Source organism: Pantoea sp. GD03673, from assembly GCF_029844725.1.
In the GTDB taxonomy this organism is placed as follows: Bacteria; Pseudomonadota; Gammaproteobacteria; order Enterobacterales; family Enterobacteriaceae; genus Pantoea.
This window is the reverse complement of sequence record NZ_JAOCKJ010000017.1, coordinates 1-44,506: the sequence shown is the minus strand read 5'-3', so window position 1 is coordinate 44,506 and position 44,506 is coordinate 1. Positions and strand designations below refer to the sequence as shown.

The following is a 44,506-nucleotide window of genomic DNA, read 5'->3' as shown; positions in this document are numbered from 1 at the left end:
CTTAACCACCTGAGAGGAGAACCAGCATGCACACACAAAACGTCAACACCGCCGCTTCAGAATCTTCCAAAACATGGGTTACCGCCCAAAAAATCTGCGTCAATGCGAACGATCTGCGTACGCGCTGGCATGCCACAGGCGAAGAGGGCGGAAAAATCATTCCAGCTGAAGGAAAGCACTTTCCGGCGAAAAACGGCAGTTATGGCACGGACGTGCTGCTACTTAATGAAACGGATGTCGTAGCAGTGCTGGCTGCCGGACATACCACGTTGCCGCGTCTGGCGAGTTCAGGCCGGGGCATGACAGCGCTGTACGACCTGGGAGAAAACGCAACCGGGCGTTACCTCATTGCCAGCCGTGGCCAGATTTTTTACCGCACGGATTCATGGCAGGAAGCCTGTCGGGAATATATTCGTCGCGCCTCATCGGTGATGGCAGAAGAGGCAAAAAAGTTTTTTGACCTTTTTCACGCAGCGTGTGATGCGGGCCTGGATTATTACCGGGCAAGCGACGTTGCGCGTGGCGTTATCTCACTGGAAAACGCCCTGAAGCCGGTGACTGAAAATCAGGTAACTGCCGTTGCCGCTGATACCACCTTAAACGATATCCCGTTCTGAAAACGTTGCGCGGCCTGCCGGGGCGGGCCGTTTCTTCCTTTCTACAAATTCAGGGAAAACTGAAATGAAAATGCAGAATGCGCAGGCTGTGGTCGTGGGTCAGGTGGTCAGTACCGTTCTTTACAATCGTGGGCGGGGTGTGGTTTTCGCCTTTCACGGCGAACAGAGTCCGGGGTCAGTAGGGTCACTTTCGGGGTGTGTGTCGTACGGCGGGAATGCGACATTTGATATTGCGTTTGAGAGCGGCGGAATATCACGTGGGCTGCCTGAAAGTATCCTGCACGGGAAACAGTGGAGTATATTTCAGGAAATAAAAAGCGGAGAAGATACGGCGCGCATTGTGAAACATGCGGAATCTGAAGAACGCCGTAAGCAGCAGGAAAAAGAAGAGGCAGAACGCCATTATGCAGCTGAATGCCAGCGTTTAAAAACGGCAACGGAATATGCCGCGCTCTCGCAGCATAAAAACGGAGCCGTGCAGGTAACATCTAATATTCGTAAGGAGCTGAAGGAGAAATTTCCGGGCGTTAAATTCTCCGTGCGCAAGCGCAGCTATGACAGCGTAAGCGTTAACTGGACCGATGGGCCTACAGAGGAAGAAGTAAAAACCGTAACAGACAAGTACAAAGACAGTTATTTTGATGGCATGCAAGATATGTCCGTTTCCTGTGCCTCTCCATTCAACCGGATTTATGGGGGTGTGGGCTACGTTTTTACCGACCGGGATTATTCGGACGGGATGAAGCAAAAAGCGGTGGATCTCATCGCTAAAAAATATGGCAGAAGTCTGGAGGGTGAGGAAATAACGCTGGCGCGTTTTAATGCCGGTGAGCTTTACCGGGTCGGGCGGGATTACTTCTGGCACAGTCAGGGTATACAGGGTGAAATAAACAGAACGCTTTCAGAACTAAAACCGTAATTAAAGGGGAGCCTGAAGGCTCCTTTCTTTTTGCCTGTTATCCACCGCCGGTATTGAACCGGAGACGGATAGATATAAACCGGCACGATGTCTGGAACAGACGGAACGTAAGAAAAAAGAGGATTGCTTAGGTTACCCGTTTCCGGAATTGAACCGGGTTCAGGTAATTCTGTGCGCAAGTTTCATTGCTGGCATTAAGATTATCTGGTACAGAAAAATTAAAATGAGGTTCGGGTCTTAATGGCACTAAAACCTGATTAGCCGTTGAATGACTTGCGCGGGATCGTACCTGCTTTAATCGCCTTGTAATGTTTGTCAATCAGCATCGCATAGTTATAACGGTTCGTTACGGTCACAGGCTTGTTTTTCATCCCCGCGTTGTACATTCCCACCGCCAGCCACGTTGTGCCGTACTGATTGAAATTACGTCGAAGTAGCATCGCACCGATATAAATGTTCAGGCACGGATCGCTGAGCAACTTTTCCTTACTAAGGCCAGGGTACTCTTTCTTCAGCCGCCGCATCGTTTCCGAATTAATCTGCATGAGACCGTAATCACTGCTACCGGGTTTGCCGTCTTTCGTCCGGTTGGTATTTATAGCCGCCGGATTATAGCGGGACTCCTGCCAGGCGATAGCGCGCAGATAGTCCGGGTCGATGGAATACCATTTACCGGCTTTAATAAAACAGTCCGCATTCACGCTGGCGGAGAAAATGCCTGTCGCCAGCAGGGCTGCAGCGTGAGTGAATAAACGCATTGCGGCTCCTGATTTGAAAAGTTCGGGGGAGGTGTCAGGCTCAATAATATCATAAGAGTTAGGTTTTTACACACCACTCGCAAATTTATTTTTGCTTATTTATCTCTTTTATAACAGTGACTTAATTGATATTTGTAGAAAAATTAGCCACGCACATGGTTACCAGATGGTAACTTATTGGTTGCTATCAGGTTCCTTATGGGTTACCCCAAGGTTTGTTTATTTTAAAACAGTAAGTTAGACTATTAAAAAGCTACATGGTAACCGGATGGTTACCCAGATTTGATGGGTTGGTTACCCGATGGTTACTTTCTCAGGCTCAAACTGCGTGCATCTGGACGCTGGTATGCACACTCATCGGATATGTTAAGCAGTAAGTCTTATTTTTAAAGGGCGGAAAAAAATATGAGCGAAGAAATGTCATCGAAAAGAAACAGGGTAAATCTCACCGTGCCTTTTTCACTGCTGGAAAAAGTAGATGCGCATGTGGAAAAAAAACTAGAGGATGGTGAATCCCGGGATACGGCTAACCGTTCATCCTTCATTATGGAAATGTTTAAGCTCGGGCTGAGAGTTCACGAGAACAAAATTAATAAAGATGCTTCAGAGAAAACACTGGATCAGAAGCTGGAATTAATTGCAAAAAATGCGCTGATGAACGGTTTTATCATTGACGCGATTTTTGGGATTATGAAAGAAACGATTGACCAGACAAAAGTCGTAAAAAATGAAAGTCTGCTTGACCCGGAATGGCCTAAAGAAATGAAGGATCGGGTTGCGGGTAAATTGCTGGAGTACTTCAAATAAGCATTTCATGCCTGATGTCCACGGCAGCACATCAGGCTTTCCCTCTCAGTTATCATCATCCTTATCAGTATCCGCCTCGGTCGTCCTTAATAATTGCGTCTCTTTTTTTAGTGCATCCCTGATATAACGGCGTAACGTAAGAGCATTAATTCCGTACTGCGTATAAATCTGCTTTCGGGTATGTCCATCCCGCAGGACTGCATTTACGGCCTGATCGCGGTCGCGCTTAGACAGTACATTGCGGTTATCATACTTGACGCGATTTTCCTTAATTTGAGGGGAGTTTTTCACTTTGCTCCATGCCTTTTTTACTGTCCCCACCGTCACCCCGATGATATCGGCTGTCTGCTGCAGTGTTTTACCCTGCACGCGCAGGCGGACAGCATAATCTTTAAGTTCGTCGGATATAACCTTGTGGTCTTCACGTATACCAATGTATTTAATGAGCGTATCAAGGGTAATGCCATAATCGATGCAAATATCTTTTCTCAGGATTCCATCTGCTAGTTTCTGCTTTATTAATTCAACGTCTTCCTGTGAAAGCTTTCTCTCTCTTTCCCTGGGCGTTAATTCTTTTCCGTCACGTTCGGCTATTTTTCTTACTGCATGGTAAATCACTGCTCGCGATACGCCGCATGCCTTTTCAATTTGCTCAACCGTCATTTTCGGCTCAGCATGATACATTGCTGCAATCAATTCCCACTGCTTCCAGCGATAATCCATTGCTGATTTTCCCTTCAGCTTCTTTATAAGCTTGTAGACGTAGGCTTCAGAGCAGTGTTGTTCTTCGCATATATCCTTTACGCGCCAGCCCAGCATGACACGCTCCATTACTTTTTCTTCATCGGGACTGTTTTTTCTTTTTCCTGCAGTAGAAACTGTATTTCCTGCGGTCTGTTCATCACATTTTTTAAAAACTGACGGAGTGCTTTTATTCTCCGTCTTAATGTCCGTTCCCGACTCGATAAATATCGCTTTATCCAGACTGTTCTTTAATTTTCTAGCCTGCCAGAGGTTGACGCCGGGGCGGGGAAGGGGAGTGAGGAAATCGGCATTTATCATTATCCAGGTGTCTGGATCGCATACGTCATAATGCTCTCTGATATACGCGAGTGTTTTTTCTGCTGCGGCCCGTAGCTGACTGCCGGGAACGCGTTTTGAAATAAAGGCGAGCAGGGGAATAGTCACCAGCTGGCAGGCATAAAAACGGCCTTCTGCCGTCGTGACCTCAAACCAGCCCGGGTCGCGTTTGTAACGAAAAATCGCTTCTTCAAGCAGCTTACATAAGGCTGCCTCATCGTTTTTCCTAAAAACCTTCGCCGCAAAACCCGCCGGTTCGGCGATTCGAACAATCAAGTCGGCAGCGTCAGCCATGATTTTTCATTTCCGTTCAACCAGTTATGGACTTAAGTAAAATTGCTGACTATGACGATAAGTGAAATTGATCAGTAAGATCAATAACTTAAATTGAAGTGTGTGATCCAGGAGCGTAAAAAAACGTCAGTCAACCAGGGAAACGTAAGCATCTGTTGCAATACCAATAATGTTTAAAGGAGGCGTAACTGGCAAAAAAGGAATCTGACTTAAGGCAATACAGATAGTGACAAAAGGTAGTTCAACCAACTGACCATTATAACCCTAACTGAGGAAAATTCCTATGAAGGGCACTCTCTCTTCGTGTGTAAATTACTGCCGCAAGGCAGGGGCGGTAGCGTGGAGCAAAGCAAACAAATCTGCTCTATTCACTGGAATGGCGATCCTGGCTGCTGCTGCGATGCCAGCCCACGCGGAAGACCTTTTCGCAAACGGGAAAACTACCATTAACGATACGTTCGGGTCTGGAAGTACAGTAGTTTGGATTCTGTATATCCTCGAAATCATCGCTGCCGTGTTTACCTATGTGAAAACCAAGAACCTGGCCATGTTTGGCGGTATCGCCGCAGTCATGGTGTTTATCAACGTCGCCTTCGGCATCATCCCCTCTTAATTCGCGCTAATGGATAAACGTGACCGGTATACCTTTGCGGCTACGTTTTCCGAGCAAAAGCGGTTCGTGGGGCTGCCACCTGATGAGTTCTGCCTGTACGTGCCACTGGCACTGCTCGCAATCTTCCTCAACATGTGGATTTTCGGCCCCACGCTATTAGCCGCCGTGGTTGGAATTCGTCATCTCAAGAAAGGCCGCGGTTCTCAGTATCTTCTCAACCTGGCGTACTGGTGCCTGCCTACATCAGTGATGCGCTTCTTTATCAGCATCCTGCCTGACAGCTACAAACGGCACTGGGTCGCCTGACCCCCCCTCCGGAGACAACATGGAATTAAAGCTGCGTTCGGCGGGAAACCGCAATATGGCCGTGGCTATTCTGGTGCTGCTCGTTATCACGATCCTCGCGCTGGCGCTCTGCTGGCGCATTTACGGCGATAACCGGGCGCTCATGAATCAGCTCGTTAACAACCGACAGACCATTGTTATTCCCTACGGCGCGGACACGCCGTTCAGCTTTACCGGCGAGCGCGGCGACGCCCGCTACCTTCGCCTGATGGCGCTGGCGTGGTTGAACCTGCGCCTCAACATTTCCGACAGCAACGCGGACGCCAGCCACGAAATGCTGCTGGCCGGTGCCTGTGACGGCGCAGAGAAGTCCCTGAAAGGCGTGCTGGCAGACGAAGCCTCACGTGTGAAGGGAAACAGCGGCGGCTCGGTGTTCTATCCGAAGGATGTCAGCGTCTGGCCAGATAAGGGCATCGTGGACGTCATCGGCGATCTGCAACTGAGTTATGGACTGCATGATGCGGACCCGGTGAAAAAGCACTACCGCCTGCGCACCGATACCCGAAACAACCGTCTCTGCTGGAGCGCTTTCCTGGAGGTTCCTGATGCGTAAATCCCTGTTAATCAGCGCCGTGGCGTTGCTTACCGCCTTCGGTGCCCGCGCCGAACAGCTGACGCTTAACCCTGGCGCCCGCGTAAACGCGGCAGTGAGCAACACTAACCCAAACTACCTGCGCGTAAATGACGACCGTATTCTGAGCGTACAGGCGGCGCAGGGGGTGCTGAGCGCCAAATCACCCACGCCGGAAGGCGCAATCGTATTTTCTACCGTAACCGATAAGCCGTTCACCATGTTCGTTCAGACAGAGTCAGGCTTTGCCTTCTCTGTGCAGGCCACGCCTGGCAAAAGAGCGGGGCTGAGCCTGACGGTGGATAACCGCGAGGTACAGGGTACTGAGGAGGCACGGGAGTACGAGCAGAAGCAGGACACCTACAGCGCGCTCATCAGCGGCCTTGTCGGGCGCTTTATCACCAACCGCAAGCCTGCTGGCTACGTGTTCAGCAAAAATACCGACGTACCGGTAAGCGAATCGGTGAAAAGCGCCTTTGCCCTGCGTCCGGTGACCGCGTGGCAGGGCGACCGGGTCCGCATCGTGCGCACCGACTTAACCAGCCTCTCTTCGCAGCGCATCCGCCTGAGTGAGCGCTACTTCTGGAGTCCGGGCGTAATGGCCGTCGCTTTTCATCCACAGCTGGACGTGCTGGAGCCGGGTGCAAAGGTGTCGGTGATCACTGTGTTCCGCACCCGAGGAGGCCCGGATGAACCTTAACAGCCTGGTCCGCAGCAAGCAGCGCCGGCTGTTTGCCATCATTCTGGCCGCCGCTGCCGTAATCATCGGCGGCCTGTACCTTGCCAACCGAGGCGTGTCCGGTCATGCGGTGAACAAAGCGGGTAAGCCCGATAAAGCTGCCGCCGAGCCGGACCTGACCGGCGGCGGCGTAGTGAATACGTTTGACGGTTCGGGGCAGGGCTCGCTGCTGGTGAGCGCACAGAACCGCGAGAAGGAAGCGCGGGAGCAGCTCTCCTTAATGCAGAAAGACTTCAGGTCGCTGAAAGACCAGATGTCGGACGTGATGAACAACAACAAGTCCCTGCAACAGAATGTCAGCGACCTGATGGAACAGCTGAAAAATCAGCAGAACCAGTCTAAGACCGCTCCGGGCGGTCAGCAGAGCGCAGCTTATACACCGCCTCGCACAGAATATACCTTTGCGCCTGCGCCCGTGCAGAGGGGCCAGATCGATAACCAGACGTTTGATTACTCGCCGTTTGAGCCCAAAGCGAAAGACACCTCCTTCTGGGTGCCGACCGGTACGTTCTCCGACGCCATCGTTATTGAAGGCGCCGATGCCAACGCCTCGGTGCGCGGGGAGAATAACCTGGTGCCGATGCAGTTTAAGCTCAAGGGAAAAGCGCACCTGCCGGGCAACAACAAGTTCGACCGGTTCGATAACTGCTTCGTGACGGCCGCTGCCTACGGCGACATCTCCAGCGAGCGGGCCATCGTTCAGCTGCAGCGTCTCTCCTGCATCATTGACGGTAAACATATCGATCAGGCGGTGAAGGGTCACGTCGCTTTCTACGGGAAGAACGGCATCAAGGGAGTGCCGGTAATGCGCAACGGTAAAATCCTCGGGCTGGCGTTTACCGCCGGCGCGCTGGGTGGGCTGGGGCAGAGCGCCTCGCAGGTTGGTCAGACAGTGACTGGCATTGGCGCAACCAGCACGGTAAGCGGAGGAGACGTGGCGCGCGGTGCCATCGGCGGCGGCGTGGGTAAGGCGGCGGACAAGCTGGCCGACTACTACATCGAGCGCGCCGAGCAGTATCACCCGATTATCCCGATAGGCGCGGCGAACCGCGTGGAGGTGGTCTTTATTGAGGGGTTCCGCGCGAAATTTATTGAGGATGAAGAGGCTGCGAAGCTGGCAAAAGAGCAGCAGCGCTCAGGCGCACAGCAGCAGGACACGCAGACGCGTGAGCAGGGCAACAGCGGTCTTCCGCCGGACCTTGTCGGCAAACTCGGCGACGCGACGCGTCTCAATATGAATGACTTCGTTACCCCTTCAGGCAGCCAGCCGAAAAATATGACTCCACAGGGTGTTGCGCAATGACAGACACAAAAATCCGGCTTCGTCACGCAGAGCACTGCGGCTGGATGGTGTTTACCGAAAGAACGGTGAGCTGCTTCGGGCGTGAGGCCGATGCACGCATTCCGGGTCTGCAGGCACTGGGTTACCGCGTCAAGAAGCTCTACTGCAAACCCGGACTCATTCCTGACGACGGCTACGTCGCGCTTTTCGGGGAAACGCTGCGCCGCCTGCTGGAGGTGGCACCCGGCGACACCTTCGCTCTGGACATGCTGTCCCGGCTCGGGACCAGCGGCAAACACGGCGACCTATATATCGACTTTACCGAAATCGACGCGCTGTCATCCGGTAGCGCGCGCGGAGAACACCATGAATAACCCGATATATGTATGCAATACACATCCTGCTGATGATCAGTCTTCTGCTGGTCACTTCCTGATGGCGGGCGAAACCGGAGCGGGGAAAACCGTGCTGGCCATGTCCCTTATTAAAGACCTTCTCAACCAACACACAGACGGAGAGCGCCATGACTAAAGCACACTCTTTTATCATCAGCGCGCTGGGCGTCATGCTGAGCGGCTGTGCGGGCATGAACAGCGACTTTGAGTTCGACAAGCCTGCTAAGGACTCCGGGGTCTGGATGTCGCAGGCCGACGACATGTCTGCTGGCAGCAGCGGCAACGCCCCGTCAGCAGCTTCCACCGCAGGCGGCTTTACCGGCGCTGGCATTCGCCTGGACGACTACCGCCTGATTGATACCGGCACCATCCGCCTGGACCCGCAGACGGAGGCGCAGGCGGGCCACAGCGGCCTGAACGATGGCATCCCGGTACGCCTTGCGTCATCCGGCGGGGTCCGCCCGTTCACGCGGGAAAACGGTGTTCTGCGCACCGATGCCCGACAGACCGCGTACTGCAGCGCCTCGCACTGCTTCCCGGAGCCAGCAGCCGCCTTCCGCCGTCCTGACGGTGTAGCACGCATCTGGATTGCACCGTACGTCTCCCCTGACAGCAACGTCCACATGGGCGAGGTCATTTACAGCGTCTCCAGTCATGGCGACTGGAGCGGCATTCTGATGTGAGGTCCGCATGAAATTTCTGAAAGGCTTCCGCTTTGACCCGCTGAACGTGGTGGACACAGTGGCGGGCATTCTGGGGGAGCGCGACACAACGAATGAAACGCGTCAGAAGCTGCAGGATATGGACTACCCCCATATCCGCGACCTGCTGCCTTACCAGGACTATGACAGCGAAAGTCAGATCTGGGTGAATAAGGAGTCGGTGGGCTTCGTGATTGAGTCGCAGCCGCTGATTGGCGCCAACGAGAAGCTGGCAGAAAGCCTGGAGTACCTGCTGCGCGACGTGGCGCCCCGCGACGTTCCGCTCCAGGTGATGCTGGTCTCTTCCCGGGCGGTGAAAGAGCAGGTCGAGCAGGGCCTGAAAAACTTTGCCTGGAAAGGACACCGGGCGGACGAGTGTAACGACGTCACCGCCCGCTTTTACCTGAACGGGGCGCGCTATACCTACAGCAACGGGCTTGACCATCCGCTGACCCTGCGCGACTACCGGTTGTTCTTTGTCTGGGGCATGCCGGTTAAAAGTCTCTCTGAAACCGATCTGGTGCGCGTACGCGACGTACGCCGTAACCTGCTGAACGCCCTTAATGCGGCCGACATCTGGTCTGAGGCAATCGGCGTGACGGAGTTCAGCAGCGTACTGCGCGAGTTCTTTAATCATGACCCTGCGCGTCTTGAGCGCTACGACAGCGAGTACGATCCGGCGGCCGATCTGAACACGCAGTTCGTGGACCGCACCACCTCCTGGCGGGTGAAACCCTCGCATATCCGTATCGAGGGCAGCGACAGAGACAGTAAGCCGTTCGCCGCGCGTATGGTGAACCTGAACCTCGACAACAATCCGCAGGAGCATTACCTGTGGCAGAACGGCAATATTTTTCAGGACCTGATGTCGCCGACCAACGGCATTCCCTGCCCGTTTATCTGCACGATGGTGCTGACCACCGAAGAGCAGATGAAGAGCCAGGGTGAGGCAAACAGCCGATTCCTGGCGCTGGACTCGCGCGTGAACACCAGTTACGCCAAATACATTCCGTCCACCACGCGTCAGCACGCTGAGTGGAAAGACGCCCGTGCGCGACTGCTGTCGAACCAGACGTCCCTCACGAGCTACTTTTACGGCATCACGCTGTTCTGCCCGGACGACGACGACCTGACGTCCCGCTACACCGAGAAAACGCGCAACGCCTTCGCGGCGCAGGGCCTGCGCTTCGTGCGCGCCGACTTCATGCAGCTGCGTAACCTGCTGGCCACGGTGCCGTTTGCGATGGTGAACAAAAAGCTGCGCGCTGACTGCCGTAAGACCGGCGGCATCCAGCGTTCGGAGTCGTTTCACGCGGTGAATCTCATGCCGGTCATTGGGGACAATAAACTGTGCGCCTCGGGCATTCTTATTCCGAGCTACCGCAACCAGGTCGCGTTTATCGACGTGTTTGACGAAAGCCTGCCGAACACAAACTTCAACTGGTTTATGTCCGGCACCTCGGGAGCAGGCAAGTCGGTGCTGGCAAACTCGATTGCGCGCTCGGTGCTGGACAAGGGAGGCACGGTCGCGGTGCAGGACATCGGCGACTCCTACAAGGCAGCCTGCAGCAGCCTGGGCGGCACCTACATCAATGGCGAGTCGCTGCGTTTTAACCCGTTTGCGAACGTCACGGACATCACACTCGCGGCCGAGCGTATTCGTGATCAACTGTGCATTCTGGCCAGCCCCAACGGCCTGCTGGACGAGGTGCACGAGTCGCTGATTCTGGAGGCCATCACAGAGTCGTGGCCTCAGTATCAGCAGGACATGCGTATTGATCACGTCATTGAGTACCTCAAAAAACAGCAGGGCGCGATTACACGCGAGCACTCTTCACTGATTGGCGGGCGCATTGACGAAATTACCACGCTGCTCGGTAAGTACAGCACCACAGGCATCTACGGTAAGTTCTTCAACTCGTCCGAACCGACCCTGAAGCCTGATCTGCAGTTCGTGGTCACCGAGCTGGGCGACCTGCGCAAACAGCAGGACCTGCTGTCGGCCATTTTGTTCACCATCATGATCTGGAACGAGAACATGATGTACACCACGCCACGAAGCATGCGGAAGATGAACATCATCGACGAGGGCTGGAAGCTGCTCGGCGGGTCGAGCACCAAGATTAAGGACTTCATTGAAGAGGGATACCGCACCGCCCGCCGCCACAACGGCTCCTACGGCACGGTGACGCAGGCGATACGCGATAAAAACCTGTCCACGGCAGCGCTTGCAGCCTACGACAACAGCTCGTTTAAGTTCACCTGTATGCAGGACGCCAAGTCGTTCACCACCTTTCAGAAGGAGGAACCGCACGCCTTCAGCGAGCTGGAGTGGGAGATGATCCGTAAGTTCCCGCCGGCGAAAAAGGCGCGCTACAGCTCGTTCCTGCTCAGCGTGGGTGAGTTTTCCAGCTTCCACCGCCTCATTCTCGATCCGCTGAGCGACGGGCTGTTTTCCTCCAAAGGCGAGGACTTCACCTACCGCGAGAAGCGTCTGCGGGAAGGCGCGGACATCAAAGACATCCTGTTTGAGATGGCTAATAACGACGCGCACAAGCGCGACATCATCCACATGCTGCGGGAGATGCAACTTTGAATACAAGACACCTTGTGGCGGGCTGCGGCCTGTCAGTTGTGCTGAGCGTGGGCGCGTGCGCGACCGCCTGGTTTTTCTGGCTGAAGCCGCCCGTGCTGGTCACCTTCGATATGAAGGGCACGACCAACGCGCTTATACGCCAGACCGCGAAGCTGGATCTGAACGATGACCAGCGTAAAGCGTTGCTGAACCGCTTTGACCGCAGCGTCACCACCGCAACGGCGGATTATGCCAGCGAACACGGCGCGGCCATTCTGGTGAGTCCCGCAGTTGTTACTGGCCTGCCGGACGCCACGCCGGAGATTCAGGCGCGCCTCGCTGAGCTGATGAAGGCCGGCAACCCGCCGCAGTAACCCTGTCCGATCACCCCAACGGGAGCATCCCGATGACACATGCAACTCCGCTGGCGCGACTGGCCGCCAGCGCGCTGCTCACCATGCTCAGCCTGCAGGCAGGCGCGGCCGAACTTGGCACCTACGGCGATACCTGGGACATTCGCGAGCGCAACCTGATCGCGGTTCTCAAAGACAACCTGAAACAGCACTTTGAAGGCCGGTCGCAGGCCGACATTGAGCGGGAAATGCAGCAGAAGGCCGAAGACGAGGCGATGCGTCCGCCGCCGGTTGCCGGACTCACCACCGGGCGCGAAACGCACCACCGGCTGTTTGACCCCTCGTTTACGGTGCAGCGCGACATTGCCGACCAGAACGGCGTGGTGTTCGCGCACAAGGGACAGAAGGTGAACCCCTTTGACGTCATTCCGGTGTTTGACGAGACGCTTTACTTCATCGACGCCGATGACGAGCGGCAGATTGCCTGGATAAAGCAGCAGGTGCCGCACACGACAACCTCCCGCGTCATCCTGGTCAGCGGCAACGTTCGCGACAGCGCGCAGGCCCTTGGCAGCCGGGTCTACTTCGACCAGACCGGCAGCATCACAAAGAAATTCGGCATCACGCAGGTGCCTGCGGAAGTGAAGCAGGCACCCGGGCAGAAACTCTTCCTTATTACTGAATTCGGTCTTCCCGACCGCTAACGGAGCAGACATGAAAAAGTTAATCCTCACCGCCGCCCTGACGCTGAGCCTGACAGGGTACGCGACCGCAGACACGACCGGCACTGCAGCGGCTGCCTTCAGCGACGCGCAGAAGGCGCAGATCGGCGAGATCGCGGCAGACTATCTGCGCGCGCACCCGGAAATCCTGATCGAGATGAGCCAGAAGCTGCAGGCCCAGGCGCAGAATAAACAGATGGCGTCAGCAGCCGGAGCGGCGCTTGCAAACCAGGACGCGCTGCTGAATGACCCTTCCTCACCGGTGCTGCATCCGAAGGGCGATGTCGCGGTGATCCAGTTTTTTGACTACCAGTGCATTTTCTGCGCGAAGGTCGCTCCTACTGTAGAGCAGTTCATCAGTAAAAATCCTGACGTGCGCTTCGTCTATAAGGAGTGGCCGATCTTTGGCAGCCGCTGGCCGACGTCGGTGCAGGCGGCAAAAGTCGGCCTGTCTGTTTATAAAAAGGGCGGCGCAGAGGCATACCACCGCTACCACGCGGCACTCTACGCGACCGGGCATGATGAAGGAAAGCTGCTCGATGAGGATATCCGTCAGGCAGCGGTAAAAGCGGGTGTGACTGACACACCGCGTGAGGATGTTGAGGCGACTGACGCTGCGCTTAAAGCTAATGACCAGCTTGCGAAGCAGCTCGGTATTCAGGGCACGCCGGCCTTCTTCATTATGCCAGTGAAGGGCGCCACTGCTGAGAACATCAGCGTGATCCCGGGTGCGACAAGCCTGCAGGGGCTGCAGGCTGCAGTGGAAAAAGCACGCGGCGGCGTTAAGAAAGGGGGCTGACATGGTCTGGCGCACGGTATTTCTGGCGCTGACGGTGTGGTTCTGCCAGCCCGCTAACGCCGCTGAAAACGGCAATACGTCCCTGACCTGCGACGGTCGCTGGGTCAACCCTATCACCGACGTGTGCTGGGAGTGCCTGTTCCCGATGAGCATCGGCAGCGTGCAGGTATCGGCCGGGTCGCTGCCGGATACCGAAAACCCGTCATCGCCCATTCAGTTCTGTCCGGTGCCGCCGCCCATTTTTGAGCGCCCGGGCATCGCGATTGGCTTCTGGGAGCCGTTTGCAATGACTGATGTGACGCGCTCGCCCGGCTGCATGGTGAACATGGGAGGCTTCAACATCAACATCCCGAACACCGGCACCGGCACCGGCACCAAAACGGCGAATGAGCACCCCGGCACCTTCTATCACGTCCACTGGTATAAGTACCCGCTGATCTCCTGGCTCAACATTATTACCTCGGAGATGTGTATGCAGGGCGGTGAGTATGACATCGGCTACCTCTCGGAGCTGGACCCGACCTGGCAGAACGACAATCTTGCGCTGTTCCTGAACCCGGAAGTGATGCTGTTTGCGAACCCGGTTGCGCAGATGGCCTGCGCGGCCGACGCGGTGGCATCAGGTGTCAGCAAGCCGATTGATGCGCTGTTCTGGTGTGCCGGCTCACACGGCTCGATGTACCCGTTTACCGGCAACATTGTGAACGAGTCGAGCGGTCTGAACAGTTCGGTGCTGCTCTCTGAGCGCATGGACTTCAAGCTGCACCGCGAAGGGCTGATCCTCGATACCGTGCCGTATAACACCGCCGTCTGTTACGAATATCCGTCCGTCATCCTGCCGAAAAGCCGCTACCGCTATCAGATGGTGAACACCATACCGGACGTAGCGTCGTGTCATCCGCTGGGGCGCAACGTGATGCTGTGGCAGACCGGCAAAGAAATGCCGAACAGCAAAAAGAACTACGGCTATCTCATCTGGAAAAAGCGCAACTGTGTCGTGCTTTAAGTGAGGAAATATGAGGAAAACACGCAACACGCTGTGGCTTGCCGCCGGGCTGATGACCGCACTGTCCGCGCAGGCGGAAGACGCGCCGAAAGGCACGCAGGTCAGCAGTACGGAAAACGAGACGGCCTATTTCCTGTCCGCCTCGGTGCCGGAAAAAGAGATGGCCATTCTGATGAAGGCGGCGGAAGCGCGGAACATTCCGGTGTACTTCCGGGGGCTGGTTGGCGACAGCATGGAGCAGACCGCGAAGTACATGATGTACATGGTCACCACCTATAAGGTGCGCGGCGTGCAGATAGACCCGGTGCGCTTTGACCGCTACAGCGTGAAGCAGGTGCCGGCGCTGGTTAAAAAGTGTGGTGACCACTTCGACATCGTGTATGGCAACGTGGCGCTGAACCAGGCGCTGGACATGATTAGCCAGCGCGGCGACTGCCGCAACAGGCCCTGACCACTGCCCGCTGCGGCGGGCCCTTCTCTTACTCTGACCGGAACTCCCGATGAAAAAAGCAACCCGCATCAAGCTGCTGGGCCTGCTGCTGACCTGCGCTTCAGCGGGTGCACTGGCGGCGTCAATGGATGCCTCAAACCAGGAAGGCATTAACGCCGCGAAGTCGGCTAACGGCACAACCAGCGCCGACCCGAACAGTTATTTTGACAACTACACCTCTGACGCGCCGCAGCGCGACTACTACGGCGACCCGACGCAGACGTCAACAAACATCGACGTGAAGGGGCAGACAGAGCTGAGCCAGTCGGAACTCGGGCAGACGGCCCGGGAATCCTATGTGAACAACCCGGCGGACAAGCTCAGCTACGACTCGGACATGATGAAACACAGCGATGAGATCCGGGAAAATGCGAATGCGATTACCGGGGTGAACGGCAATCAGTGCGTGGCACAGGAGCTGAACAAAACCACCTACACGACGCACAATTGTGAGATGGCATCCCCACTCTCACAGTCATGTACGCGTAAGGCCACAATTGTGACGACCGGGTCACGTGAAACCTTTAACACTCAGCTGGTACTGAATGCGGGTGATGTCAGCGGAAGGCGCATCGATAACTACTGGATTCAGTACGACATCACAGTGCCGCAGGATGGCACCATCAGCAGCGGAACGTGGGAGTTTCTCTATCCGTCCGCCCCCGGTTATCACGGTGGTCGCCTGGATTACTCCATTCAGGTGCTCGGGCAAAATTTCAGGACCAAAATAAACTACTCCGGCGCATTCAGCATAGCCACGCAGGAAGTAAAGCAGGGGCAGATCATCAGCCTTCTGGTACGCAATAACAGCGATGGCCACAACGATCAGGCCGCTGATAATTTCATGAAGCAGTTAGCCAGCGGACAAATGATTGTCCGCATCACCCTTCCGATGGAGGCGGTCCGGGATACGGTCAGTGCCGGGATTCAGTGGACGGACAGCTGCCCGGCAGACATGGGCGACGCGGTGAAGATGAGTGAGGTCTGCAGCGATCCGGGCGGCACACGTTCTGTCACGGTGGGCGGCAAGGCCTACAGCCTTTACAGCGACTGCTGGGGTTACACCACACAGTGGAATGTTTTCGAAGACGACACCAATACCTGCCAGGCCTATATCGACAATCCAAACTGCAGTGAAGGCACCCGTACCTGCACCCAGAAAATCGGCAACCTCTGCGTCTACAGCAAGCTGACCTACCAGTGTGCGCACACCGTTAAGAGCACCGGCTATATCTGCGGCTCAGAGTTTTACTGCTCAGACGGCAGCTGCTCGGCGATGCAGGCGGGACAGAATCAGAACTTTGAGGCTGCGGTATCACAGCTGGCGGCACTCGCCGCTGCGGGAAAAGATTTCGCGGGCATGGACCCGGACTCGGTCACGGCGTTTACCGGCAAGGCGATGGCGTGCCGCAAGAGTGCGGCCGGCTTCAGCAACTGCTGTAAAAGCGGCGGCTGGGGTCAGGATGCCGGACTTGCGCAGTGCAACACCGAGGAAAAGGAAATCGGCACCGGCAAGGAGAAGAAGCTTGTCGTGAAGGTCGGCTCTTACTGCTCGAAGAAAGTGCTCGGTGTCTGCCTGCAGCAAAAAGAGGGCTACTGCGTCTTCGACAGCAAGCTCGCCCGCATCGTGCAGGAGCAGGGACGCCGGGATCAGCTGGGCATCAGCTTCGGCTCGGGCAGCAACCCGGACTGCCGGGGAATAAGGGTGGCTGAGCTGCAGGGCATTAAGTTCGATCATATCGACTTCAGCGACTTTTACGACGACCTGAACAGCAACATTAAGCTGCCCGATCAGGACGCGCTTAACCAGCGCATCACATCCGACATCCAGAACAGCCTTAAATCAGGAGACTGACGTGAGAAAACTCATCAGCCTCACGCTGCTGCTTGCAGTATCGCCGTTGCACGCGGCAGAGGAAACAAAGCCCGATGGCTACAACTACGATCCGGCGGTCGGCTGGTACTGGTACAACGAACCGGTAAAAAAGGATGAGGAAGAGCAGCCTGCACCACCACCTGCCGCGCCGCAGGAGACGCCCACGCAGAAGATGAAACGCCTGCAGGCGTTTCGCGACAACCTGATGAATGAGGCGATGCTGCACCCCTCTACCGAAAACATCCGGCGCTACAAAATCGTGCAGGACTGGATGGTCAATCAGGCGAGCATGTTTGCATCGCGCTGGGAGAAAGTGCTGCTGGATAACCCGGAGCTGGACTACAGCCTGAAACATCCATTTTACAACGGCACCGCCAACATCCAGTACACCGAGCAGCGGCAGAAGCAGCAGGCCGCCATCCGCTACGTTAACCAGCGCTACGGCGTTTTCTTCTTTTATCGCGGTAACGAGCCGCTGGATAACCGTCTCGGCGGGGTAGTGAAGGAGTTCAGCGAGCAGTACGGCCTGACCGTTATCCCTGTAACGGTGGACGGACGCGCCAGCCCGGACCTGCCAGACACCCGGCAGAACGCCGGGCAGGCAGAGAAAATGAAAATCGAACACTTCCCGGCCATTTACCTGGTTGAGCCTCGCACGAAGAAATATCAGCCGCTGGCCTACGGCTTTATCACACAGGACGACCTGGCGCGCCGCATGCTCAACATCGTTACCGACTTCCAGCCCGAGGATTAATCCATGATGTCAAAACTCTTTGCCGTATTGCTGATGCTTACGCCGGTGCTGGCCACGGCCAGCACGATTGATGACATTGCCCGCCTGGAGCAGGCGAAAGAAGGTGCAGACGCACCCGCGCAGCCGGAAAACCGGTCAGCGAAAAGCGCGCCTGCTGCTGACGCGCAACCTGCGCCTGCAAAGCCGGTCTGGTATCACCTGAGCGACGGCCGCCGCGTGGACGTGGGCCACTGGCAGATCGTGCACTTTGTTCGCTCTGACTGCCCGTACTGCCACCGCTTCAATCCGACTCTTAAGTCGGTGTCTGAGCAGACCGGCATCGGTGTGTTCGTTTACAGCTTTGACGGCAAGGGCGATGCGGTGTTTCCGAAGGTCATGCCGGTGAATGACGGCATCCTGAAAGACTTCTTCGCGGAGCTGCCGCAGGCGACGCCCACCGACTTCATTATCAACACGCAGTCGCTGGTAACCATCCCGCTGTCGCAGGGGGAAATGAGTGAGGAGGCGCTGAGGCAGCGCCTGGATGAATCGTTCGCGCTGGCCGTGCGTCTGGGGGTGCTGTGATGACTAAATTTGTGTTAAGTGCAGGCGTGGCCGCTGGCCTGCTGTTCTCCGCTGCGGCGATCGCGGACGTGCAGAACGACATCAACAAATTCTTTAACGACATGGGCGGTGGCGGCGGAAATTACACGCAGGCGGCCGCCTGGCAGGGCCAGTCAGCGGGCTACCTCACAGGCGGAAACCTGTTTATCCGCACGCCGGTGCGCAACATCCAGCTGATCTCGGTCACGCTCCCGGACATTAAGTCGGGCTGCGGCGGCATCGACGCTTATCTCGGCTCGTTCAGCTTCATTAACAGCGACAGCATCAAAATCATGGGTAAGCAGATCCTGAGCAACGCCGCCGGCTACGCCTTTGACCTCGGGCTGGAAACCATCTGCCCGCAGTGTAAGGCGGTTAAGGACTACCTGCAGAAGCTCGCGGCGGATACCAACAACATGAATATTTCCACCTGTCAGGCGGCGCAGTCCATCGTCGGCGGACTGTGGCCAAAAACACAGGCAGCGAGTTCCCAGATTTGCCAGGACCTTGGCACCAAGCACGATGTGTTCTCAGACTGGGCTGCCTCCCGCCAGGGCTGCGGCGTCGGCGGAGAAACTAACAGCGTGTTCGATAAGGCGACCGACGAAGAGAAAAAGCGCATCCCGCGTAACCGCAACCTGACCTGGGACACGTTCACGAAGCTCAACCAGTTTTTCAGCAACGATCGCGCGCTGAAGGAGTTCATTATGTCGATGGTCGGTACGGTGATTTATGACGCAAATGGCAACCCGACGTTCCTGCAGCCGCGCGGAGGCAGCGAGTCGATGTTCAATACGCTACTGAACGGAGGCACCGAGAAAATCTACCGCTGCAACGACAACACAACCTGCCTGTCGCCCACGATCGCGGAGCTCACGCTCTCAGAAGATGAGGGCATGACCGGCCGGGTACGCGACATGCTCAACGACATCTTCGACAAGAGCCGCACCGACACAGCGCTTAACGATAACGAAAAGGCGCTTATCAGCAGCACCCGCGTGCGCATCCTGCGCTACACCATCGACTCCGCGTCGGTGGGCATGGATCAGAGTGTGGTCAGCAGCCTGGCAGAGTACATCGCAGCCGATATGGTGATGTCCTACATCAACGGCCTGATCGACGTAGCCGCGAGCGGGGCAGCAGGTACGCTCGATACCGAAGAAGAGAACAAGCACTTTCGCGAGAACCTGCGTCAGGTGCGCAATGAGCTGAGCCAGCGCGTCGCGCGCATCCAGGTTCAGCAGAACGGGCTGGCCGAGTATGACCGCAGCCTGTCAGAAACGCGCCAGCAGCTCTCGTCATCCGTTTCCGACAGCGTGCTGTCGAACTATCAGTTCGGGGGGTAAGCATGGCGCTTGATATATGGGTGGTCAGCTCCGGTGGCATGATCACAATGGGCCTCAACGCGGTCGCCACGGTGATGGAAAACGGTGGCTGGAAAAGCACAATCTGGGTGGCGGAGATGCTGGGCATTGCTTTCTGCGTGATGACCTACCTGCGCACGCACAGTCTGGGCGCGATGTTTGGCTGGGGAATGACGTTCGTGCTGGTCACCGCGCTGCTGCTGACACCAAAGGTCACGGTGGTGGTCAACGACCTGACCGCCCCGGACACTATCGGGCGCGTCGATAACGTGCCGGCGGGGCTTGCTCTGCCGCTCTATCTGGCTACCGGTGTGGGCTACACGCTCACGACCACCTATGAAGACATCTTTCACTTCCCGGACGAGCGCTCCTACACAAAAACCGGCATGCTCTTCGCGAGTAAGCTGATGCAGGACAGCTTCACCATCGACAGCCGCAACCCGGTGCTGGCTTATAACATGGGTGAGTATGCGAAAAATTGCGTGGTCCCGGACATCATGCTGAACCACAAGTACAGCATGCAGGACGTGATGGAGTCCGAGGACGTGCAGGCGCAGATCTTCGGCAACCCGAGCCCGCTGCGCGCTATCTACTGGCGCGACGCTAACGGCACTACGTTTATGGTCTGCCGGGACGCGGCACCACGCCTGAAAACTCTGCTAACGGCGGAGAGTAACAACACCGGCAGCACGTTCATGGCCCATGCGGCCCGCATGCTGCCGGGCAATAACGCACCGCAGACGGTATACGCCGAACAGCTGGCGGGGTCCTATGAATACTTTCTCGGCAGCAGTAAGTCAGCGCAGGCGATCATGATGCAGAACATTGCCGTGGCGGGCCTGCGTCGCGGGCTGAACAGCTACGTGAAGGGTATGGGCGACACCGCCTCAATGGTGGACATCGCGTCCGAGCAGTCTCTGATGAAGCTGCGCCTGTCGCACGCGGTCAGCTACACCATTGCGACGGAGGTGCTGCCACAGCTGCACACGGTGCTGCTGCTGTTCTGCATCTGCATCTTCCCGGTGATGGTGCTGGCGCTCTATGTGCGGGAAATTGCCTGGTCCGTCATCAAGAGCTATCTGAACTTTATGGGCAGCCTGATGCTGTGGCCGGTGATGTTCGCCATTTTTAACTTTGCGGTGAACTACAGCACGCAGAGCAGCTTTCACGCCACGGGGCCGACGCTCTCCAACATGAACCGCCTGATGGAAACCAGCACCACCACGGCGGGCATCGCCGGATGGCTGATGCTGTCTATTCCGTTCCTTGCGTTCCGCCTGTTCACCGGGCTGGGCCAGAGTTTTGCAAGCCTGAGCTCCAGCCTGGGCAGCGCGCTCAGCAGCGCGTCGGCGGCAGACTCCGGTGCGGTGGCATCGGGGAATGTGAGCGTGGGTAACGTGCAGATGGATAATATCAACGGGCACAAAACGGACCTGAACCGTGCCTACCGCGAGGGGATGACTACGATGCAGCTTGGCAATGGTGCCATGCGAACCATGACGCAGGACGGGCAGACGGTGTATGACGCGTCCGGCGCAACCAGCCGCCTGCCGGTTGATCTACATCTTGACCGCAATCTGGCGAGCGCGGCGCAGCGCTCAGTTCGCGACAGTATGGCGCAGACCGAGATGGCGGCGCAGGGCTACAACCACTCGGTGCAGGAAACGGGCTCGCAGCTTAAGCAGTTCCATGAGCAGTTTGGCAATAGCGACTCGAAAACGCTGTCGGCTTCAACCGGCATGAGCATCACTGATGCGGAGCGCGTAAACAAAATGCAGAACGTGGCGCAGGATTATGCGACCCTCAACCACATCAGCCTGAATGAGGCGTACTCGGAGCTTGAAGATAAATCCCGGAGCGCATCAGTGAATACTGGAGCACGAACACAGGCGGGTATTGATTCAAGTAAATCACTCTGGGGCAAAGCAGGAGAGTGGGTTACAGGTGCTTCGGTCAAAGGGGATGTTCATGGCGGTACAGAATTGACAGGGAGAACTGGTTCAACATCTCAAACTTCTGAGGGAGGACAAAGTGGAAATGATAATTCGCAAACTATCTCCGCTCGCGAGTCGCAGGACTTCAGCCAGGGTATGGATGTGCTGCGTAATTACAGCACGACCTACAATGGACAGCACGTTGATAACAATGCGACCGGCCTGATGAACCAGATCTCTTCTGGCATCACCACCTCTGATAGCAAATATGCGCAGTACACGGCCAGTCAGTCGCATACGCATGAATTGCAGAAAATGGCCTCTGAGACTGAAACGCTCAGCGCAGGCGCACGTGACAACTACACGCAGCAGTTTGTGGAGTGGGCTCAGAAGCGTTCTCCGGGGAATGCCGAAACTATCCTTACTAACACGTCCGATGAAGGCGTTCAGAAGCAGCGCGACGGTCTGGTGCAGGAGTTCTTTGCAGAGAAGCTGCGGGGCCGTATTGACGGAGACTATGCGCGCAACTCAGGAAGCACGGGTGAAGGTATGGGCGCACCGGCGAATACAGCAGGCGCTCAGTTCGGAGGAGCATACGATAGTGCAAATCAGAACATTGATGCAGGTGTAGCCAGAAATAACATACGCACTGGCGTTATCAATGATGTTGAGGAACAGCAGGCTGTAGTTAACAATAAAGCCAGCGACGCAAATGCTACTATTGAAAAAGCTAAAGGTGAAACAGATAGCGGTATAGCGTCACGTATGGGAGAGTATACGTCGAGCGCGAATAACTTTGCGGATGATAAGCGGGCTGCTGATAAGCAACAAGACGACTTATTAGTGAACCCTTTTAAGAATCACACCCATAAAGATTACAAAGGGGATGGTAAGGAGTAGTTAATATGATGACATATGCACAAATTGAAAAGGACTCCAAAGAAATAATAGACTCAATAGGTTCGTCTGATAGAGAGGTGCCTAGTTTTTTTGGGATGTTCAGTAAGGTTAAATATCACTTCATTGCATATTGTGTTCTCGGTGTATTAAGTTATTTTTCGCTACCTCAACCAAAGAATGTTGGATTATGGCTGTTTTTTGTAGCTTTCGGTATCTTCCACTGGCTTGTGATTTTTTCATTTACTGCATCATATGCAAGCCTGTTCAACATGATTAGATCTGACAAGTTAAAAAGTTTAGAGCTAACAAAATTAATATCAGGAAAAGTCAGAGCGTATGGGGTGGTTTGGTTCGTAGCCTTGGTTACATGCGGGCTTGCAGGAGTCCTTACTGAGTGGAGCATACTACCTCTTGTAATCGGTAACTTTGTTGCTACGTTCCTGATCTTCATTGTCTTCAATATGGATATATCACGCTATCAGGTTTCTTCCATTATTGGAGCTGTGAAAGCTGTAAGAAATAAAGCGTAAAAAAACTTTTCTAATAAAGTGTTCTCGCCTGATTAAATTCAGGCGAGAGCTTTTGCATCTCTCTCTTAATCAGAATATTTAGAGGAAAAAATGCTAATACACTTAACACCTTCTTTCTTTTTAAATTACTCCAATATCTCTGTTAACTTAATTGATGTCGAAATCCCTGAATTAGGTCTGCACCTTCATGCTGAAAGAGATATTACCGTCCGATTCCCGTCACCTAATAAACGCCTGCATTACATCTGCCGTAAAAAAGGACGCAAAGCTATTCACGGTATTCTGCTGAATACGGACACTGACATGACGGACATAACCGTGATAACCCGCTGGGCCGTTCAGGGTGAGGTGTCCGTGCACCGCGTGCATATGCACATCGTCGGCGATGACGATGCAGTAACGGACGTTATTCACTTGTGGAGCGGCGTTTTCAACACCCCCTTCCGGGATAAAACCCCGGCTGAGGCCAGAAACTGGATACCGGCATCCTGTCAGCCCCGCCTGACCGTGAACGCTGGCGACAGGCCGTCCGCACGCGAACCGGCTATCTGGCGTCGTGCCGATCCGGCCGGGATTATCCGACAGCAGACCGAATACTATACCGCCGCTACCGTAGAGCCTGAACGCCTGCTTTCTCCTGTGCGTAGCAATAACCGGTTACCGGCACTGGAAGACGCGTTTGACTGCAAAGTACGGGAATGTTCGGACACGCTGCGCGTCCTGTATCCCTTCCCGGGCGTAACCGTTTGCCCACTGACGGAGCATGAGGAGCTTATTGAAAACGACCTGAAAGAGATCGGAAAGCTCGATGCGTTTACTTCGATCATTCAGCCCGTTCTGCAGGAAGTTCGCACGGTGTGTCCGGTGTTTTTCACCAACACGACCAACCTGATGAACTACATCCGAAGATTTTCCACGCGTTTTAGCGCGCTGAGTGACGCCGATCAGCAGTTTGTTGAAGACCAGATTAATCAGCCATTGTTTCAGGTTTCAGTCAGCTGAGACCGCCCGCCGCACAGCCTGACGCGCCCTGCGTCTGGCGGAGGAGGCGGAACATCACGTCAGCCCATCCGGGCACGTTCGCACCGTAAGTAAACCCCGCGCAGCTTTCTGCCTGGCTTTCGCCTGCCCGCAGCCCTGCGCGCCTGTCTCTGTTTCCACATAAAGGACTTTCAATGAGCCTCAACGCCCGCGACTTTACCCAGGGCGGCCAGGTGATGAAATACATGATCGGCATGTTTGTGCAGATCATGAATATCGCCTCCTACTGGGTCGTGCTGTTTTCTGCACTGGTATTTTTCAGTTGGATGCTGCTGCGCCTTACGATGCAGGAGTTCATTCACGGCAGCGCCTACTGGCTGGTTAAGTGGTTTGTCATGCCACTGTCGAAATTCTCTGGCGGTAATTCTAAAAGCGGCTGGACCTTTCATTTCCAGCGGCCGGACGGTGAAGTGGTAGCGTTCAAACACACTGCTCAGCAGGTGATGAATGATCCGTACTTTGTGCAGATGGGTGAGAGCGTTAAAGACGCCGCGTTTTACGGGTGGGGGATTGCAACGTTCTGCTTTGTTGCATCCATCCTCGCTATTACCTGGTTCCTTGGCAACAAAGGTGCGAAACAGCGTGAGAGCGAGCTTACTGGCGGTCGCATTCTTGCGACAAGCCCTGCTGTCGTAAACCGCCTTCTCAAAAAGGCTGGCGTGATGTCGCCGCTCAGCATCTGCGGTTTGCATATCGTCAAAGACTCAGAGATGCAGAACTTTGGCTTTCACGGCACCGTCGGGTCAGGTAAGAGTACAGCACTGAACGATCTGCTGCGCCAGCTGCGCGAGCGCGGTGATCGCGTCATTCTCTATGACAAAGGTAACAACTTTATCCCGACCTTTTTCCGTCAGGATAAAGACAAGATCCTCAATCCATTTGACGTGCGCTGTCCGTTCTGGGACCTGTGGGAAGAGTGCCGGACGGTGGGTGACTTTGAAAACTTCGCCACCTCGCTGTTGCCCGACAGCAGCGGCAGCAGCGATCCGTTCTGGGTCCTCTCAGCCCGTTCGCTGTTTGTGGCCACCGCGCGGCGCATGGCCCGCGAAAAGAACCGCAGCATCGGTGAGCTGCTGAAAAAACTCATGTCCATCAGCCTGGCGGACCTTCGCCAGTTTCTTGAGGGTACGGACGCGGCTAACCTGGTTGACGGCAGTATCGAGAAAACCGCGATGACCATCCGCACCATTCTCACCACCTACGTTCGCTCACTGCGCTACCTGCAGGGACTGGATGAACAGGGCCGACGCCCGTTCAACATTCGCGACTGGCTGCATACCGAGGATGCGAGCGGTGATAACCCGTGGATTTTTATTTCCAGCGACGGCCAGAACCACAATGCGCTGAAGCCGCTTCTGAGCGCGTGGCTCTACATGACCATGTCCGGGATTCTCGGCCTGAAGGCCGACCGCAACCGTCGCATCTGGATCTTCCTGGACGAGCTGCCGTCCCTGCACAAGCTGCCCATTCTGCCGGAGTTCTGCGCCGAGGGCCGTAAGTTCGGTGGCTGTACCGTTGCCGGCCTGCAGAACTTCCCGCAGCTGGAAGAAACATACGGAACCAACTCGGCTAAATCCATCTGGGACCTGCTGAACACCCGCGTCTTCTACCGCGCGCCCAGCGGCTCAATTGCGGACTGGGTACAGAAGGAAATCGGCGAACAGCGCCATAAGAAGTTCAAGGACCAGTACAGCTACGGCATCGACATCATCCGCGACGGCGTGCAGTTCTCCAAAGATGAGATTAACGAGTTCCTGGTCAGCTATTCCGACGTTCAAAGCCTCAATGACCTGGAGTGCTACATCACCCTGCCAGGTGAATGGCCGGTTGTTCGTATGAAGCTGCCCTGGAAGCCCTACAGGGAAATCGCGGAAGGCCGCATCCCCCGGGACGTCGAAGACGTGTTTGATCCGGACATCGAGGCGACGCTGGCGGGCGAAGCCAGCGACAACCAGGCAGGCCAGATTGTCGGGCGGCTGTTTGGTGATGCGACTGAAGCGGAAACGCCTGCAGATGAGCAGAATGCCGGCAACGCCGGGGATACTGCGGGTGCGGAAAACACAGCGGCATCGGCAGCAGGTGCGACGGCACCCGTCGAAACGGCATCAGGTTCGTCAGCACAGTCAGCGCCGGATGAGGCCGGCGGACGCGTAACAGCACTACCGCCACCCGCAAATCCAGCCGTTCCTGCAGCACCAGCACCAGCGCCAGCCGCCGCGCCTCCTCCCACACAGCCCGCAGCGGAGAATTCTCTGCAGCAGGTGGACATTGTTAAACATCGCGACTTCGACCCTGACGATCGTTTCTGAGGTACATCATGCTGTCAGTCTCTTCAGTCAAAAACGCCGGCAAAGCCGGCGCTTACTACACCAATGAAGATAACTATTACTTCCTCGGGGAGCAGTCCACGGAGTGGTACGGCACGGGCGCAGAAAATCTGGGCCTTGAGGGCCCGGTTTACCGCGATACCTTCGTGGCAGTGCTGGAAGGCCAGCTGCCGGACGGTACCGACATGCGTCGCATGGAAGGTGGTGTCAACAAACACCGCCCGGGCTATGACCTGACCTTCTCCGCCCCTAAAAGCGCGTCTGTGCTCGCACTCGTGACTGGCGACACCTTCCTGGTGGATGCCCATAAAGAGGCGGTACGACGCACGCTGGACGAGGTGGAAAAGCTGGCGACCACGCGCACCATGACCGACGGCATCACTGAAATGGAGAAAACCGGCAACCTGGTGATCGCAACCTTCATGCACGATACCAGCCGCAATCTTGAACCTCAGATGCACACGCACGCCGTTGTCGCCAACGCTACGCTGTCAGAAAACGGCTGGAAAACCCTTTCCACTGACATCAACGGCAAACAGGGTTTTACGGACGTGGTGTGGAACGAGCAGGTCAGCATCGGTGCTCTCTATCGCGGCCATTACCGCTCCATCATTGAACCGGCGGGCTACCAGACGGAAGACACCGGGCCGCGCGGGGAGTGGGATATCACCGGTGTGCCGGTGAAGCCTTTTTCCTCGCGTCGCCAGGACATACTCGATAGGGTCGGCGAAAACGCGACGGCGAAGCAGAAGAGCATGGCCGCGCTGGATTCCCGACAGGCCAAGCACTTTGAAGACCCCGAAACCCTGCGTGAGCACTGGCAGTCGGTGCTGAAGGATACCGGGTTTGATGCGCAGACGTTCAGGGAAGAGCTGGCGGAGCGGCGTCAGCAGCGTGAAGCCGAAAGCGCCGGTCAGGAAAAAAAAGCCGCCACGCCGCCGGTGCTGGAGGGCGCAGTGCGCGAGGCTATCGAGCGGCTGTCGTCTAAAAGCGTACGCGTCACTTACGACGACGTGATGACCAGCGTGCTCAACCACATCCCGGTCGCCCCGGGTGTTTACGGGCAGGCCCGCAGCGCCGTCGATAATGCCATCGGGCGTGGCCAGCTGATTGCCGTGGACAAGAACCAGACGCTGTTCACCACCGCTGCCCACGTCCGGGATGAAGCGCGGCTGGCGCAGCTGGCTGCCGGGCTCGCGGAGAAGCGCGGAGGGCTTGTGGTGCCAGCCGGTGAAAAGGGCGTGCTGGCCCAGGTGGCCGACGCGGACCGGGCAGTGTCGCTCATCGATGTACGCGGGGGCACGCAGTTCGTCAGCGACCTCAACAGCAGCATCATGGCGATGGCCAAAGAGAGCGGGAGGCCGCTTGTTGTTGTGGCGGCCGACGGAGCCGCGCGCAAGCGCCAGCTGGCCACCTTCGGGGACAGGCCCGGGGTAACGCTCATGACTGCCGAAGAGATGACTGCGGCCGAATTGCCGGCGCGACCGCTGGTCCTGGTTGCTGAGTCCGAGCGCTTTAACACCTCCGGTCTGCACGACGTGCTGAAGACGGCGGCGCAGCACGATGGCACCACGCTGGTTACTGACACGCATGCGCGGCGTACGGCGGGCTTTGCCTCCGAGGTGCTGAGCAGTGCGGGGGTGAAGCAGTTCACCGCCACGCCTAAGACCGAGAACGTGCGCGTGACGATGGTGCAGAAGGACACCGTTGAAGACCGGCTCAGTGTGGCGGCGCGCTACTTCGCACATGAAAAGGCGCAGGGACGGGTTGTGTCGCTGCAGGCGGGCAACGCGCGCACACGCGACCAGCTCACGTCCCGGGCCCGTGAGGTCCTGACCGAAGAGGGACAGCTCGGGCGGGTGCTGGGCGAGGCCACGGTGCGGGTGCCGGTGTGGCTGGACGCCAGCAACCGCAACGACCGCAGCGTGTACCGCGCAGGCATGGTGCTGGAGCAGCACGAGGGGCAGGGTCAGAAGTCAGTGTTCACCATCACGGGGGTCAGCGAGCGTCACAACCTGCTGACCCTGAAAGATGAAAAGGGCCAGACGCAGGGGGTGAGCATCAGCAGCATCGACAGCCATTACCGGCTTTACCGGGAGAAAAAGCTGGAGCTGCGCGAGGGCGAGCAGCTGCGCGCCACGGCCGATATCGGCAGCCGCGCCAGCAGTGGCGAGCGGCTGACCGTCACCGGCGTGAAGGAAGGGCGCTGGCTTTTTAAAGACACCATCACGATGGAAAACTCAAAGGGCGATCGCGTGAAGCTCGACCGTAACGCGCCGCTCTACGCGGACTACGCCTACGCCGAATCTTTTGGCTCCACCCGACGCACAGAGGGAAGCGTGGTGGCGGTGCTGGCAGGCAAGGAGGTAAATGACGCGACTGTGAACATGCTGCGCCGCAGCGGCTCAGACGTGATCGCATTCACCCCGCTGGATGAGGCGACTATCGGCCGCCGGCTTGAGGAAAACCGGCCGGTTGTCAGCGTAACGAAGGGCATTAAGTCGCTATCGGGCGAAAGTGACCTGACCGACGCGCTGCGCGAGCTTGAGTCCCGGAAGATGTCCCAGCCGGAGCGCGCGATGAGGCTGGCCATCGAGAAAGCGACCGGCACCGACGTGACGTTCACGGGCGTCCGGGCGCTGGCCGGGGTGATAAACGCCGACCGCAGCATCACGCCGGCGCGCGCGGAGGAGGAGCTGTCACGGCTGGTGCAGCGCGGCGAGATTCTCGAACTCAGCGCGGAGCAGGGCGCGGCCGGGAAGTACATCTCCCGCGAGAACTTTGAGAACGAGGTGTCTATCCTGCGCTACGTCGCCGAAGGGAAAAACAGCGTTAAGCCGCTGCTGGCTGGCGGCCTGAGCGAGGAGAAGGCCGCGGGACTGACGGAGGGCCAGCGCGAAGCGGGCAACCTCATCCTGACCACCCGCGACCGCTTTACCGCCATCCAGGGCTACGCCGGGGTGGGGAAAACCACGCAGTTTCGCACCGTGGCGGCGGCGCTCGCCGCCGCAGAGGACGCGCCGGACATTCGCGGCCTTGCACCCACGCACCGGGCGGTCAGTGAGCTGTCCGGCGCGGGTATTCCGGCGCAGACCATTGCCAGCTTTCTCAGCGAGAGCAGCCAGTGGCAGGCAGCCGGGCAGGCGCGCGACTTTCGCAACACCGTGTTCGTTATCGACGAATCCTCCATGAACGGCAACGCCCAGATGGCCTCCCTGATGAACGTGATCGCCGAAGGCGGGGGCCGCGCGGTGCTGAGCGGTGACCAGGACCAGCTCAAGTCGCTGGAGTCCGGCGCACCGTTCGCGCTGGCGCTGGAGCGCAGCGCCGCCGACGTGGCGGTGATGAAGGAAATCGTCCGGCAGATCCCGGCGCTGAAGCCTGCCGTAGAGGCTGTCATCGCCGGTAACGTACGGGAGGCGGTGCGCATCTCGGCGGAAAACAGCCCGCAGAGCGTGCCGCGCCAGCCGGGCGCATACGTTCCGGAGAGCAGCGCAATGGACGGCAAGAGCCTGGCGCAGGCAGGGCCTGCAGGCGCAGGCGGGGAGGCCGAAAAACCTGATCTGACCGGCATGATTGCCGACGACTACGCCGGCCGGACGCCGGAGGCGCGTGACAACACGCTTATCGTGGCGGAGCTGAACGCCGACCGCGAGGCTATAAACGACGCGGTTCACGCGCGACTTCAGGATCAGGGCGCGCTGGGTGACGGTGTCACGGTGCCGCTGCTGGTGCGCGTGAATAACAGTAACGCCGATCTGGGCCGTCAGACGTTCTGGGAAGAGCAGGCAGGCAACGTGGTACGCCGGGGCGAGCAGTATTACCGGGTCGGCGAAACCGACGCGGAGAGCGGCGTGGTGCGTATGGCCGGGCTGGACGGTACAGCAGACCGCTGGATCCGACCCGCCGAGTTGCGCAAGGAGGAGGTAGCCGTATTTAAGGAAGTGCAGCGGGAAATCAGCCCCGGCGAAAAAATCCGCCTGACGGCAACGGACCGTGACCGCAACCTGCGCGCCAGCGACATGGGAGTGGTCACCGGCGTAACGGAAGACGGAAAAATCACGCTCGATACCGGTGATCGCCAGCTCTCTTTCGATCCAGCCGGGCAGTACGCCGACCGCCACATGGACTATGGCTATGCCGTCACGACCTACAGCTCACAGGGCGCGTCGGTGAAGTACCTGATTGGCCTGTTTGGTGAGGAGGGTGCACGGAAGATGATGGCCGCACTGGACAGCACCTACGTGCAGCTTTCCAGGGCAAAAGAGCACGTTCAGACCTACTTCGACAACATGTCCGGGTGGGCCAGTCGGGTGGAGAGTAAAAGCGGCCGGCGACAGACGGTGCACGACGTGCTTATGCGTGCGGAGGACGTACGGGCAGGTCGGGAAATACAGGCGTGGGATAAGAGCCTGCCGGTGTCCGGTACACGTCTGGCAGACCGGGTCGATCAGGACCTGACGGCGGACGCACGGTTTATGGCGGGGAAAACGCCGGAGATGCTCTGGCCGGTCATTAACGAGCACGGCCGGCAGCGCGGAAACTGGCACGTTCCGGTGTCGCCCTCAAGCGGGGAGGTAAATTTTTCAGCCGCCCACTATGAAGGGGCCGCGGACGGCAGCCGTATTGTTCTGCAGCGCGGAGAAAAGCACGGAAAGGTGCTGGAAGCCGCGGACGTAGCGGAGGCGCTCCAGCTGATGAAGGACAACCCGGACAGTCCGGTAGTCCTCTCTGCTGACCACAGTGAACGTTCAGTCGATAAAGGCGCTCCTGCAGAAGCAGCAACGGCCACATCGGGCGGTGAGGAGCTGGACCGCCGTGAAGCCGAGGCGCTGGAGAAAGCTGTCAGGGCCGCACATGGAGAGGAGGAGAAAGAGCCGGAACCTGTCGTGCAGGATGACGCGCGAAGCGCCCAGGATGACAGGGAAAGTGAACGCGAGGCGGCGCTGGCGGCGGCGCTTGAAGAGCTGCAGGAAGAGGAGGCATTTGATTACCGCGACTACGACCTGTCGCCGGAGCGGGAGGAGCGCTCCGCAATGATGAACGATGAAGTCAATGTAATGCGCCACGAGCGCAGTGAACCTGAGCCGGAGTTTGGCCATAAACCTCAAAAAACCCTGGAGTAGCCCTATGACATTACTTCTGATTGCGACCACCGTGGCCGTTTCCCTGATGATGCTGGCGGCCTGGATGCCTGAGTTCAGATCAAAAGGCGCACTGCTTCGCCGCTGGAGTAAAGGGGGCGGAGAGCCTCGCTGCAGTGAAGCTGTGCAGAGCATAGTAGACGCGTTCATTCAGGATTTTTCTGACACACATATTCTGAGCGATGCCGAAACAGCGCGCATCCGGGATATGAAAACCCGCCCAGGCATGATGCCGGTGACCCTGTTGCTGCATCCGCAGCTGGTGACACGGGAAAAAGGACGCTTTGCTCGCGGGCGAAACCTTACCGCCGTGTTTGTGGCTACAGGCATAAGCGCGCTTATCATGCCGCCGCTGGCGGGTATGGCCATGCACAATATGAGCCTGTGGCTGCTGCCCTTTCTGAATACGGCGGTATTTTTTGCCGGCCTTCAGCTGCTGCGTTACGCGTATTCCGACCTGGTCCTGCTGAACGTGCTGGTTACCGGCAAGGCAGACTGAACAAACGGCCTGCCGCCCTGCGGTTGGCCGGTCCCTCGCGTCCAGGATTGAAAATCCCGCACGCTCACGACCCCCGGAGAACCCTCATGAAAGTCATTCTTGTGCCACTGCTCCTGAGCAGTCTGACGCTACTGTCGCCTGCCGGGCACGCCAGCGGCGCGCCCGGCGTCAGCGTCGGTTTTTCCCCGGAAGGCAGCGCTGAAGCACTGGTGCTCGGCGTCATTGACCGCGCCCAGGCCGAAATCCGGCTTGCCGGCTACAGCTTCACGTCCCCTGATGTGGCGACTGCTCTGGTCAGGGCAAAAGCGCGCGGCGTTGACGTTCGCGTGGTGCTTGATGAAAAGGCGAACCAGAATCGCAAAAGCCAGGTGGCCATAAACGTGCTTACGGCGCGTGACATTCCTGTCCGACTGAATGGCCGGTATGCAGCCCTGCACGACAAATTTATCATTGCCGACGGGCGCACGGTCGAAACCGGCAGCGTCAACTACACCCGCGCGGGCGCCCGGTACAACAGCGAAAACGCGCTGGTCATCGAAGGTATGCCGGAACTTGCCGATTGTTATCTTCAGCACTGGCAATCCCGCTGGGACGCCGGAACAGACTACCGACTGCCGTACTGACAGCCGCAGCTTATCGTCCGTAACGCCGGAGCAGTCAGTTCGCCAGCAGCTGCTCAGGTATCACAAAGAAAGGGCATTACTGATTTGGCTTATGGTATTCTGCGGAAAGTCTTATTTTGCAGCAGGGTACGAGCATGAGCCCCCGTGATTCAGTAACATCAGCCCCCGCAAAGAAACTCACCCGCAGCCGGCAGAATCCCACATCTGACAATGAGCGAGCAAAAGCTTACCAGGCCAGAAAACGGGAAACTCATAAAGAGATAAAAGTCTTTATCAGAGCTGAGATTAAACAGGCGCTGATAAAGCTCTGCGAAGCTGATGGCCTGACGCAGGCAGAGGTTCTTGAACGTCTTATCGAGAACGAAACCGGGCGTAGAAAATAGGATGTGAAGGGTTCACTTTAATGCTGAACGCTTCATCAGGTGATAGATTACGGACAGTTAAGAATTTATGGCTGGCCACGCCGTAAGGTGGCAGGGATCTGAGGCGGTATGACCAAATCAGAAAAGTAAAAACCCCGCTAATCCCTTGAGTTTGGCGACCACAGGATTAACGGGGTTTCAGTATCGTTCTGCACAGGATTATTGCCCTGTGCAGGGAGTATAGATTTATGGCCAGAAAAAGACAATCCGTTCTGGGCTTACTCCGCCTGCGCAATATAAGCGCAGGCAGGCATGTTTAAGCAGATACCCTTCACTACATCATCACGACCTGACAAACGCCACCGTGGCGATCATTCCACCGCCTGCAAATGCTCTAATCCGGAGTGGTTTGCACCGAAAAATTACAGACGTCTTCCCGGTCAGATGGGGCACGCCATGAGCCGGCTAGTAGCCAAAGACAAGCGCACAGGCAAAATGACGCTGCGCCAGCGCATGTCCCGGCATCCCTATTTTGTCCACCTTCGTGATGCTGCAGGCCGGAAACGTGATTTCCGGCCGGAAAAGCAGGCGCTGTATGACGCAATGTGGCCGCTCTGCGTGCAGCGCGCAGATTTGGCCACGTCAGTGGTCACCTTTAACGGCAGCAAACTGGCTGATGAGCTGAGCCCGAAAGATGAAAATGGCGACGTCATTCCGGAAACTCGCGTTGAACCCAGCCGGATATCCCGCCTGTTTGAAGAATGGGAGCGCTACGGCCTGATAGAGCGTCCAGATCTGGAAATGGACCCGGTGACGGGTTACTGCATGCCGCGACATATCGTGCTGACCGATCAGTTCTGGCAGCTGTGCGGCATCGATATGAATAAGTTTCTCGCGGAGCGCAATGAGCGTCTCGCTGCTGAGGCTGATGGCATCATTGATCCAGGCACGCACGCCTCAGTACGCGCCGCCCGCCGCCGCTGGTATGAAAATATGCGCATGGCCACGCTGATAAGCCGTCGCGAAAAAGCTTTAAAGCAGAAGCGCCACAAGCGCCTGAGTAAACTGCCGCTCGATGACAGGCGTAACGCGATGGCCAAGCTGCTGCGCACGCGTCCGGCTCACGTCTGGCGCAATCTTCCGACTGAAGACTTTGACCGCCTGGTCTGGAAGTGTCTGCGACAGCTGGAGCTGGGGCTCGACTATGAGCCCGTACTCCCTGAAATACCCGATATAGTCCACTGACACGACCTACCTTTTTAACCGCCTTGACTGGCGGTAAAGTCGTTTGTGCCGGGCACTGAACGCCCTTTTCTGCGCCGGCATTTCCTCGGAAATTCACGAATCGTGGCTGCAAAGCAGCGTGCCGCTTTTTTTAACCACAGTTACCCGCAATTAATATCAGCAGGTTACAGGCAATCATAATCAGCGCTACGCGCAAAATAGTCCTGACTTACGTCAGAAAGAAATAATCAAAATAACTAATAAGGTTTTCATACCGGCATTTTGCGTGGATAAGTTTAATGCCTTCGCTTGCAGCGGCCACACGCGACCGCGCCGCTCAGAATTAAAAGACTGAGGTAGCTCCCGCCGGCAAGCGGCGGGCAGAGCGCGTTAGTTACAACACCCAATAGTAACACTATTAACCCCGTTCCGAGCAGAACCGTATAACCCGAGCCCCTCTCCGGCCTGACCTGAGCCGGTCCTGAAACCCGGTTGCCCCCACTGACCAGCCGCCGCCGCCCGGCCCGAAGGGCCGGAACTGCAGTGGCTGTAATGGATGGTGTAACTAATCCTCTAAGTTTTACTGTTCATAATGAACAGTAAACCTAAGACCCCGGAAATCACGCCCTGTACGTCGCTCTGCGCCGTCCAGCCCGCTCACCGGGGCTTCGGGATTAGATTAACGTTATCGTCGCTTTGAGGCCGTCTGGCTTAGCAGGAAGGGGTTGGGTAGCGCCATATATCAGGCCGTAACCGGCTGCGCCGGGCGTACGGCGCCGTCTGACCACTGTACTCTGCCCGGACATCATCTGGCGCCTCCATGCCGCCTGGCGGCATTCAGAGCCTGGCTGCGCACTGCTCATCAGCCTCGTTTACTTTATGTCTGTATAAACTAACTGAACTGAATGTCCGCTTCGTGCCAGAAGCGGACGTTCAAAAAAGCTGGCTTACCATTTTTTATTGGGCATAGCGTCAGTCTTCTGGCCCGTAAAGAGTTAAATCTGCCTTTAGGGGCGGGCGATGCAGCCAATGTCAGCCACAGCATCTCGTGGAGAATTACATTCGAGCCCAAAAAAATGATCGCGCCAGCAAAAGAGTAAAAACTGATGCCACTCAGAGCCAGAGCAGCAAGGTATGTAAAAAATGCATGTCAACGCAGTTATGGAGGTGTGAACAAGCTCATCATACGCATCCATAAAAAATTTCAGGAAAAGGAATAAAAACTGCATTAGTGCATTTGACGTAACTGATGCACGTAATGAACTATTGAGCCTGCCCGGTGAAGCACAGCATGAGAATCCTCGATTTTTCTCATGCTGATAAGCATTAAGCCCTGAAGGAACGTATGAATGCACCATCCGGGAGAGTAATGCACAAAATAAAAGACAGGGATTTTTTTGTCGGGCGAACTTCGTTTTATCGGGGTTCCCCTTTACCGGTAAAAATCTCTGCAATACCAGGTTTTTTCACTTCAACTAACGAGGTTTAAGATGAGTATTAATCCCTACGGTGCCGATCTTTTTACAGCGTTTTATAACTCAAACGATGCAGACATTGCTTCTCAATTAGTTAACGAGCGTCTGTCTGATTCATTTCAGGATCATTCGCCTGTATTTGGCGCAAAACCTGATAAAACAGGGTTTGAGAACAGCGTGCGCTTTATTAATAAAGCTTTCCGGCAGGTTTATCATGTTGACCGGATGATTGAACAGGGTGATACCGTTGTCGCAATCTGGCATGCAGAGGTAGAGCATACGGGACAGTTTCTTCATTTGCCGGCGACAGGCCGTCATTTTTCTCTTAACGGCATTACTGCCTATTCTCTTGAGAATGGAAAAATCAATGGTCACTGGGAGCAGTTTGATCAGCTTTCAATGCTCCAGGCGCTCGACATCATCCCTAAACTGGTAAGTTGATTAGCTGAGACTGCAGACATTCAGGGGTAATCTCAGACATGAGTGAAGAGTCATGTCACCCAAAACGCATCGCTGTGTGATAATTTATGATTCAGGTGCTGGCGCCAAAAACTTTAGGTCAGATACATATGTTGAAATGTAACCTGCCATCATGCGGTGTGGCGAGATTTCTCATTTTACTTGATGGTCCCTGGGCAACGTTAATTGTCAGAGAATTGCTGCGTGGTCCTCAGCGTTTTAGCGAATTACGTACATCACTAACTGGTATCAGCGCGCATACACTCACCCACCGTTTGCGACGCTTTGAAAAGAGCGGATTGGTCATGCGTACCGCTTATGCTGAAACACCACCCAAGGTGATTTATGAACTGACGGAATTGGGTAAATCACTGGAACCGATTCTGCTGACCATGAATAACTGGGGACAGAACATTCCAGACGACGTACTCAGGTCCGCAATAGTTAATGATAACGAGATGTGAGCCAGGACTTTAAAACTGACATACCGAAATAACCAGGTTAATCACAGACACCTGCAACTGGCTGCTGAATAAAAATCAGTAACGGCCTGCTTTTGCGGGATAGAATTTATGAGGCAATGTCTGAGATTAATGGTGAATCAGAAATAAATTTATGGAGGTACAGGCGCCTGAAAAGTGAAAAAATTACGTGATGTTTTAATCGCAAGAATTATTTATTTAAATACGTCCTGATTATAAGCAATCGTTTTGATGTGACGTCATTCCCACGTGCACTTTTTTAAATGTGTCCGATAAGTCACGCCACAACTCACTTTATGAAAGAGAGATCAGAAATGAAAATTGCGCTAATAGCACCAACAGGAAAAATCGGATTTGAGATTGCCAGGGAAGCACTGCGTCAGGGACATACTGTTACAGGTATTGTCAGAACAGGTCGCCCTGTTCCCGAAGAGCTGCAAGATGTCAAATTTGAAGTCGCTGATATTTATGATACGGCTTCGTTTGGAAAAGTCATTCACGGGGCTGATGTTCTGGCCAGTGCTTTTGGCGTCCATGGCGAGCACATTGGTGAACTGGTGGGAGCCGCCCAATCCATAATCAGTGCAGCCCGTGCTGCAGATATCAAGCGTGTCATCGTTGTGGGTGGCGCTGCAAGTCTTGAAGTCGCACCGGGTGAAAAGCTGCTCAATGCCCCTTACTTTCCATCAGATTACTATCCTTATGGCCTGGCTCATGATGAGGCTTATAAAATTTATCAGACCGCAGATGACTTAGAATGGACGTTTTTCTCCCCTGCCGCGGAGATTAGTCCATCGGAGAAAACAGGCGACTACCAGACTGGTGGTGGTAGCCTATTGAAAGGCGCTGATGGTCTAAGTCGGATCTCATATGCAGACTATGCTGAAGCGTTCGTGAATGAAATTTCACAAAGAAACCACATCAGAAGTATCATGACTGTCGCGCATCGCTGACATAATTAAGGGAGCCGGGGATTTACGTCCTCCCGGCTCCCTCACACATTACGCCTGTATTCATCAATAATCACAGTTACACTTCCCCACCGGCAATTTCTGATTAAACATTCGGTGATATTTGTCCATCCCACCAGCCTGGTCTGACAATACGCGATCATTCAGCAAACTATTATTATGTGCTCGCCCTTCGGCGTGAATAACTTTTTTACGAAGGTCATCTGTTCGTAAAGAATCAGTTATTGGCGAAGATACAGTCTATCAGAGGCTTACTGTTTTACAGATCAAGGTCTGAAAGGCCCGGATGATCGTCCGGACGGCGTCCCAGTGGCCAGAAAAATTTGCGCTCACTTTCTTTAATTGGCATGTCATTGATTGATGCGAAGCGTCTTTTCATAAGTCCGTCAGCTTCAAACTCCCAGTTTTCATTGCCGTAAGAGCGGAACCAGTTACCCGAATCGTCGTGCCATTCGTAGGCATAACGAACTGCTATGCGATTGCCGCCAAATGCCCAGAGTTCTTTGATTAGGCGGTACTCATGCTCTTTTTTCCATTTGCGCTCAAGAAAGCCCTGGGCTTCGTCACGATTTTTTGCAAATTCAGCCCGGTTACGCCATTTAGTATCCAGAGTGTAGGCCAGTGCCACTCTTGCAGCATCCCGTGTGTTCCAGCCATCTTCGGCGAGGCGTACCTTCTCTGTCGCTGTTGCCAGAGTAAACGGCGGTAATGGTGGACGTGCCTGTGATCCCGTCATTTAAAGACTCCTGTAATCATTGTTTAAAATTCAGAGTGGTTTTATACCGGACTTACGGAGAGACCTGCTTAAGCAGCATCTGCGCAATTTCTCTCGCGTTATCTGCAGCATCAGGATCCCCTATGACATAAGATGTCGTAATTGCTCCCTCAATGAGAATCAGCAACTTTCTGGACAAATCTTCCGGATGTTGAATATTCAGCTGTTTTGAAAGTTCGCCGACATAATCCAGCAACTTTTGTTTATGCATCTTTGCTAACTGGCGAACGGGGTCCTCGGGATCACCCGTTTCTCCGGCTGTATTGATAAACGCACAACCACGGAAACCCTCAGATTTAAACCAGCTGTTGAGCACCGTAAATATATTCAGGATACGATCCTGTGGCGTATTGCCTTTATCTGTCTCTGTTCTGAACCAATACATCCATCGCTCGTCGCGCACACTCAGTGCGGCAGTTGCAATGTCCTCCTTACCTGAAAATTGTCGATAAATACTTTTCCTTGCCACTCCTGAGGTCTTAACAATAAGGTCCATGCCAGTGGCATGAATACCGTTCTTATAGATAAGCTCTTCAGCAGTTTTAAGGATCTTTTCACGGGTATTGCCTGACGTCATGTTCATGACGAGAAGGTAGAATGATTGTTCTACCCCTGTCAATAAGTTTTGCATCATTGAAGTTTCTAATGACAATAATTCTTAGTAAATGCTTTTAATAACAGTGAGTTAATTCAGTATCAGGCACAAGCCTGATTTACTTTGATGAGAAACCGATGAAGGCAGCTGCACAAAGGTAAAAAGTCAGACGAGCTAGTCTACGCGCACAGTGGCTGTAACATAAGCCGGGGTAGCTGGCTTGCGTAATGGATGGATTAACTCCGTATAAAAAGGATGAGAAGTACTGCTGAAATGATGATGCCGGCCTGTTGGAGGGGTTTTGATGACATTTTGCGTATATCAGTTATAAGAACAATGCATCCCTAAAGCGCGGCGAAATAATGGCTGATGGAGTGTCCAATGCATAAATATGAAGGTCCGCTGATCGCTCATAGCGGACTCTTTAGGCTCGCTATCGGTTTGTAGTAGTACCGTTGAAAACCTCTTAATAAAATGATTTCAAATGAGCGTATTGGAACAGTCTTTGATTGTTTCAGGAGCGAAACCTTTTCCAGCTGTTCTTAAAATCATAGGCGACAACCCTTCTGGAGACAACTGATGTCAAAATACCTTCTTCCTGTAGCCGGTGCTGTGTGCCTGGCATTGCTCAGCCAGTCCGCACTCGCTGCGGATTTTACCCTGTCCAGTAAAGAGCTTGGTTCAGGCCGCTTCGCGAATACTCAGCTACTCAGCGAGTCTTACGGATTCGGCTGTGCCGGAGAGAATAAATCGCCGTCCTTCACGTGGTCAGGTGCACCGGCCGGAACAAAAAGCTTCGCGCTGCAGATCTACGATCGTGATGCACCCACAGGCCTGGGCTGGGTCCACTGGCAAGTAGTGAATATTCCTGCAGATGCAAAATCGATCCCGTCGGACATCGCAAAAGACAATACAGGCCTCCCGGCAGGAACAATCCAGACGCGCACCGACTTTGGTGTGCCCGGATACGGTGGCCCATGCCCGCCAAAGGGCCAGACGCATCGTTATGTGGTCACGCTCACTGCGCTCAAAGTAGATAAAGTGCCCAATATTACCGCTGATTCCACACCGGCCATGGTCGGCTTTATGACCAGGGCAAACTCGCTAGGTGAAGCAAAAATTCGCATCACGCAGGGGCGTTAAAGCCAGTTACGGGTCAGGCTTGCACTAACTGCTCAGTGTTTTTTAACGTTCGAACCTGACCCGGACAAAACCCAAACCGGCTACGAAACCGCGCCGAAAATTTTGAAGGGCTAATATAGCCTACCTCATAGGCTATCTGTATGACTGATAAATCAGTAACCTGCAGTAGCGTCAGGGCCCGGCACATGCGCACATCTGCAATAATTCGCGAAAACGAGCTACTTTCCGCCGAAAGCCTGCGCCTCAGCGTGGCTTCAGACATCCCCAGTTGCCTGGATACATCGTTGATATTCCATGCATATGACATATCCGAAGACACGAGCCTTCGGATTTTATTTCCGATTCCGCTCCGTTGAAAATCTCCGAAGTAGATGCCGTATTCATCCAGCCAGCTGAGCATCTCCCGCATGCGGGCTATAGCAATAGATTCAGGAATGTCTGCTGAATCCGTAAATATCTCTCTGGTATGATAAAAAGCGCGGCGGAAGCTTTCACTGGCCCCCCCTAATTTATGCACCTCGGTGACAGGAGCGGCATTGCAGTTTGTACAGGTATAACCTGTGACAATACTGATGTTGAAGCTGAGCCAGTCAGCCTCGTAACTACCGTCTATTGTCGGTATATTGGTGATATCGAATGACTCACCCCCACCCACAATGACCGCTTCTCCGGCATTGATGACCAGTTCCTTCCCCGCCGCGCATATGCATTTACTCCCCTGACGAACCAGTATGACAGTGGGTTCATCAATAATAATATTGCGCGCAAGCAGCGGCTGAACCTGATGAACGTGCGCGGTGCTGCCGATTCCGGCCCTGACTATGATACTCCTTTCTGCCATCCTGCCTCCCGTCAAGAGACCGACTAACTGCCAGTCTCATCATCTGTCAGATTGCTGGGTTAGCGCTTCAGGGTCTGATTCTGATAGCCCAGTTTTTCCACGTGAATACGTATGCTATCGCCCTCTTTGAGCCACACCGGTTCGGGTTTCATGCCAAGACTAACGCCAGCGGGTGTTCCCGTGGCAATCACGTCTCCCGGGAGCAACGTCATATAGTGACTGACATAGGAGACTATCTCGGCGACGCTGAAGATCATCTGAGAAGTATGGCTGAACTGCCGCCTTTCACCGTTAACTTCCAGCCAGATAGACAGGTTCTGCGGATCACAGACTTCATCCCGGGTGACGATATACGGACCCATCGGACCAAATGTGTCGCAGCTTTTAGCCTTGTCCCACTGCGATGACTGAAACTGAAATCCGCGGTCAGACACATCATTCACAATGCAGTAGCCGGCAACGTACTCCAGCGCATTCTCCTGGCTGACCTGCTTTGCCTTGGTGGCTATCACAATCCCAAGCTCAGCTTCCCAGTCGAGTTTGGTTGAGTGCGGAGGAATAATGATGTCGTCGTCAGGACCATTGATACAGCTTGGTGCCTTGAAAAACACAACCGGCTCATCAGGTATAGGAAGGTTGGCCTCCAGAGCGTGGTCACGATAGTTCAGGCCGATAGCCACAAACTTGGAGACCGTACTGAGCGGTGGCCCGAGGCGCGGGTTGCCCGGAACAATGGGAAGGCGTAGAACATCCTCCTCGCTGTTGAATGCGTTAAGCACAGTCGTCAGCGTCCCGGGTGTCACATCGCTGACAATGCCGGATAAATCGCGTAGCTGAAGGTTACTGTCAAAGACACCGGGCTTTTCAAAGCCAGCATCACCATATCGACAAATTTTCATACAGACCTCATTGCGGGTTCAGAGGGGATAACTGTAAATAGCCCAAGGGAGTTGCACCTTGTTCTCTCCACCGGAGAGCATCGGGATACGGTTGAGTTGCGTGGACGGAAAATTAACACGGTTATCTGGACCAACGGAGAGGGCGATAGGCCAGATAATCCGATCATCCCGCACCAGAGGTGTAATTACCCCGGCGGGATTCATCACAGATGACACCGTTATTTTCAGCATCGGTAAGGTAGATATTGCCGGCTTTGTCGCGACACATGCCAGCAACCCAGATACCCACTTCCTGATAAACTGATATACCGGCTGCAATTTCGTCTTCACCGCAGGAAAATCAGTGATGAGATCGAAGTCAACCCTGAAGATGCGCGCGCCAAAAAGACACATGAACAGCAGCGTCTGGTTATCCTGGTGAATTTCCAGCAAGTCGTTATGGATATACATGGGCTGCCCGTTCTGAAACGTCACTCTGCGCCCTTCAATAACTGGAACGTCTGCGGTGCGGCAGCGCATCAGCGGATGGCCAGCCAAGATCCTTCGGTAAGAATTATCGCGAAGGTCAATGACATAAAACGAGCCTTCGCGTGACTCGGTCATAATGGCGTAATGGCGACAGAAGCGAATGTGGACAAGCCGGGTGCCGGAATGGGCATCTTCAGGCCTAAACACAATCGTCCTTCTGGTTTCGCCGGTCTCAATGTCCAGCTCAATGAGTTTTACAACCCCTTCAATGGCATTGCTAAATCAGGCGCCGCGGCATCAAGTACCCAGAGACTTCCCTTCCCGTCACTGAAAATGCTGTTTACGTCCACAAAGTGTTTCAGCGGATCGCCTCGTCCGTCCCATTCATTCCACGCATTGTCAGGAAAGGGCTCCCAGCTGCGGTCTTTCAGTATTTCCACCACGCCTGGCGTGGGACCGCTCCACCAAGGCATGCTTGCAAACAAGCGCCCGCATTCCGTTGTCATTACGCCATTTCACAAATATTTATCTGAGGTAGAGACCTCTTGAATGTGAGCCGTCATAATATGCCAGAAAGATGATTAAACACTACAAAATAGATTTTCTTTCATAAAATCTATTTTGTAAATGATAATTTATTACCCTCGAAGGAAACAGTGACGCTATGAACGAAAGCCTCGCATCCAGAGACAGTCTGACTCAGACGACTTACTCCCGCCTGCGCGACGCCCTACTTTCATGCCAGCTCGTCCCGGGAGCGCGTGTTAACACTAAAGAGCTTGCCGAAGCGCTGGATACCAACGTAGGTGCTATCCGCGAAGCGCTCTCCCGCCTGACGTCAGAAAATCTGGTGATCGCAGAGCCGCAGAAGGGGTTCCGCGTCACGCCCGTCTCTCTTGCAGACCTGCTTGACCTGACTGCAACCCGAAAGCTTATCGAGTGCGAATGCCTTAGCGAATCTCTCGCACATGGAGATGTGAACTGGGAGGGAGAGATCCTGTCAGCCTTTCATCTTCTGGCTCGTTACGGCAACGGCGATGACGAATGGCCCGGAACGCCTGAATGGAATCGCCGCCATAACCGGTTTCACGATGCCCTGACGTCAGCCTGCCCAAACACCTGGCTGCTTCGTATGCAACGCATGCTTTTTATCCAGAATGAACGCTACCGCATCCTTTCCGTCAATATGACACGCGGTGAGAGAGATCTTAACGCCGAGCACAAGGCGTTAATGGAGGCTGCGCTCAGCAGAGATACAGAGCAGATAAAACGGCTTATGCAGGAACACATTCAGAAAACGACCGACGTTGTGATAAAGCTGTTCGATGAACACGGTATGCTGATGCTTCACGGATAACTGAGTGATACGGGACAGGGTTTGCACGTTTCTGGCGGGTGAACCCTGCCGAATTCATCCAGACTCATAAGGTTTGTTAAAAAAGGAACCCTTATAAAAAAGAAATACCTCTCTGGATGCCTGTTTGCGTTGTTTGCCATTAATGGCTGGGCTGCACAATCTTATGTATTGGATGATGTCCGCCTTATCGACGGTTTGGGAAAGCCATCGCAGGAACACATGCGCGTTGTTGTTGACGGGCAGTACATCAGTGCGGTCGGCCCTGCCTCCTTTGTGGCTATTCCCAAAGATGGCGAAGTAAAAAACTACGTGGGAAAATCCGTTTTACCCGGATTAATCTCCGATCATGTCCACCTGGCTCAGTATCAGGCCGCTACTCCTTACCCGGATGCATATACCCGCGAAACAGCCCCTGATGTTTCCAACTGAGGTGGGGGAGAATAACGTCTTCTGCTACGGACGCACGCCGTGGGGCAGCGTCATTGAACTGATTTCTTTGCCTTCAAAGCTGCCGTATGAAGACCATACCTCTCTGCGCCGATGGAAGCCCTGAGTGTAAACGGGTGCGCCAGTGCAGGCGTACCCGTAAATACTGAAGGTCCGCTTCTCGCTCAAAGCGGACCTTGCAGCACGTATGTCCGCTTTGTGCCAAAGTTACGTAAGGAAGGAATTAAGCCATCCCGTAGGATGGCTTATGAGATACTGTTACTGAGATGACAGACCTCAGAAATGCGCCGACAGCACGCCGTTTACAGACATATAAAAGAAGCACTTAACGGAAATTTTAACCAGCGTTTGTGCGGAACACGCTAACA

At 55.1% G+C, this 44,506-nt stretch carries 43 protein-coding genes and 1 pseudogene; 37 read left to right on the top strand and 7 right to left on the bottom strand.

The window, feature by feature from the left end; genetic code table 11:
* Positions 1 to 26: 26 nt before the first annotated feature.
* Both N5J69_RS21070 and N5J69_RS21065 read left to right on the top strand, forming a co-directional pair.
* A complete protein-coding gene (locus tag N5J69_RS21070) occupies positions 27 to 617 on the top strand; it encodes a hypothetical protein (RefSeq protein ID WP_159222845.1) in 591 nt (196 codons plus the stop codon).
* Between the two features lie 64 nt (positions 618 to 681).
* A complete protein-coding gene (locus tag N5J69_RS21065; RefSeq protein ID WP_159222846.1) occupies positions 682 to 1,536 on the top strand; it encodes an LPD29 domain-containing protein in 855 nt (284 codons plus the stop codon).
* Between the two features lie 257 nt (positions 1,537 to 1,793).
* Here N5J69_RS21065 and N5J69_RS21060 read toward each other — a convergent pair whose 3' ends face one another.
* Positions 1,794 to 2,294, bottom strand: a complete 501-nt coding sequence (locus N5J69_RS21060) for a lytic transglycosylase domain-containing protein (protein ID WP_159222847.1) — start codon at positions 2,292 to 2,294, stop codon at positions 1,794 to 1,796.
* A 405-nt stretch (positions 2,295 to 2,699) separates the two neighbouring features.
* Here N5J69_RS21060 and N5J69_RS21055 point away from each other — a divergent pair, with 405 nt between their 5' ends.
* Positions 2,700 to 3,101 (top strand): hypothetical protein, encoded by a 402-nt coding sequence (locus N5J69_RS21055; RefSeq protein ID WP_159222848.1) that lies wholly within the window; start codon positions 2,700 to 2,702, stop codon positions 3,099 to 3,101.
* A gap of 45 nt (positions 3,102 to 3,146) precedes the next feature.
* On the opposite strand, the gene N5J69_RS21050 is transcribed toward N5J69_RS21055, so the two are convergent.
* Positions 3,147 to 4,475 (bottom strand): hypothetical protein, encoded by a 1,329-nt coding sequence (locus N5J69_RS21050; protein WP_159222849.1) that lies wholly within the window; start codon positions 4,473 to 4,475, stop codon positions 3,147 to 3,149.
* Positions 4,476 to 4,758: 283 nt separating this feature from the next.
* On the opposite strand from N5J69_RS21050, the gene N5J69_RS21045 reads away from it, so the two are divergent.
* From N5J69_RS21045 to N5J69_RS20900, 30 genes are all read left to right on the top strand, one after another.
* Entirely contained in the window at positions 4,759 to 5,088 is a 330-nt protein-coding gene (locus N5J69_RS21045; protein WP_159222850.1) for a type IV conjugative transfer system pilin TraA, read from the top strand.
* Positions 5,089 to 5,097: 9 nt separating this feature from the next.
* Positions 5,098 to 5,394 carry a type IV conjugative transfer system protein TraL gene (traL, locus tag N5J69_RS21040; RefSeq protein WP_039390254.1) on the top strand — a complete coding sequence of 99 codons (297 nt, stop codon included), beginning with the start codon at positions 5,098 to 5,100 and terminating at the stop codon, positions 5,392 to 5,394.
* Positions 5,395 to 5,413: 19 nt separating this feature from the next.
* The gene (locus tag N5J69_RS21035; RefSeq protein WP_039390256.1) at positions 5,414 to 5,986 is read left to right on the top strand and encodes a TraE/TraK family type IV conjugative transfer system protein; all 573 of its coding nucleotides are present in this window, start codon (positions 5,414 to 5,416) and stop codon (positions 5,984 to 5,986) included.
* Positions 5,979 to 6,704: a type-F conjugative transfer system secretin TraK gene (locus N5J69_RS21030; protein ID WP_159222852.1), complete on the top strand. Its 726-nt coding sequence runs from the start codon at positions 5,979 to 5,981 to the stop codon at positions 6,702 to 6,704. Before N5J69_RS21035 ends, N5J69_RS21030 begins: the two co-directional genes overlap by 8 nt.
* Positions 6,694 to 8,046, top strand: coding sequence for a TrbI/VirB10 family protein (locus N5J69_RS21025; protein ID WP_159222853.1), 1,353 nt, complete (start codon positions 6,694 to 6,696; stop codon positions 8,044 to 8,046). The genes N5J69_RS21030 and N5J69_RS21025 overlap by 11 nt, the downstream gene beginning before the upstream one ends.
* Positions 8,043 to 8,399 carry a hypothetical protein gene (locus N5J69_RS21020; RefSeq protein WP_159222854.1) on the top strand — a complete coding sequence of 119 codons (357 nt, stop codon included), beginning with the start codon at positions 8,043 to 8,045 and terminating at the stop codon, positions 8,397 to 8,399. Before N5J69_RS21025 ends, N5J69_RS21020 begins: the two co-directional genes overlap by 4 nt.
* Positions 8,392 to 8,556: an FtsK/SpoIIIE domain-containing protein gene (locus tag N5J69_RS21015; protein ID WP_159222855.1), complete on the top strand. Its 165-nt coding sequence runs from the start codon at positions 8,392 to 8,394 to the stop codon at positions 8,554 to 8,556. The genes N5J69_RS21020 and N5J69_RS21015 overlap by 8 nt, the downstream gene beginning before the upstream one ends.
* Entirely contained in the window at positions 8,549 to 9,103 is a 555-nt protein-coding gene (locus N5J69_RS21010) for a TraV family lipoprotein (RefSeq protein ID WP_159222856.1), read from the top strand. Before N5J69_RS21015 ends, N5J69_RS21010 begins: the two co-directional genes overlap by 8 nt.
* Before the next feature lie 7 nt (positions 9,104 to 9,110).
* Positions 9,111 to 11,717 (top strand): type IV secretion system protein TraC, encoded by a 2,607-nt coding sequence (gene traC, locus N5J69_RS21005; RefSeq protein ID WP_159222857.1) that lies wholly within the window; start codon positions 9,111 to 9,113, stop codon positions 11,715 to 11,717.
* Entirely contained in the window at positions 11,714 to 12,070 is a 357-nt protein-coding gene (locus N5J69_RS21000) for a TrbI F-type domain-containing protein (protein ID WP_065106158.1), read from the top strand. Before traC ends, N5J69_RS21000 begins: the two co-directional genes overlap by 4 nt.
* 32 nt (positions 12,071 to 12,102) lie before the next feature.
* The gene (gene traW, locus N5J69_RS20995; RefSeq protein WP_052259271.1) at positions 12,103 to 12,753 is read left to right on the top strand and encodes a type-F conjugative transfer system protein TraW; all 651 of its coding nucleotides are present in this window, start codon (positions 12,103 to 12,105) and stop codon (positions 12,751 to 12,753) included.
* A gap of 10 nt (positions 12,754 to 12,763) precedes the next feature.
* Positions 12,764 to 13,570 carry a DsbA family protein gene (locus N5J69_RS20990; protein WP_159222858.1) on the top strand — a complete coding sequence of 269 codons (807 nt, stop codon included), beginning with the start codon at positions 12,764 to 12,766 and terminating at the stop codon, positions 13,568 to 13,570.
* A 1-nt stretch (position 13,571) separates the two neighbouring features.
* On the top strand, positions 13,572 to 14,576 hold the full coding sequence (gene traU / locus N5J69_RS20985; protein ID WP_159222859.1) for a conjugal transfer pilus assembly protein TraU: 1,005 nt from the start codon (positions 13,572 to 13,574) through the stop codon (positions 14,574 to 14,576).
* 10 nt (positions 14,577 to 14,586) lie between these two features.
* Complete coding sequence (gene trbC, locus N5J69_RS20980) at positions 14,587 to 15,027, top strand: type-F conjugative transfer system pilin assembly protein TrbC (RefSeq protein WP_236566366.1); 441 nt, start codon at positions 14,587 to 14,589, stop codon at positions 15,025 to 15,027.
* 49 nt (positions 15,028 to 15,076) lie between these two features.
* A complete protein-coding gene (locus N5J69_RS20975) occupies positions 15,077 to 16,921 on the top strand; it encodes a conjugal transfer protein TraN (RefSeq protein ID WP_159222860.1) in 1,845 nt (614 codons plus the stop codon).
* Position 16,922: 1 nt separating this feature from the next.
* Entirely contained in the window at positions 16,923 to 17,696 is a 774-nt protein-coding gene (traF, locus tag N5J69_RS20970; protein ID WP_039390272.1) for a type-F conjugative transfer system pilin assembly protein TraF, read from the top strand.
* Positions 17,697 to 17,699: 3 nt separating this feature from the next.
* Positions 17,700 to 18,260, top strand: a complete 561-nt coding sequence (gene trbB / locus N5J69_RS20965) for a type-F conjugative transfer system pilin assembly thiol-disulfide isomerase TrbB (RefSeq protein WP_039390274.1) — start codon at positions 17,700 to 17,702, stop codon at positions 18,258 to 18,260.
* A complete protein-coding gene (locus tag N5J69_RS20960; protein WP_191919469.1) occupies positions 18,260 to 19,624 on the top strand; it encodes a conjugal transfer protein TraH in 1,365 nt (454 codons plus the stop codon). Before trbB ends, N5J69_RS20960 begins: the two co-directional genes overlap by 1 nt.
* 2 nt (positions 19,625 to 19,626) lie before the next feature.
* Entirely contained in the window at positions 19,627 to 22,476 is a 2,850-nt protein-coding gene (gene traG / locus N5J69_RS20955) for a conjugal transfer mating-pair stabilization protein TraG (RefSeq protein ID WP_159222862.1), read from the top strand.
* 5 nt (positions 22,477 to 22,481) lie between these two features.
* Positions 22,482 to 23,006, top strand: coding sequence for a hypothetical protein (locus N5J69_RS20950; RefSeq protein WP_039390280.1), 525 nt, complete (start codon positions 22,482 to 22,484; stop codon positions 23,004 to 23,006).
* Positions 23,007 to 23,096: 90 nt separating this feature from the next.
* On the top strand, positions 23,097 to 24,008 hold the full coding sequence (locus tag N5J69_RS20945) for a DUF6012 family protein (RefSeq protein WP_279772468.1): 912 nt from the start codon (positions 23,097 to 23,099) through the stop codon (positions 24,006 to 24,008).
* Between the two features lie 173 nt (positions 24,009 to 24,181).
* Positions 24,182 to 26,356, top strand: coding sequence for a type IV conjugative transfer system coupling protein TraD (gene traD / locus N5J69_RS20940; RefSeq protein WP_052259273.1), 2,175 nt, complete (start codon positions 24,182 to 24,184; stop codon positions 26,354 to 26,356).
* A gap of 8 nt (positions 26,357 to 26,364) precedes the next feature.
* The gene (traI, locus tag N5J69_RS20935) at positions 26,365 to 31,500 is read left to right on the top strand and encodes a conjugative transfer relaxase/helicase TraI (protein WP_159222863.1); all 5,136 of its coding nucleotides are present in this window, start codon (positions 26,365 to 26,367) and stop codon (positions 31,498 to 31,500) included.
* 4 nt (positions 31,501 to 31,504) lie between these two features.
* Positions 31,505 to 32,017, top strand: a complete 513-nt coding sequence (locus N5J69_RS20930) for a hypothetical protein (protein WP_039390284.1) — start codon at positions 31,505 to 31,507, stop codon at positions 32,015 to 32,017.
* Positions 32,018 to 32,103: 86 nt separating this feature from the next.
* On the top strand, positions 32,104 to 32,640 hold the full coding sequence (locus tag N5J69_RS20925) for a phospholipase D family protein (protein WP_159222865.1): 537 nt from the start codon (positions 32,104 to 32,106) through the stop codon (positions 32,638 to 32,640).
* Between the two features lie 134 nt (positions 32,641 to 32,774).
* The gene (repA, locus tag N5J69_RS20920) at positions 32,775 to 33,023 is read left to right on the top strand and encodes a replication regulatory protein RepA (protein ID WP_039390291.1); all 249 of its coding nucleotides are present in this window, start codon (positions 32,775 to 32,777) and stop codon (positions 33,021 to 33,023) included.
* Between the two features lie 291 nt (positions 33,024 to 33,314).
* Positions 33,315 to 34,247 carry a plasmid replication initiator RepA gene (gene repA, locus N5J69_RS20915; RefSeq protein ID WP_159222866.1) on the top strand — a complete coding sequence of 311 codons (933 nt, stop codon included), beginning with the start codon at positions 33,315 to 33,317 and terminating at the stop codon, positions 34,245 to 34,247.
* Between the two features lie 1,469 nt (positions 34,248 to 35,716).
* Complete coding sequence (locus tag N5J69_RS20910) at positions 35,717 to 36,142, top strand: ester cyclase (RefSeq protein ID WP_115763932.1); 426 nt, start codon at positions 35,717 to 35,719, stop codon at positions 36,140 to 36,142.
* An 86-nt stretch (positions 36,143 to 36,228) separates the two neighbouring features.
* Entirely contained in the window at positions 36,229 to 36,624 is a 396-nt protein-coding gene (locus tag N5J69_RS20905) for a helix-turn-helix domain-containing protein (RefSeq protein ID WP_236566368.1), read from the top strand.
* Between the two features lie 332 nt (positions 36,625 to 36,956).
* Positions 36,957 to 37,595 (top strand): NAD(P)H-binding protein, encoded by a 639-nt coding sequence (locus N5J69_RS20900; protein ID WP_067437282.1) that lies wholly within the window; start codon positions 36,957 to 36,959, stop codon positions 37,593 to 37,595.
* Positions 37,596 to 37,872: 277 nt separating this feature from the next.
* Here N5J69_RS20900 and N5J69_RS20895 read toward each other — a convergent pair whose 3' ends face one another.
* The gene (locus tag N5J69_RS20895) at positions 37,873 to 38,349 is read right to left on the bottom strand and encodes a nuclear transport factor 2 family protein (protein WP_067437284.1); all 477 of its coding nucleotides are present in this window, start codon (positions 38,347 to 38,349) and stop codon (positions 37,873 to 37,875) included.
* A gap of 52 nt (positions 38,350 to 38,401) precedes the next feature.
* Positions 38,402 to 38,971: a TetR/AcrR family transcriptional regulator gene (locus tag N5J69_RS20890; protein ID WP_159223855.1), complete on the bottom strand. Its 570-nt coding sequence runs from the start codon at positions 38,969 to 38,971 to the stop codon at positions 38,402 to 38,404.
* Positions 38,972 to 39,562: 591 nt separating this feature from the next.
* Here N5J69_RS20890 and N5J69_RS20885 point away from each other — a divergent pair.
* Complete coding sequence (locus N5J69_RS20885; RefSeq protein WP_109653986.1) at positions 39,563 to 40,126, top strand: YbhB/YbcL family Raf kinase inhibitor-like protein; 564 nt, start codon at positions 39,563 to 39,565, stop codon at positions 40,124 to 40,126.
* A 13-nt stretch (positions 40,127 to 40,139) separates the two neighbouring features.
* On the opposite strand, the gene N5J69_RS20880 is transcribed toward N5J69_RS20885, so the two are convergent.
* Genes N5J69_RS20880 through N5J69_RS20870 form a run of 3 tightly spaced genes read right to left on the bottom strand, consistent with a single transcriptional unit; the run spans position 40,140 to position 42,541 of the window.
* Positions 40,140 to 40,967 carry a helix-turn-helix transcriptional regulator gene (locus N5J69_RS20880; protein ID WP_029571202.1) on the bottom strand — a complete coding sequence of 276 codons (828 nt, stop codon included), beginning with the start codon at positions 40,965 to 40,967 and terminating at the stop codon, positions 40,140 to 40,142.
* A gap of 59 nt (positions 40,968 to 41,026) precedes the next feature.
* Positions 41,027 to 41,866 (bottom strand): fumarylacetoacetate hydrolase family protein, encoded by an 840-nt coding sequence (locus N5J69_RS20875; RefSeq protein WP_029571201.1) that lies wholly within the window; start codon positions 41,864 to 41,866, stop codon positions 41,027 to 41,029.
* Between the two features lie 18 nt (positions 41,867 to 41,884).
* Positions 41,885 to 42,541 carry a hypothetical protein gene (locus tag N5J69_RS20870; protein WP_159222867.1) on the bottom strand — a complete coding sequence of 219 codons (657 nt, stop codon included), beginning with the start codon at positions 42,539 to 42,541 and terminating at the stop codon, positions 41,885 to 41,887.
* A 457-nt stretch (positions 42,542 to 42,998) separates the two neighbouring features.
* On the opposite strand from N5J69_RS20870, the gene N5J69_RS20865 reads away from it, so the two are divergent.
* The 3 genes and pseudogenes from N5J69_RS20865 to N5J69_RS20855 form a co-directional block, all read left to right on the top strand.
* Positions 42,999 to 43,691: an FCD domain-containing protein gene (locus tag N5J69_RS20865; RefSeq protein WP_029571199.1), complete on the top strand. Its 693-nt coding sequence runs from the start codon at positions 42,999 to 43,001 to the stop codon at positions 43,689 to 43,691.
* Between the two features lie 129 nt (positions 43,692 to 43,820).
* Positions 43,821 to 44,120: a hypothetical protein gene (locus tag N5J69_RS20860; protein ID WP_072005119.1), complete on the top strand. Its 300-nt coding sequence runs from the start codon at positions 43,821 to 43,823 to the stop codon at positions 44,118 to 44,120.
* Positions 44,092 to 44,244 (top strand): annotated as a pseudogene (locus N5J69_RS20855) (VOC family protein); the annotation flags it as partial. The gene N5J69_RS20860 and the pseudogene N5J69_RS20855, both read left to right, overlap by 29 nt.
* Positions 44,245 to 44,506: the final 262 nt, after the last annotated feature.

Excerpts from the sequence above, each read along its gene's own strand:
- N5J69_RS21070 (WP_159222845.1), top strand. The coding sequence starts at position 27 with ATGCACACACAAAACGTCAACACCGCCGCTTCAGAATCTTCCAAAACA.
- N5J69_RS20885 (WP_109653986.1), top strand. The coding sequence starts at position 39,563 with ATGTCAAAATACCTTCTTCCTGTAGCCGGTGCTGTGTGCCTGGCATTG.
- repA (WP_039390291.1), top strand. The coding sequence starts at position 32,775 with ATGAGCCCCCGTGATTCAGTAACATCAGCCCCCGCAAAGAAACTCACC.
- trbC (WP_236566366.1), top strand. The coding sequence starts at position 14,587 with ATGAGGAAAACACGCAACACGCTGTGGCTTGCCGCCGGGCTGATGACC.
- N5J69_RS21030 (WP_159222852.1), top strand. The coding sequence starts at position 5,979 with ATGCGTAAATCCCTGTTAATCAGCGCCGTGGCGTTGCTTACCGCCTTC.
- N5J69_RS21035 (WP_039390256.1), top strand. The coding sequence starts at position 5,414 with ATGGAATTAAAGCTGCGTTCGGCGGGAAACCGCAATATGGCCGTGGCT.
- N5J69_RS20875 (WP_029571201.1), bottom strand. The coding sequence starts at position 41,866 with ATGAAAATTTGTCGATATGGTGATGCTGGCTTTGAAAAGCCCGGTGTC.
- N5J69_RS20905 (WP_236566368.1), top strand. The coding sequence starts at position 36,229 with ATGATTCAGGTGCTGGCGCCAAAAACTTTAGGTCAGATACATATGTTG.
- N5J69_RS21065 (WP_159222846.1), top strand. The coding sequence starts at position 682 with ATGAAAATGCAGAATGCGCAGGCTGTGGTCGTGGGTCAGGTGGTCAGT.
- traG (WP_159222862.1), top strand. The coding sequence starts at position 19,627 with ATGGCGCTTGATATATGGGTGGTCAGCTCCGGTGGCATGATCACAATG.
- N5J69_RS21010 (WP_159222856.1), top strand. The coding sequence starts at position 8,549 with ATGACTAAAGCACACTCTTTTATCATCAGCGCGCTGGGCGTCATGCTG.
- N5J69_RS20890 (WP_159223855.1), bottom strand. The coding sequence starts at position 38,971 with ATGAACATGACGTCAGGCAATACCCGTGAAAAGATCCTTAAAACTGCT.
- N5J69_RS20950 (WP_039390280.1), top strand. The coding sequence starts at position 22,482 with ATGATGACATATGCACAAATTGAAAAGGACTCCAAAGAAATAATAGAC.
- N5J69_RS20960 (WP_191919469.1), top strand. The coding sequence starts at position 18,260 with ATGACTAAATTTGTGTTAAGTGCAGGCGTGGCCGCTGGCCTGCTGTTC.
- traW (WP_052259271.1), top strand. The coding sequence starts at position 12,103 with ATGACACATGCAACTCCGCTGGCGCGACTGGCCGCCAGCGCGCTGCTC.
- N5J69_RS20930 (WP_039390284.1), top strand. The coding sequence starts at position 31,505 with ATGACATTACTTCTGATTGCGACCACCGTGGCCGTTTCCCTGATGATG.
- N5J69_RS20975 (WP_159222860.1), top strand. The coding sequence starts at position 15,077 with ATGAAAAAAGCAACCCGCATCAAGCTGCTGGGCCTGCTGCTGACCTGC.
- N5J69_RS20910 (WP_115763932.1), top strand. The coding sequence starts at position 35,717 with ATGAGTATTAATCCCTACGGTGCCGATCTTTTTACAGCGTTTTATAAC.
- N5J69_RS20945 (WP_279772468.1), top strand. The coding sequence starts at position 23,097 with ATGCTAATACACTTAACACCTTCTTTCTTTTTAAATTACTCCAATATC.
- N5J69_RS21020 (WP_159222854.1), top strand. The coding sequence starts at position 8,043 with ATGACAGACACAAAAATCCGGCTTCGTCACGCAGAGCACTGCGGCTGG.
- N5J69_RS20925 (WP_159222865.1), top strand. The coding sequence starts at position 32,104 with ATGAAAGTCATTCTTGTGCCACTGCTCCTGAGCAGTCTGACGCTACTG.
- traU (WP_159222859.1), top strand. The coding sequence starts at position 13,572 with ATGGTCTGGCGCACGGTATTTCTGGCGCTGACGGTGTGGTTCTGCCAG.
- traL (WP_039390254.1), top strand. The coding sequence starts at position 5,098 with ATGGATAAACGTGACCGGTATACCTTTGCGGCTACGTTTTCCGAGCAA.
- N5J69_RS21045 (WP_159222850.1), top strand. The coding sequence starts at position 4,759 with ATGAAGGGCACTCTCTCTTCGTGTGTAAATTACTGCCGCAAGGCAGGG.
- N5J69_RS20900 (WP_067437282.1), top strand. The coding sequence starts at position 36,957 with ATGAAAATTGCGCTAATAGCACCAACAGGAAAAATCGGATTTGAGATT.
- N5J69_RS21015 (WP_159222855.1), top strand. The coding sequence starts at position 8,392 with ATGAATAACCCGATATATGTATGCAATACACATCCTGCTGATGATCAG.
- N5J69_RS20865 (WP_029571199.1), top strand. The coding sequence starts at position 42,999 with ATGAACGAAAGCCTCGCATCCAGAGACAGTCTGACTCAGACGACTTAC.
- repA (WP_159222866.1), top strand. The coding sequence starts at position 33,315 with ATGTTTAAGCAGATACCCTTCACTACATCATCACGACCTGACAAACGC.
- N5J69_RS21055 (WP_159222848.1), top strand. The coding sequence starts at position 2,700 with ATGAGCGAAGAAATGTCATCGAAAAGAAACAGGGTAAATCTCACCGTG.
- N5J69_RS21025 (WP_159222853.1), top strand. The coding sequence starts at position 6,694 with ATGAACCTTAACAGCCTGGTCCGCAGCAAGCAGCGCCGGCTGTTTGCC.
- N5J69_RS21060 (WP_159222847.1), bottom strand. The coding sequence starts at position 2,294 with ATGCGTTTATTCACTCACGCTGCAGCCCTGCTGGCGACAGGCATTTTC.
- N5J69_RS20990 (WP_159222858.1), top strand. The coding sequence starts at position 12,764 with ATGAAAAAGTTAATCCTCACCGCCGCCCTGACGCTGAGCCTGACAGGG.
- N5J69_RS20880 (WP_029571202.1), bottom strand. The coding sequence starts at position 40,967 with ATGGCAGAAAGGAGTATCATAGTCAGGGCCGGAATCGGCAGCACCGCG.
- N5J69_RS21050 (WP_159222849.1), bottom strand. The coding sequence starts at position 4,475 with ATGGCTGACGCTGCCGACTTGATTGTTCGAATCGCCGAACCGGCGGGT.
- traD (WP_052259273.1), top strand. The coding sequence starts at position 24,182 with ATGAGCCTCAACGCCCGCGACTTTACCCAGGGCGGCCAGGTGATGAAA.
- N5J69_RS20895 (WP_067437284.1), bottom strand. The coding sequence starts at position 38,349 with ATGACGGGATCACAGGCACGTCCACCATTACCGCCGTTTACTCTGGCA.
- traC (WP_159222857.1), top strand. The coding sequence starts at position 9,111 with ATGAAATTTCTGAAAGGCTTCCGCTTTGACCCGCTGAACGTGGTGGAC.
- trbB (WP_039390274.1), top strand. The coding sequence starts at position 17,700 with ATGATGTCAAAACTCTTTGCCGTATTGCTGATGCTTACGCCGGTGCTG.
- traI (WP_159222863.1), top strand. The coding sequence starts at position 26,365 with ATGCTGTCAGTCTCTTCAGTCAAAAACGCCGGCAAAGCCGGCGCTTAC.